The organism is Bradyrhizobium diazoefficiens, assembly GCF_016616235.1.
GTDB classification, from domain to species: Bacteria; Pseudomonadota; Alphaproteobacteria; order Rhizobiales; family Xanthobacteraceae; genus Bradyrhizobium; species Bradyrhizobium diazoefficiens_H.
In genome coordinates this window covers 4897162-4954144 of sequence record NZ_CP067100.1, presented here as the reverse complement: position 1 = coordinate 4954144, position 56983 = coordinate 4897162, and the positions used below count along the sequence as shown (strand labels likewise).

53 protein-coding genes and 2 pseudogenes (2 of these 55 running past the window's edge) are annotated in these 56983 nt (G+C 61.2%); 31 read left to right on the top strand and 24 right to left on the bottom strand.

Annotation, left to right across the window (positions count from 1 at the left end):
• The 5 genes in view from trbL to JJB99_RS23675 are tightly spaced (at most 3 nt apart) and all read left to right on the top strand, a layout consistent with a single transcriptional unit that may run on beyond the window.
• Window positions 1-342: the 3' portion of a P-type conjugative transfer protein TrbL gene (trbL, locus tag JJB99_RS23695; RefSeq protein ID WP_200494708.1), read on the top strand. Its footprint begins 822 nt before the window's first position; only the last 342 of its 1164 coding nucleotides appear in the window; its start codon lies beyond the left edge, outside the window; it ends in the stop codon at window positions 340-342.
• 3 nt (window positions 343-345) lie between these two features.
• Window positions 346-1050, top strand: coding sequence for a conjugal transfer protein TrbF (gene trbF, locus JJB99_RS23690; RefSeq protein WP_200494707.1), 705 nt, complete (start codon window positions 346-348; stop codon window positions 1048-1050).
• Complete coding sequence (gene trbG, locus JJB99_RS23685; RefSeq protein ID WP_200494706.1) at window positions 1047-2072, top strand: P-type conjugative transfer protein TrbG; 1026 nt, start codon at window positions 1047-1049, stop codon at window positions 2070-2072. The genes trbF and trbG overlap by 4 nt, the downstream gene beginning before the upstream one ends.
• The gene (locus tag JJB99_RS23680) at window positions 2069-3346 is read left to right on the top strand and encodes a TrbI/VirB10 family protein (protein WP_200494705.1); all 1278 of its coding nucleotides are present in this window, start codon (window positions 2069-2071) and stop codon (window positions 3344-3346) included. The genes trbG and JJB99_RS23680 overlap by 4 nt, the downstream gene beginning before the upstream one ends.
• A gap of 3 nt (window positions 3347-3349) precedes the next feature.
• Entirely contained in the window at window positions 3350-3583 is a 234-nt protein-coding gene (locus JJB99_RS23675; protein WP_200494704.1) for a DUF2274 domain-containing protein, read from the top strand.
• 16 nt (window positions 3584-3599) lie between these two features.
• Here the strand turns inward: JJB99_RS23675 and JJB99_RS23670 are convergent, their stop codons facing one another.
• Entirely contained in the window at window positions 3600-4001 is a 402-nt protein-coding gene (locus tag JJB99_RS23670; RefSeq protein ID WP_200494703.1) for a hypothetical protein, read from the bottom strand.
• Window positions 4002-4093: 92 nt separating this feature from the next.
• Between JJB99_RS23670 and JJB99_RS23665 the strand changes: the two genes are divergently transcribed.
• The 5 genes and pseudogenes from JJB99_RS23665 to JJB99_RS23645 all read left to right on the top strand — a co-directional run.
• Complete coding sequence (locus tag JJB99_RS23665) at window positions 4094-4333, top strand: helix-turn-helix domain-containing protein (RefSeq protein ID WP_200494702.1); 240 nt, start codon at window positions 4094-4096, stop codon at window positions 4331-4333.
• 468 nt (window positions 4334-4801) lie between these two features.
• A complete protein-coding gene (locus JJB99_RS23660; RefSeq protein WP_200494701.1) occupies window positions 4802-7303 on the top strand; it encodes an ABC-three component system protein in 2502 nt (833 codons plus the stop codon).
• A complete protein-coding gene (locus JJB99_RS23655; RefSeq protein ID WP_200494700.1) occupies window positions 7300-8001 on the top strand; it encodes an ABC-three component system middle component 1 in 702 nt (233 codons plus the stop codon). The genes JJB99_RS23660 and JJB99_RS23655 overlap by 4 nt, the downstream gene beginning before the upstream one ends.
• The gene (locus JJB99_RS23650; RefSeq protein ID WP_200494699.1) at window positions 7998-11084 is read left to right on the top strand and encodes an AAA family ATPase; all 3087 of its coding nucleotides are present in this window, start codon (window positions 7998-8000) and stop codon (window positions 11082-11084) included. Before JJB99_RS23655 ends, JJB99_RS23650 begins: the two co-directional genes overlap by 4 nt.
• 53 nt (window positions 11085-11137) lie before the next feature.
• Window positions 11138-11266, top strand: a pseudogene (locus JJB99_RS23645) (Ku protein); the annotation flags it as partial.
• Between the two features lie 136 nt (window positions 11267-11402).
• Here the strand turns inward: JJB99_RS23645 and JJB99_RS36305 are convergent.
• From JJB99_RS36305 to JJB99_RS23620, 5 genes and pseudogenes are all read right to left on the bottom strand, one after another.
• Window positions 11403-12875: a YecA family protein gene (locus tag JJB99_RS36305; RefSeq protein ID WP_246774957.1), complete on the bottom strand. Its 1473-nt coding sequence runs from the start codon at window positions 12873-12875 to the stop codon at window positions 11403-11405.
• Window positions 12876-13078: 203 nt separating this feature from the next.
• Window positions 13079-13864, bottom strand: coding sequence for a hypothetical protein (locus JJB99_RS23635; protein WP_200494698.1), 786 nt, complete (start codon window positions 13862-13864; stop codon window positions 13079-13081).
• Between the two features lie 93 nt (window positions 13865-13957).
• A pseudogene (gene tnpC / locus JJB99_RS23630) lies at window positions 13958-14809 on the bottom strand (IS66 family transposase); the annotation flags it as partial.
• A 41-nt stretch (window positions 14810-14850) separates the two neighbouring features.
• On the bottom strand, window positions 14851-15093 hold the full coding sequence (gene tnpB / locus JJB99_RS23625) for an IS66 family insertion sequence element accessory protein TnpB (RefSeq protein ID WP_200494697.1): 243 nt from the start codon (window positions 15091-15093) through the stop codon (window positions 14851-14853).
• Between the two features lie 154 nt (window positions 15094-15247).
• Window positions 15248-15460 carry a hypothetical protein gene (locus JJB99_RS23620; RefSeq protein ID WP_200494696.1) on the bottom strand — a complete coding sequence of 71 codons (213 nt, stop codon included), beginning with the start codon at window positions 15458-15460 and terminating at the stop codon, window positions 15248-15250.
• A 983-nt stretch (window positions 15461-16443) separates the two neighbouring features.
• Here JJB99_RS23620 and JJB99_RS23615 point away from each other — a divergent pair.
• Complete coding sequence (locus JJB99_RS23615; protein ID WP_200494695.1) at window positions 16444-17235, top strand: hypothetical protein; 792 nt, start codon at window positions 16444-16446, stop codon at window positions 17233-17235.
• 44 nt (window positions 17236-17279) lie between these two features.
• Window positions 17280-18026, top strand: a complete 747-nt coding sequence (locus tag JJB99_RS23610; protein ID WP_200494694.1) for a DUF4145 domain-containing protein — start codon at window positions 17280-17282, stop codon at window positions 18024-18026.
• Window positions 18027-18716: 690 nt separating this feature from the next.
• On the opposite strand, the gene JJB99_RS23605 is transcribed toward JJB99_RS23610, so the two are convergent.
• A complete protein-coding gene (locus JJB99_RS23605) occupies window positions 18717-19331 on the bottom strand; it encodes a hypothetical protein (RefSeq protein WP_200494693.1) in 615 nt (204 codons plus the stop codon).
• Window positions 19332-20484: 1153 nt separating this feature from the next.
• Between JJB99_RS23605 and JJB99_RS23600 the strand changes: the two genes are divergently transcribed.
• Complete coding sequence (locus tag JJB99_RS23600; RefSeq protein ID WP_246774956.1) at window positions 20485-22341, top strand: sensor histidine kinase; 1857 nt, start codon at window positions 20485-20487, stop codon at window positions 22339-22341.
• A gap of 230 nt (window positions 22342-22571) precedes the next feature.
• On the opposite strand, the gene JJB99_RS23595 is transcribed toward JJB99_RS23600, so the two are convergent.
• The 6 genes from JJB99_RS23595 to JJB99_RS23570 all read right to left on the bottom strand — a co-directional run bounded on the left by JJB99_RS23595 (window position 22572) and on the right by JJB99_RS23570 (window position 27746).
• Window positions 22572-23210 (bottom strand): NapC/NirT family cytochrome c, encoded by a 639-nt coding sequence (locus JJB99_RS23595; RefSeq protein ID WP_433995728.1) that lies wholly within the window; start codon window positions 23208-23210, stop codon window positions 22572-22574.
• Window positions 23207-23677 carry a nitrate reductase cytochrome c-type subunit gene (locus JJB99_RS23590; protein ID WP_200494692.1) on the bottom strand — a complete coding sequence of 157 codons (471 nt, stop codon included), beginning with the start codon at window positions 23675-23677 and terminating at the stop codon, window positions 23207-23209. The genes JJB99_RS23595 and JJB99_RS23590 overlap by 4 nt, the downstream gene beginning before the upstream one ends.
• A 5-nt stretch (window positions 23678-23682) precedes the next feature.
• Window positions 23683-26187, bottom strand: coding sequence for a nitrate reductase catalytic subunit NapA (gene napA, locus JJB99_RS23585; RefSeq protein ID WP_200494691.1), 2505 nt, complete (start codon window positions 26185-26187; stop codon window positions 23683-23685).
• Window positions 26184-26525 (bottom strand): chaperone NapD, encoded by a 342-nt coding sequence (locus tag JJB99_RS23580; protein WP_200494690.1) that lies wholly within the window; start codon window positions 26523-26525, stop codon window positions 26184-26186. The genes napA and JJB99_RS23580 overlap by 4 nt, the downstream gene beginning before the upstream one ends.
• A gap of 12 nt (window positions 26526-26537) precedes the next feature.
• Complete coding sequence (gene napE / locus JJB99_RS23575; protein ID WP_200494689.1) at window positions 26538-26720, bottom strand: periplasmic nitrate reductase, NapE protein; 183 nt, start codon at window positions 26718-26720, stop codon at window positions 26538-26540.
• A 504-nt stretch (window positions 26721-27224) separates the two neighbouring features.
• Entirely contained in the window at window positions 27225-27746 is a 522-nt protein-coding gene (locus tag JJB99_RS23570) for a GNAT family N-acetyltransferase (RefSeq protein WP_200494688.1), read from the bottom strand.
• Between the two features lie 145 nt (window positions 27747-27891).
• On the opposite strand from JJB99_RS23570, the gene JJB99_RS23565 reads away from it, so the two are divergent.
• The 5 genes from JJB99_RS23565 to fabI all read left to right on the top strand — a co-directional run bounded on the left by JJB99_RS23565 (window position 27892) and on the right by fabI (window position 34270).
• Window positions 27892-28971, top strand: coding sequence for an AI-2E family transporter (locus JJB99_RS23565; protein WP_200494687.1), 1080 nt, complete (start codon window positions 27892-27894; stop codon window positions 28969-28971).
• Window positions 28972-29050: 79 nt separating this feature from the next.
• Entirely contained in the window at window positions 29051-31273 is a 2223-nt protein-coding gene (locus tag JJB99_RS23560; RefSeq protein WP_200494686.1) for a DUF3141 domain-containing protein, read from the top strand.
• A gap of 29 nt (window positions 31274-31302) precedes the next feature.
• Window positions 31303-32265, top strand: a complete 963-nt coding sequence (locus JJB99_RS23555; protein WP_200494685.1) for a phosphate acetyltransferase — start codon at window positions 31303-31305, stop codon at window positions 32263-32265.
• 5 nt (window positions 32266-32270) lie between these two features.
• Window positions 32271-33485 carry an acetate/propionate family kinase gene (locus tag JJB99_RS23550; protein ID WP_200494684.1) on the top strand — a complete coding sequence of 405 codons (1215 nt, stop codon included), beginning with the start codon at window positions 32271-32273 and terminating at the stop codon, window positions 33483-33485.
• Window positions 33482-34270: an enoyl-ACP reductase FabI gene (fabI, locus tag JJB99_RS23545; protein WP_200494683.1), complete on the top strand. Its 789-nt coding sequence runs from the start codon at window positions 33482-33484 to the stop codon at window positions 34268-34270. Before JJB99_RS23550 ends, fabI begins: the two co-directional genes overlap by 4 nt.
• A 6-nt stretch (window positions 34271-34276) precedes the next feature.
• Here the strand turns inward: fabI and JJB99_RS23540 are convergent, their stop codons facing one another.
• The 5 genes from JJB99_RS23540 to JJB99_RS23520 all read right to left on the bottom strand — a co-directional run bounded on the left by JJB99_RS23540 (window position 34277) and on the right by JJB99_RS23520 (window position 37663).
• Window positions 34277-34735: a MaoC family dehydratase gene (locus tag JJB99_RS23540; RefSeq protein ID WP_200494682.1), complete on the bottom strand. Its 459-nt coding sequence runs from the start codon at window positions 34733-34735 to the stop codon at window positions 34277-34279.
• Between the two features lie 10 nt (window positions 34736-34745).
• Window positions 34746-35396, bottom strand: a complete 651-nt coding sequence (locus JJB99_RS23535; RefSeq protein ID WP_200494681.1) for a 3-oxoacid CoA-transferase subunit B — start codon at window positions 35394-35396, stop codon at window positions 34746-34748.
• Window positions 35397-35400: 4 nt separating this feature from the next.
• Window positions 35401-36048, bottom strand: a complete 648-nt coding sequence (locus JJB99_RS23530) for a CoA transferase subunit A (RefSeq protein ID WP_200494680.1) — start codon at window positions 36046-36048, stop codon at window positions 35401-35403.
• 77 nt (window positions 36049-36125) lie between these two features.
• Window positions 36126-36740: a hypothetical protein gene (locus tag JJB99_RS23525; RefSeq protein WP_200494679.1), complete on the bottom strand. Its 615-nt coding sequence runs from the start codon at window positions 36738-36740 to the stop codon at window positions 36126-36128.
• On the bottom strand, window positions 36737-37663 hold the full coding sequence (locus tag JJB99_RS23520) for an alpha/beta fold hydrolase (RefSeq protein ID WP_200500266.1): 927 nt from the start codon (window positions 37661-37663) through the stop codon (window positions 36737-36739). The genes JJB99_RS23525 and JJB99_RS23520 overlap by 4 nt, the downstream gene beginning before the upstream one ends.
• A gap of 129 nt (window positions 37664-37792) precedes the next feature.
• Here JJB99_RS23520 and JJB99_RS23515 point away from each other — a divergent pair, with 129 nt between their 5' ends.
• The 4 genes from JJB99_RS23515 to JJB99_RS23500 are packed head-to-tail and all read left to right on the top strand — an operon-like array spanning window position 37793 to window position 41867.
• A complete protein-coding gene (locus tag JJB99_RS23515) occupies window positions 37793-40300 on the top strand; it encodes an alpha/beta hydrolase (RefSeq protein ID WP_200494678.1) in 2508 nt (835 codons plus the stop codon).
• A gap of 9 nt (window positions 40301-40309) precedes the next feature.
• Window positions 40310-41173, top strand: coding sequence for an alpha/beta fold hydrolase (locus tag JJB99_RS23510; RefSeq protein WP_200494677.1), 864 nt, complete (start codon window positions 40310-40312; stop codon window positions 41171-41173).
• Between the two features lie 43 nt (window positions 41174-41216).
• Window positions 41217-41393, top strand: a complete 177-nt coding sequence (locus JJB99_RS23505; protein ID WP_200494676.1) for a hypothetical protein — start codon at window positions 41217-41219, stop codon at window positions 41391-41393.
• A gap of 15 nt (window positions 41394-41408) precedes the next feature.
• Entirely contained in the window at window positions 41409-41867 is a 459-nt protein-coding gene (locus JJB99_RS23500) for a potassium channel family protein (protein WP_200494675.1), read from the top strand.
• Here JJB99_RS23500 and JJB99_RS23495 read toward each other — a convergent pair.
• Window positions 41845-42528: a helix-turn-helix domain-containing protein gene (locus JJB99_RS23495; RefSeq protein WP_200494674.1), complete on the bottom strand. Its 684-nt coding sequence runs from the start codon at window positions 42526-42528 to the stop codon at window positions 41845-41847. The genes JJB99_RS23500 and JJB99_RS23495 overlap by 23 nt on opposite strands.
• A 255-nt stretch (window positions 42529-42783) precedes the next feature.
• Between JJB99_RS23495 and JJB99_RS23490 the strand changes: the two genes are divergently transcribed.
• Window positions 42784-43416 (top strand): response regulator transcription factor, encoded by a 633-nt coding sequence (locus tag JJB99_RS23490; RefSeq protein WP_200500265.1) that lies wholly within the window; start codon window positions 42784-42786, stop codon window positions 43414-43416.
• Window positions 43417-43660: 244 nt separating this feature from the next.
• Window positions 43661-43990 carry a response regulator gene (locus tag JJB99_RS23485; protein WP_246774954.1) on the top strand — a complete coding sequence of 110 codons (330 nt, stop codon included), beginning with the start codon at window positions 43661-43663 and terminating at the stop codon, window positions 43988-43990.
• Window positions 43991-44004: 14 nt separating this feature from the next.
• Here the strand turns inward: JJB99_RS23485 and JJB99_RS23480 are convergent, their stop codons facing one another.
• Complete coding sequence (locus tag JJB99_RS23480) at window positions 44005-44493, bottom strand: invasion associated locus B family protein (RefSeq protein ID WP_246774953.1); 489 nt, start codon at window positions 44491-44493, stop codon at window positions 44005-44007.
• A gap of 120 nt (window positions 44494-44613) precedes the next feature.
• Window positions 44614-45630, bottom strand: a complete 1017-nt coding sequence (locus JJB99_RS23475) for an alpha/beta hydrolase family protein (RefSeq protein WP_246774952.1) — start codon at window positions 45628-45630, stop codon at window positions 44614-44616.
• A gap of 134 nt (window positions 45631-45764) precedes the next feature.
• On the opposite strand from JJB99_RS23475, the gene JJB99_RS23470 reads away from it, so the two are divergent.
• The 5 genes from JJB99_RS23470 (at window position 45765) to JJB99_RS23450 (ending at window position 53249) form a co-directional block, all read left to right on the top strand.
• Window positions 45765-46448, top strand: a complete 684-nt coding sequence (locus tag JJB99_RS23470) for a YoaK family protein (protein WP_200494671.1) — start codon at window positions 45765-45767, stop codon at window positions 46446-46448.
• Window positions 46445-48154 carry a SulP family inorganic anion transporter gene (locus JJB99_RS23465; protein ID WP_200494670.1) on the top strand — a complete coding sequence of 570 codons (1710 nt, stop codon included), beginning with the start codon at window positions 46445-46447 and terminating at the stop codon, window positions 48152-48154. The genes JJB99_RS23470 and JJB99_RS23465 overlap by 4 nt, the downstream gene beginning before the upstream one ends.
• Window positions 48155-48314: 160 nt before the next feature.
• A complete protein-coding gene (locus JJB99_RS23460; protein ID WP_200494669.1) occupies window positions 48315-51065 on the top strand; it encodes a decarboxylase in 2751 nt (916 codons plus the stop codon).
• 18 nt (window positions 51066-51083) lie between these two features.
• On the top strand, window positions 51084-52784 hold the full coding sequence (locus JJB99_RS23455) for an aspartate:alanine exchanger family transporter (protein WP_200494668.1): 1701 nt from the start codon (window positions 51084-51086) through the stop codon (window positions 52782-52784).
• Between the two features lie 30 nt (window positions 52785-52814).
• The gene (locus tag JJB99_RS23450) at window positions 52815-53249 is read left to right on the top strand and encodes a hypothetical protein (protein ID WP_200494667.1); all 435 of its coding nucleotides are present in this window, start codon (window positions 52815-52817) and stop codon (window positions 53247-53249) included.
• Between the two features lie 177 nt (window positions 53250-53426).
• Here the strand turns inward: JJB99_RS23450 and JJB99_RS23445 are convergent, their stop codons facing one another.
• From JJB99_RS23445 to JJB99_RS23435, 3 genes are all read right to left on the bottom strand, one after another.
• Entirely contained in the window at window positions 53427-53624 is a 198-nt protein-coding gene (locus JJB99_RS23445; RefSeq protein WP_200494666.1) for a hypothetical protein, read from the bottom strand.
• 327 nt (window positions 53625-53951) lie between these two features.
• Complete coding sequence (ppk2, locus tag JJB99_RS23440) at window positions 53952-54752, bottom strand: polyphosphate kinase 2 (protein ID WP_200494665.1); 801 nt, start codon at window positions 54750-54752, stop codon at window positions 53952-53954.
• Between the two features lie 43 nt (window positions 54753-54795).
• Window positions 54796-55248: a hypothetical protein gene (locus JJB99_RS23435; protein WP_200494664.1), complete on the bottom strand. Its 453-nt coding sequence runs from the start codon at window positions 55246-55248 to the stop codon at window positions 54796-54798.
• A 156-nt stretch (window positions 55249-55404) separates the two neighbouring features.
• On the opposite strand from JJB99_RS23435, the gene JJB99_RS23430 reads away from it, so the two are divergent.
• Window positions 55405-55848 carry a hypothetical protein gene (locus JJB99_RS23430; RefSeq protein WP_200494663.1) on the top strand — a complete coding sequence of 148 codons (444 nt, stop codon included), beginning with the start codon at window positions 55405-55407 and terminating at the stop codon, window positions 55846-55848.
• Window positions 55841-56983, top strand: partial view of an HlyD family secretion protein gene (locus tag JJB99_RS23425; RefSeq protein ID WP_200494662.1) — the 5' portion only. The gene runs 90 nt beyond the window's last position; the window shows 1143 of its 1233 coding nt (coding positions 1-1143); its start codon is at window positions 55841-55843; its stop codon lies beyond the right edge, outside the window. The genes JJB99_RS23430 and JJB99_RS23425 overlap by 8 nt, the downstream gene beginning before the upstream one ends.

Sequence of the window (56983 nt, the reverse complement as noted above, 5' to 3'; positions counted from 1 at the left end):
ACGGTAGCGGGTGCGGCAGCTGTCGTGATCGGCGGCGGAGCGGTGGCCGCGGGTGGTCTTCGCGTTGCAGCAGGCGGTTCAATGACTGCGGTTCGATCCGCAGCATCGCTCACGGGAGCATCTTCGGCTGCGGGCACGTCAGCCCGAGCCGCAACCGTGGACCAGCTCTCAAGCGCGGGCACCGGCGGCGCAACGAACGGAGCGGCTGCTTCAGGCGCGGGTCGTTCGGCCGCCTCGTCAGGACGCGGACACGCAAGGGAAGCGGCTCAGGTCGCTGCTCACACCCTGAAGGAGGGTGACAAGGGCGGGCATTCTTCGGCTCCGAAGCTGGGGGAGGAGTAGGATATGGCAAGTCATCCCTTTCAGCGCGCATCCGTTCGCTATGGCGAGACGCCTGAGCCGGTCACACCCTACCAGAAGGCAGCCCAGGTCTGGGACGAGCGGTTGGGGTCTGCCCGTGTTCAGGCCAGCAATTGGCGGCTGGCAGCACTGGCAGCCATCGGCCTGTCCAGTGTCCTTGGCTTGACGATATTTAGCCAGATCGCTCGCTCGGGTGTCGTTCCCTACGTGGTCGAGGTCGATCGGCTCGGCGAAGTCCGAGCCGTCGGGCCGGCGCTCGAAGCCTACCAGCCTTCAGACGCGCAGATCGCGCATTTTCTCGCGCGGTTCATCGAGAACGTTCGCTCGCTCTCGATCGATCCGATCATTGTCCGGGCGAATTGGCTGCGCGCCTACGACTTCGTCACAGACCGCGGTGCGCAGGCGCTGAACGACTACGCGCGGGAGGCCGATCCGTTCACGAAAATTGGGTCCAAGACGGTGACGACCGAAGTCACCTCGGTGGTGCGTGCGTCCGGCGACAGCTTCGAGATCCGCTGGAAGGAGAACACTTACGAGAACGGCACGATCGCAAAAACAGAGCGCTTTACCGGTCTTGTTACCACCGTTCTCAAGCCGCCCGCGGATGCCGAAACGCTCCGGAAGAATCCTCTCGGCCTCTACGTCCACTCCCTCAACTGGTCGCGCGACCTCATTGGAGACGCCAAATGAATTCCAAAGCCCTCACCAAGCTCGCGTCGGCCAGCGTCCTCACCCTGTCGTTTGCGCTTGCCGGATGCGCCACCAAGCTCAACCTCGAAGCGCCCTATGATGAGATGACCTTTGAGAAGGCGCTTCCGGACGCCGATCCGCCAGCGCCGGTACAAGTGGTCGAAACGCCCAAGCTCCTGCCGTTGCCGGGCCAGTTGAAGCCCTTTCCAACAAAGAGTCCCAAGGAGGAAAAGCTTCCGCCGGAGCAGGCGATCGCGAAGGCAAACAAGGCGGCGCGGATGGAGCCGACACGCGCCGGATATATCAACGCTATCCAGGTCTATCCCTGGACGGAAGGCGCTCTCTACCGGCTCTATGCAAGCCCGGAAAAGGTCTCGACTATCGCGCTGCAACCGGGCGAGGAACTGATCGACGTCTCGACCGGCGATACGGTTCGTTGGGTGGTTGGCGATACCTCGAGCGGGCAGGGAAGCGCCCGGCGGGTGCACATCCTGGTCAAGCCAACGCTTCCAGATATCCAGACCAACCTCGTGGTCCTGACTGATCGGCGGGCCTATCACCTCGAGCTCGTGTCGACCAAACAGACCTATATGGCGTCCATCTCGTGGACGTATCCGACGGATACACTCGTTGCGCTCCATAAGCAGAACGTCCTCGCCCAGGAGAGCGAGGAGCGGATCGCCGATCGCGGGGTGCGGCTCGATAGCCTGAACTTCCGCTATCGGATCGAGGGAGACGATCCGCCGTGGCGGCCGTTGCGCGCCTTCGACGACGGCCGCAAGGTCTACATCCAGATGCCGTCGGGCCTGTCGCAAGGGGAGGCACCGCCCTTGTTCGTTGCCGGCGCTGATGGCCGGCCAAACCTCGTCAACTACCGGGTCCGCGGTTCCTACTACATCGTCGATCGGATGTTCGGTGCCGCCGAGCTTCGCCTTGGTGAAAGTCCGCAGCGCATCGTCCGGATCATCCGTATCGACGCGCGACCGCTGTCGCAGGCCTTCAGCACCGGGAGCGCCTCATGACGACAGGATTGGATCAGGATCCGGAGCCGCTTGAACTGCGAGCACGTCCGCGGCCGGTTCGGCGGCTCAATAGGCGCGCCCTTATGATCGGCTGCGCCGTGGCCGCGCTGTTCATTGGCGGGGCGATACTCATTGCGCTCCAACCGCACCCCTTTAAGCAGTCGGAGCGGACCGAGCTTTACAATACCGACCGCAAGCAGACCGCCGAAGGATTGAGCAAGCTGCCGAAGTCCTACGAGGATCTGCCGCCATCGACACCGAGACTTGGACCACCATCCCCGGGGGACATCGGCCGGGCTTTTGCCGAAAACGAGAAGAAGTCCGGCGTGGCATCGGACACGGGCTTCCGCACCAACCCAGAGGAAGACGCCGAGCGGGCCGAGCGAATCCGCCAGACACGGGTCGCTCAACAGGCAAAGGAGTCGGGCTTGTTCGTGCGCCTGTCGGAAAAACAGGAGAAGCGCAAGCAGACAAGCACGACGGAAGCGCCGGCTGCCACCCCATCTGCATTCCGGCCCCCAGCGCCCGATACAGGTTCATCTGCTTCGGAACTCGCAAATACGGCGCAGGCGATGATCGACCGCTCCAGCGAGATCATTCCGTCGTCGCAAGCGCGCAAGCTTGCCTTTGTGGGGGCGAAAGCCGACACGGAGACCACCAATCCCCATGCGCTCAAGCCGGCGCCGTCCAACTATGCCGTGATGGCCGGGTCGATTATTCCGGCGAGCCTTGTCACGGGGCTGAATTCGGATTTGCCCGGGGCCACCATCGGCCAGGTCACCGAGAACGTCTACGACACGGTGACGGGCGAGCATCTCTTGATCCCGCAGGGGACAAGGATCGTGGGCAAATACGATAGCGTCGTTGCCTTCGGCCAAAAGCGGGCGTTGGTCGTCTGGACAAGGCTCATCCTGCCGAACGGCAACTCCATCGTGATCGAGAACCTGCCGGCGACAGACGTCGCAGGCTATGCCGGCCTTGAGGACCAGGTGGACTTCCATACGTGGCAGTTGCTCAAGGGCGTGGCGCTAGCGACCTTGATCGGAGTCGGGACCCAGCTATCGATCGGCAACGACGAGAGCGATCTCGTGAAGGCGCTGCGGGAAAGCACGCAGCAAACGACCAATCGTGCCGGCCAGCGCTTGGTGGAGCGCGAACTCGACGTGCAGCCGACGATCACTGTGCGGCCGGGATGGCCGTTGCGGGTGATTGTTTCGAAGGATCTGGTGCTGAAGCCATACCAAAACATTCAGACCGTCACGAAGGGCAGGTGAAGAATGAAGCTTGCGAAGCTGCCTGATCGGACACCGGTGAAGATGAATGTCGTGCTTGCGCCGCCCCTCGCTCGGCGGCTGGGCGAGTATGCTGACTTCTATGCGGAGACCTACGGCAACAAGGAGGAAGTCGCCGAGCTGATACCGTTCATGCTCGAGGCATTTCTTGACAGTGACGCAGATTTTAAGAGAGGCAACAAGAAAAGGCACGCCGATTCATTGGGCGCTGCATCTTAGGTAGCAACTCTGGGCCCTATTTCGCCTTAGCTCGGCGGAGACGGATCGTGCGCTCAACCGCTTCAACGGATTTGTGAAGGCGTCCGAGCAAAGTTCTCAGCTCCGCTTCCGTCGCCTCTTCCTTGTGGAGGTTATGGGTGGCTACGAACGCGTCCACCAGATGGTCAATGGAGACGCTCGTAGTTGCCGAAAAGCAATCAGAGGCCGGCCCAGCGACAGCGGAGGCAATCTCTCCGTCGCCTAACAAGATGATTTCCACGGAAGCATTCTCTAGAACCGCGCGTTCGATCAATTGGGCCGGAATTTCGATCGAGGCTATCACGCTTCCTGTCGACACATCACGGTAACCAACGGTCGCGGTGCTTGGGCCACATTTGGCGAAGGCGTCAAAAGTGAGCTCTACTTGTTCTGTTGACATTGCTCTCTGAACTTGCACAGAAGCCATTACTCTAGTCGTTTTATGACTCATAGTCTATGGGCTGATGGTGCTGTTTCTCTCGAATTTCCTGCATGCGCTTGCAGGACCGAGTCGGCTTAAACATTCAGGAGTTGCGCCGAGCAAAGAAACTCAGCCAGGAGGAACTCGCCGACAGGTGCAAGGTCCATCAGACGTATCTAAGTGGCGTCGAAACGGGCAAGAGAAATCCCTCTCTTTTGATAATTGAGCGGATAGCTAGGGCTTTGGACGTCGATCCCGAGGAGCTGGTTCGTCGTCGACGACGACGAACGGGCGGAGCCCCTGACTCTTAACCGTCCCATGTTCGGGCTCTGGTGCGTCCACCAAAAAACCCCGCGAAGTCAAAGGCTTAGAGGCATCGGTCGTCGCTTAGACTCGCCAGTGCTCGCTTGGCTCTCGCAAACTCTCGAACCAACAGTTTCGATCGATCTTGGATTTCATTTTTTGTGGACGGTGCCGCGTCCAAGGATTCCTTGAAGGTCCTTCGGCGAGGCGAAGTGCGGAAGGGAGGCGGCGCAATCTAACCTTCGCTAGTCGTCTTTCTTTGTGCGCGGCCCACTGTGTCAGAGATCGAATGTCGTTCGTAGGCCAAAGATGCAATCAATGCTTGCAATACACGCTATGGCGTGTGACCTACTCGGTGACCATCAGTAAAGTCGTCCAAAATGGACATCGCGCCAAACTGTTTAGATCGCATTGGCCTGTGCGCCGTAGCGCGCACGGTGCGGCTGAGCCATCTTCGAGTGGGCTGAGCGCGCGCTGTGCTGAATCCAGCGGACATCATTGCCGGAGCACGTGTCACGGCCCATCCGGGCATCTATGTGCTCGGCTTCTACGATACGCGCATTACATTCTATTCGCAGCAGGTTCGCGGGTTGGAGTTGGCTCACGCGCTGTGGCACGAGCACCTGCTGCCGGCAAATGCCCGCGTCGCAGTGATCGGAGGCGGCGCCGCCGGTGTCACGCTGGCCGCGGGGTTGGCCCTGCAAGGTGGGACTGACGTCCATCTTTTCGAAAAGGCGCAGCGCTTACTGCCGCTGCAATTTGATTCGCAACGTCGTCGCCTAGACCCACACATTTACGATTGGCCCAATCCCGATGCCGATCACGAACTCGCGGAACTCCCGCTACTCGACTGGCGCTCGGGGCCGGCCAAAGACGTCCGCGATGCGGTTCTGCGCGAATTCGGCGAAGTCCGATCAGCAGTCGAAGGCCATCTCACGGTGCGCGAGGGTCAGCAGGTCACAACCGTTACGCCCCAGGCTGGCCGTTTCATCGTGACCTTCGAGCGAGACGCAGACGGTGGGCTGCGCAAACAAGCCAGCCTGGAAGCCGACGTCGTTGTGCTTGCGATCGGTTTCGGAATCGAAAGTCGCTTCGCGCTTCCGGGAACCGAAACCGCCAGTTACTGGCACGATGCGGGGGTACCAGGAGCGGCAATCGATGGCAACCCGCGACCGACGTTCCTAGTCAGCGGCAATGGCGATGGTGGTTTGATTGATCTGATCGCCGCCGCCAGCTCGACCTTTCAACACGATGCCATTGTCCGCGGTATCGCGCAGCGTCCCGGCGTCCAAGCCATGCGTGGCGCATTGTTGGCGATCGATGTCGAAGCCCTTGCCGCCGAGGCAAGGGGAGAGGGGTTCGATTTCATTGCAGCCTATGACAATGCGATCGGTCCGCAGGTCGAAACTCTCGGATTGGTCGACCAGATGCGAGGGGAACTGCGCCACGGTGTCCAGCTCTTTTTCCAGACACGCGAACCCGAGCTTCTGTCGATTAAGACCGCCCGGCTGAACCGATTGGCCGTCTACCTGCTGAAAAAGGCTTGCGCGCAGCCTGGCACTCAGTCCTTCCGGCATGTCGTCTGCGATGACGTGCAACAAATCGCTTCCGACCCCGGTGACGCGGAAGGGACGCGGCGTTTTGCTTGCGGGGCGATGACGGTCGTCGCTGACTGGGTGATCGCCCGACGTGGTCCTGGGCGTGCATCAATTCGACAGCCCTTTGTTGACTTGCTCGCGGGCTATGATGCCGAGCACGCCGCCTGGGCGCGGTCTTTCCCCGAAGACAGCATCGCACCGAAGCTGAACCCTTCAACGCGAGATCATTTCAAGCATCTGGCGATGCAGGCAAGGCTACCGCCGCCGCGCTATCATATCGACGCGGTGCTGGCCGCTATGCCGCGCAGCGCAAAGCTGGGGCTCGTCGGCGACCATGCTCGATGGAGCGGCGACGTCCGGCTCCAGGATGTCGCTTCGCTGTGGTCCGAAGACAAGTCGTTACTCCAGCTCACCGTGGTCGACGCGCCCGAACAACTTGGGACCACTCTTGCCCACGCGATCGCACGCTTGACGATCCACGCGAAGCGCGCGGAACTGCTCGTCGACGTGGCACGCTGGCGCCCATTCTTGGGTGCGCTCTCCAGCGAGTCGCCCAGTGCCGGCGGACTGCCGCTACCGACGCTAAGGGCGCTCGGCGGCAACACCTCCATCCTAAGCCCAGCGACCATGCAGCCAAACGAACTCGCCGCTACAATCAATCGAGCGCTCGATGGTTGGCTGCTTGATGCCGCGGATCGCCATCTGACGCGCTATATCCAACAAGGGGATGATCCCGGTCACGCGGTGTCGTTCGTGGCCGCGCCCGATCTTCGCCAGCAGATGGAGCCGATCTGGCTGGACTGGAAGCAGCGGTTCCAGGCGCAGCCCGCCCTGCTGGCCCGGTTTCTCGGCCTCGCTGTCTGCGCCAAGGATGATGTGGCTGCCGCGGGCGAGGCCTCGGTGCTGGCCGGACGCTTGCTTCTTGTCCAGCTCATCCGAGCCTGTGCTGTCGCGCTGACCGTCGCGACCGCGTGGCAAGTCACAACGCCGCGCGGTGCGCATCCGGGTAATCTCGGCCGCGATAACCAAGGAACCGAGCGGACCGGTCATACCTGCGCGGCCGGCCTGGTCGATAGCGAGGAAATGGCACTCGTTGCTTTGCGCCACGCCTGGACGACCGAATTCGTCCTGCTGCCTATGCAGTCGACTCCACTCGCAGTGATCGCCGATGCAAACAGCTCGCTTGGCAAGGTCATCGGTAGCGGGCCGCTTTTAGGACAAGCTGGTGGGGACGGAAAACTGATGGTAACGGTCGATGCGCAGTACCGCGCCGCAGCCCAAGCCGGCGCGGCCGCGCTGACGGCCTTGTTGCTCGGCATGGAAGAGGATCATTTCGCTAGGTTGAAAGCTGACATCGAAGTCGAGGAGCAAGCGTTATGAGCGAGTCCGTTTCGGCATCGCCCGCCCAAGATGCCCTCGAGGCGGGCGAGCGCCTGCTTATTCGCCGAGCGAGCCAGCTCGAAATCAAGGTAGAATCCAGGCCAGACTATGCCAGCCAGACCTTTGCGGGTGGGCGCGAAACGCCCTCGGCCCGGCTCGAACCGCGTGATCTGCCCAATCATGCCCGCGGGTTGCAGATCGGGCGGTACGGCGTGCTGCTCACACTTTTACCGGAAGCGCCCGAGGAGAATCGTATCGGCGACGTCCTGCGGCGTGTGCGTAACCAATGCGTTGTTGCTCGGTCCTATCTAAGTCCACCGGCGGCGCTCGATTTGCATGCTATACTGCTTGGCCCACGTGGAAGCGAAGGTGTCGACCGCTGGCGTGCGCTGGCACTTGTCGCCGAACGCGACGAGCGCGTAGCGCGCAAGCTGGTCTGGCTGCGCCCGCTCGACGCGAATGCCGATGAAGATAGCTTCGCAGATTTCATCAAGCGTAGTTTTCTCGCCCGGCCGTGGGTCACCGACGCAGTCTTCTCGATGGCGCCGCTTGACAATGTGAGCCGTGCCGCGACGGATGGCGATATTCCACGCGACACCGCAGGTGAATGGAGCCGCCTGGCGAGTCAGCCCGATATCGATGCCGATCTTCTGGTAGACGAATTGGTTGCTTCTTGGCAGCGACGGAGTGCACGATGAGCGAAATCTTCCTTCGCGAGGTGCGTCTCAACGACTTTCGGACATTTGGCAAATTTGCCCTACCAATTCCGCCGGGGCCGGGGCTTACGCTGCTCGTCGGGACCAATGGCCTGGGCAAGAGCAGCTTCTTCGATGGGATTGAATGGTGTCTCACGGGCAGCATCCGGCGCTTCCGAGATTTCGTTGGCCGTCTTGACGAAAGCGCCTACCTTACGCGTCGGGATGCCGAGCTGGGAACACATCGAGTAAGTCTGACATTTTCGGAGGGCGAGCCGCTGACCCGCGCGTTGCGCGAAAAGCCAGCCGAAGACGCCTTGATCGGCTTGCTGAAGGATCCAAATTGGACCGAGATTAAGGACATCGCGGCCTATCTCGGCTTCACGCATTTTCTCGGTCAAGCTTCGCAGCAGCGCTTTACCAGCCGCGACCAGGCCGATCAATGGCAGGCGCTCAAAGGGCCGAGCGGGATAGATCGACTGGAATCAATCCGAACCGCGCTGAGAGGCCGGGCGACGACCCATGCCTTTAGGCGCCGCGCCGAGCGAGAAGAGAGTCTTGTCAATATCGCCGAACGGGCACTCGAAGATTGGCGCGGAAACGTCACGAGGCTGACCGATCTCCGCACGCGCGGCGCGGCGGTCGGGGCGGAATCCGAAGCGGTGCTCGGCGAGAGGATCGCCGCCATTGCTCGTACGCTATCTAGCGGGGACGAGGACACCGCGGACTTCACAGAGCGTCTATCGAAGGTCCGTCAGGTGATCGAGGCTGACCTGCGCAAAGTCGCCCAGGATCGCGCCGGGCTGGACGGTCTGCGCGGTCTTGCTGCTCGCTTCGCCGAAGCATTCGCGCTGATAGATCCTGACGGTGCCCGCTTATCTGCCGCCAAAGAAGCCGTCGCTGCGGCGACCGCAGAGCTGAGCGAGGCAATGCTCGCGGCGAGCCAGGCTGACAAGGCCGCGGGAGTGCAGACCGAAATCGTTGCCCGGGCTCAATCAGACTATGACGAGTGCGTCAGGGTCCGCACGGCAATCGCCGAGTTCGCGTCGCTCGATGCCGAGCGTCAAGCTGTGCTAGAGACTGAAGCAGCTCTCAAAGTCGAGCATGAGGCTTGCAGGCAGGACGTCGCGGCTGCCCGGGATACCGTCACCCGCGCAAATGAAGCGCAAGCGAGGCTCGGTCAGCTGGACAACGAGCAATCGACCCTCCAGCTCTGGTCGGCGCGTGTCGCAGCGTTGGAGGCGCAGAAAATCGAGGCGTCCGATAAGCGCAAGTCCGCCACCGCGGCCGACGATATCGCCAATCGCGCTCGCGCTCAGTTGCCTGAGCTCGATCGCGCGGTCGAGGGGACCCGCGAGGCACAGGCTGCGGCTGAGGACCAGCTTGCGGTACGCCAACGCGATGCATCACAGCTCGCGGAGCTGTTATCCGGTCTTGCGACGCATATCGGACACAACGACACTACGTGTCCGATTTGTACGAGCACCTTTGCTCCCGGTGAGCTGCAGGAGCGTGCGCGCAACGCACTTGCTAGCCAGGACGTTCAGCTTGCCGAAGAGATCCGCGCGCTTGACGCGTTACGGGATCGTTCAAAAGCCGCAGCCGAAGCTCTTGCCGAAGCGCATGCTGCGATTACCGCGGCGGTCGCAGCAGAAACCGCGGCCGCTCTGGCGGAGGCAGGAGCAACGGCCGAACGCGACGCGATCGCAACCGGGCTCGGTGTAAGTAGTGACAGCGACCTTGAAACGCTGGTTGCTGAGCGGCTGGCCGAGGGAGCGCGAGTCCGCGTAGCGCATATTCGCGATGTTGGCGGCAGTCCCGACGATGTTAGTTCAGCCCAATTGCGCGTCGACGCGCTAAGCGCACAGCTGATGTCACTCGATGAACGACTTGCGGCTGCTACACAGCGGCGTGCGCGATGCGAGGTGACCTTACGTGCGATTGAGGACTCTCTCGTCGAGATTGTGAAGCCATGGAGCGTCGAGACAGCCGAGGCCGCTGTCACCGCACAGGGCAGGCTGCTAGAAGCAGAGCGCGCCAGCTCGCAGAACCTCAGGTTGTTGCGAGCTCAGGCGGCAAACGCAGAATCGATCGCGCGCGAAAGGCTCGCTGCGGCTGAGGCCGATCGCGACCGCGTCGCCGCAGCGATTGACACTGCGAAGACCAACCGATCGGCGACGGCCGCCGCTTGGCTTAAGTCTGGCATGATCGGCGATCCGTCAGCCCAGACCGTCGACATCTACGAAAAAGACTTGGGAGATCGCGCGACGGCGCTCTTTGCGCATCTCGAGGAAATAAATGCCTTGTCGCGGAGCCACGAAGCTTGGCTGGCGCAAGACGAGTTGCGCGCGTTGCGCGAGTTGATGAACCGGGAGGGTGGGGAAGGCGCCGCGGACAATCCCGTCGTTCACGAGCAGACGCTTCAGAAAAGCTTGCAAGCTGCGCGCTCGTCGCTTCGGCTCACAGGTGCCACCAGGGACGCAGTGATCGCATATGGCGAAAAGCTCAGAACTGAGGCGGAGAGCTTCTCGACACAATTCCTGCTTCCGCTCAATGATCTGATCGATGCGTTCAACCGTGCACTGCTCAGTACTTCGGGCGAGACGGTGCAATTCAGCGCCGATCACACTGTCGAGCGCACCGCGCTCGCGATGCAGCTGCGTTACGCAGATCCCATTGAGAATGCGCAGTACAGAACCAACTTGCCACCACAACTCGTGTTGAGCGAAGGACAGATGGCAGCAAACGGATTCAGCATTCTTTGTGCGGCCAGCACTGCTTATCGTTGGTCGCGATGGCGAGCCCTGCTGCTTGACGATCCGCTGCAGCATAACGACATTATTCATGCTGCAGCCTTCGTTGATGTGATGCGTAATCTTGTGGAGCTCGAGGGCTATCAGCTGATCATGTCAAGCCATAAGCGCGACGAAGGCGAGTTCATTGCGCGAAAGTTTGATGCGGCCGGATTGCCATGCACTATTGTCGAGCTTATTGGAGCGTCCAAGGATGGGGTCAGAGCCGAGCCTCCGCGACACAATTCAGCGGCGCGCCGCCTCCTTGCCGTGCCCGAGGCGAAGTTGGCCTAATTCTAACTGGTCCGCACCGGCCTCGCTTTCTGTCACCACACTAAACTGAGCCTCTTGAGCTAGAGCCTATGGACAAGGGGCTCGTCGGTACGCTGCTTCGCTACCGGTATGAGGTGCGCTACGAGCAGGAGTACTTCGACGAGATCCAGGACGTGAAAGTTACCAAGGACATGCTCGACCTCGGTGCCGATCGAAACCTCGCGCGAGCTTCTGCTATTGGCGATCGAAGCCTTCGACGATGGCCTTGTTGGCTACACAAACCGATCCCTTGAGCTCGGCGAGGCCACGAACGCGCTGTTTGCGAAGTGGGCGGCCAGTTTACCGCGGTAGGCAGCATCTCTTGTATTTCAGGCCGCTACCGCACGGGCATCGGTCATTGCGTCCGATCTTGCCTGGCGTTGCCGGTTTGCTGGGATGCGGAGGCTGCACAAACTGGGTCACCAGATCGTTATGCTGGCGAAGGTTGGACGTAACAAAGAAATTCCAATCCTGGTTCTGCTCCTCGTAGTGGCTTCTCAAATCTTGCGTCCACGTCTCACACGGCATGAGGATGAAATCCTCTGCATTGGTGCCGCCCGAGAACTTTGGTGCGTCGATGCCGATCCCAATAACCTTCACGAGGTCTTGGAATTTGTTCTTTGCAGCTCCACATGCGACCTCAAGCACAGCGCGGCGCTTCTCGCGGTAGTCTGGCTCGGCACGATACGCATCGGGTGCACGCAGTTGCAGTAAGACGTAGGCGACATTTGGCTGGTATGACGGGAGGAACGTGACTTGCCTGGAGAACGGACCGGCGTCGGGAAATCGCTGCACCGCCGTCAGCATCTTCTCTGCAAGGCCACGGCGCATGAAGCGCGGCTCCTTCACCATTTCATAAATCGCGCTCTCGCCGCGCAATATGTTGGAGTTACCGCCGAGTGACCCATCCAGGCTGTTCTGGCACGTGCGCTGAATCAGCTGGTCCCAGAAGTACGAGACGCGGTTAACCTTCTTCGTGTTTTTGTAGAGATCGGTTTGGATGAAGTCGTGCCATTCACCTTCGCCGATCATGATGCCATTGACAGCCTCATTCTCATTCTTCGGCCCGATCACATTGCGCTTGTTGGCCTCGTCGTAGTTCAGCAGGTAGTGGCCTAGGAGGTCTTCCTCACCGCAATAGGTCAGATAGTCGAAGGCTGAAGCCGCCCGCACTTTTTCGTCGAGATACGCCGAGAGGTCGCCGACAGTATCAAGCTCACCGAGCACGATAGGCATGTTGTGGCTGTCCAGGATGTGGACCGGGTTGCGCCTGTCGATCTCGATATGGAAGGGCTCGGTTGGGCCGCCGTCGGTTTCCGTGTAAGCGATGGCGAGACTGCCATAAATGTTGTCAGGGGACGCTCGTTCGCATGCCTGCTTGGCTCCATGTGCAACGATAATCTTGTGAACGACCGAGTTTTCAGCGTCGATAGCGAGTGGGAAGGATGCGGTCCTCTTGGCATCCAAAAAAATCGGCCTGCCATTGCGGAGGTAGCGTTCGGCGCCGTGCGCAGTCTTCACCTGGCGATCGATGACGTTGCGCTTCCATCGGTCCCACACGACCTTCGGATCCTTATCGGGCCCTTCCGGCAGTTTGTTCTCGCGGTCGAAGAAGATGAAGACGTGGTTATCGAAAACGGCGAGCAGGTCACATAACTCGTGCCCATCGTCCTTGAAGGGATTGGGATAGCTCCACAGCTTGAGGAAGGACCTCTGGCAGAAATCAGCAAGCATCCGTTCCGTTTCCGTTACGCCGGCAGATTTCGCGTTCACGGGCTACCTTCTCATTCCTATGCGGCGCGGACCACTTCGGCACTCAAGCCGAATCGAGCTGAGATTACAGTGCCTTCACCGGCTCCCAATCAACAGTGTATATGGAGTCTAGCGTCTCAGCGCGAATTCTTATCGCATCCGAGAGCGCCTGCGCCGAAGAAGTCGTTCCGCAGCGTGCAATGACGAGCTCGGGCCTCTCGACCTCATGACGAGCGGTCACCTTGGACCAAACGGCGCTTGACCCACTCCTCGCTGTCGAGCGTTTCACGCCACGATTGGTCCAACCGCTCGCGATGGGACTGAGTATTCGTCTCTACGTGGTGACGACCCTTGAAGCCCTCAGCGAGAACAGGATCGAGCCTGTTCACCTCAGTTGCGAAGATAGTTAGCAGCAGACGCAGTGAAGGCAAACGGCCATCACGCCAGCGCAAAGCGTCATGGTACCCGTTGGGCGGTCCGGTCTCGAAATGCTCAGCTCTTCGCATGAGCTCGCGGAGAATGTGGACCAGAGACGCAACGTGCCTACGTCTGCGTGGACCGAGGCTCTGGCCAGCCATCTCTAGGCGGTTGATGTCCGTTTGGCTCGGGAGCTCATGATAATACTCAAGGATCGCGCCGAAGCGCCACTCCACCAATTCCTTGTTCGATGCCGGCTGAGAGGCGAGGTCGATGCTTTTCCAGTACGCATTTACGCCCGCACAAAGAAGTGCGAGGTCCTGACCAATGATCTCCCACGCTTCGTTTTCCGGCATTTCGGCCATTTCTTTCGCTGCGGCGATCTGCCGACGTACAGCACGCCAGGCAATCGCAGCTGCGAGCAGAGTCATAGCTCCGCTCACCACGTTCCCCGCAAACCCGATCCAGTCCGACGTTTTGATCGTGTCGCCAGACGCAATCGCCACGGGTAACAGTGTGACGATCAGTGTCCCGAGTACCATCGCCAAGGAAATCAGCCAGAGGGGAGAGAGGCCGGGCAAATCGTATTTCACTTAACGTCTCCAGGAGGTCGGCGGAGGGAAGCGGGCGTTGGCCCCGTCGACGGTCTCTAACCCTCGAGGGCGCCATCGAGTACGTAACGTGGGTTGGCCGGCAAACGGATGGTTGTCGCGCACGTAGGTCCAGAGCCGGCCGGTCCGGGTCTTGCCCTTTGCCAGGACCGGCACCGTGGTGTCATCCGCGTGGATGCGCTCGGCTGCGAAGACGTGGCCCCGGATCGCGTCGACCAGAGGCGTCGGGGTTGCAGCGGAAGTACCTACGCAGTCCGCGAGCGTCGATACGTCGAGATCGAGGTCTTCACGCTTGTAGACATCGCTCTGACGATGAAGCGGTAGGTGCAGGCCGTACTTGGCGAACAGAAGATGGTCTAGCAGCTTGGGCCCTGCACGCCCGCGCGCAATCGGAGGCGAGGGAGCCGGCGGCTGGCTGATCGCTTCGCAGGCCCAGCAGACGAGCTTCTCGCGCACGTGCTGGATCACCTTCCACTGGCGCGGAACAAGCTCCAGCCTCTCGGTCACGTCCTCGCCAATCTTGCGGAACCGGCTGTCGCCGCAGCATGGGCAGGAGGCCGGCACTGGATAGACAATGCGCTCCCACGGCAAATGCTCCGGCAGCGGCTGGCGGGCTGGCTTGCGGCGCCCAAACGATGGCACGGCTGTCATCTGCGCCGCGGTCTCAGCTTGCGCCGCGTTCACCTCCAGGTCGGCGAGCTGTAGCTCAAGCTGATCCAGCAACGCGCCTTGCTCGGAGGGCTGTCCGAATTGCTCGGGCCGCAGCTTCTTGATCGTGAGTTTGAGCTTCTCGATCAGCAATGTCCCCGCCTGGGCTTCTGCCTCCGCGGCCAATCGGGCCGCTCGCTCGGCGCGCAGCGTCGCCTGCAGCATGGTCACATCGTCGGGGAGAGAATCATCGGCGCCCATCGCCGACCAGAGAAACATAAGAGGCCGTCTCTGTCCGGACTGCCAATCGTGCCGTCGATTCAAATCATAGCGATCAGCCGGCCGCCTGCGGTCGCCAGGTATGTTGCGGCATTCGCCTGGGCCGGCGTGATTATCACCACGCCATCAGCCGACGATGGCCGCAGGAAGCGGCCACGCTCCGGCCGCTTGGCGCAAAGCGACATGCCTAGTCCATCGTGCCAAAGAATTTTGATCAGCTTGCCGCTTTTGCCACGGAACACATAGAGGTCGCCGCCGTGAGGGTCTCGCTTGAAGGCCAGCAAGCTGAAGACCACGCCACGGCCAAGGGCAACGCCAAGAAGCCGGAAATGCAGGCGGCTGCAAAAGGTCGCTGGGGCAAAAATCTAAACGAAAGACGCGGCCGACGCAGCGTGGGTTGCGGCATATGCTTTGGACCATTCGCTCTTCGGCGTCTGATCACTTGCCGACAAAGCGCGAGAGGAACGTCACAACGTCGCCACCGCGGGCGTAGAGCGTGTAGACGGCGCCGGCTGCCAAGATCAGGTAAGCCAACCCTTGGGCAACAAGCTTGATGGCGACAGCCCATTGAACGACCTCGGGTCGGTTCGTCGAAACCTTGCCGTTCTTGTCTTCGTAATCGAACCTGAATTCGGGGGATTGGTCTGTCACGGCACACCTCTTCATTTAAGTTATGAGGTGAAACCGGGAGGACTAGAATCTGTGTACACCAGGCGGGTTACTGATCAATAGGGTACCCCTTGTTTTGTATCGCGATGAAATATCTTGTTACTGGCACCGCGACCTGCGGGAGACTTTCCGGCGTGTAACGCACGCCACAGAAGCCATTAGTTTCTAAGTAAAAACAACAATCTGCCGCGTGCCAGAAGCAGCCATGAAGGTGAATTTTCCAAAGACTCTCCGGCCTCTAGGATGGTTGGTATGCGGCAGGTGTATGATTGAGTCGGACGCATCTCAGCGATGATGGCGGTCCGCGTTTTTTGAGCATTTCAACTTTAGCCTCGGCCTGGCGGATGGCAGACGACCGCTCGATCTCGGCGATGTCCTTCACGCGCCGAGATGCGACGAAGTGATAGCAGCGCTCACGAGCTGCGGTCACAGTGACACCAACAAGTGCAAAAATACGAATTAAGATAAACCGAAATAGCAGTGTTGTGCCGTGGTACAGGATTGGTACCACTACGAAGGTTCTGCCCTTGTCGTTTTGGGCACCGAAATGCAGTATCTTAGTTAGGTAACGGAAGTTAGTGATTGCTTTGATTCGCCTGCCGTGAGTTTTAATTCGAGTCAAGAGTGGTGCTGAATTAAAGCTTCGGGAAGTGTAGTCGGGTAAGCGAGCGCTATCGCTTAACGCCGCAGGACAAATGAGAAGGTGCAGCTTCGGGGATGCTCCCCCGGAGAAGGAGATCGGCTGTGTCTGAGCAGGATACAAGGGTTTCGGATTTGGTTGAAATCGCCAAATGCAGTGGAGATCTGAAGCAAAGCTACGGTGAGACGAAGGGAGCGCTTCTGACGGCCTGGCTAGGCCATTTGGCTACTCGTCCTCGATCCGTTGCGCGGCCCTGGTGGATTGCTGCAGGGGCTGCAGCTATCTATGGAGCTTCGAAGCTTTGGTTGCACTAGGGGGCGACGCCATGGGGTACGATCCGGCTTACCTAGGCGCTAGCCTGAACGACCGTGCATACGACGCCGCGATATTAGGCGAAGCCGTATTTAACGCGATCATGCGCCGGAACGCTGCGGCCGGACGGTTAGCAAGCGGTGTCACTCTTGTCATGTTCGGGGAGGCGATCCGAAAGACGTTTGGCGAAGAGTTCGACAAGGCTGCGCTCTTTGCCTTCAACCTGACGGGCGAGAACGGCCCGGACGTCGTGAAACCGCTCGACTACTTTGCCGGCCGGATCGTCGATCTTCTGATGGACAAGATGATTGCTTGTGGGGGAGGGACGGGGCTCGACGAGCCGACCGTTGCCCCTCACTTCAATAAGCTCCGCGTGGAGCTTGGTGAGATGCGGACTCGCAAGGTCAGGGATTTCACGCACGGCATAATGGGGAATGAGCGGATGAAAAAAGATCCGGTCGTGAGCATCGTCAACACTCAGTCGAACAGCCCTGGAGCGGTCCAACAGGTTGGTGTCGGAGAGTTCTCGCAGTCGGCCATTATCCAGCACCATCAGCAGCTGGTGGCAGCAATAGACAGGGCTCTGGCGTCACCTGAGTTTCAGCAGCTGGAGCAAACCCAGAAGGAAGGCTTCCGAGATATCGCGGAAGTCGTGAAGGATGAGGCGGTCAAGCCGGCCCCCGATCCCGTCAAGCTCAAGCGCTGGTCCGAGCGTCTTGTCGGTTTGGCGAAGGAAGTTGGGATGCGTGTGGCCGTCAGTGAGATCGGCCAGGCGATCACGCAGATCCTCGGAGCGGCGATTTAGGTTGCAGGTACCTGCAATCTGGCGGACGAGTTGGGGGGCGAAGCTTGAAGAAGTCACTATGGAAGGGGGCGCTCAACAGCGTCGGCTGGCCATTTTTGCCTTGCCCCAGATGCAACGGCAATCTGCGGATGCTCAAGGATACGCTCAAGTCGAAGATCCCACGTTATGCAAGGACCGACCACTTCGACCCCAATACACCCGATCGGTTCGTGATGCTGTTGGAGTGCGCCAACACCGCGTGCGGCGAAGTGGTGTCAGTTGCTGGAGAGGTGTGGCAGGACCAGGAGGTTACTCCAGAAAACGAGTTGGAGTGGGTGCCTACGTACAGGCCTTACTATATGCGTCCTGCACCGCCGATCGTCGAGGTGCCAAAGAAGACACCAGTCGAGGTGGTGAAGGAGGTGAAGCTGTCCTTCGAGCTCTACTGGGTGGACTACAGCGTGTGTGCATCCCGGTTGCGTACCAGCCTGGAGCGGATGATGGACCACTTTGGTGTCGCAAAGACGCGCATCCAGAAGGACACCAAGAACCCCTCGAAGCCCGGCAAACGTAGGGTGCTCGACCTCTCTGCACGCATCGACAAGTTCGCGAAGAAGGTTGGCACCATCGAGCACTCAGAAACCCTGCATGCACTGCGTACCATCGGGAACCTTGGTGCACACAGCTCGAAGGTGTCACAGGCTGCGATACTCGATGCTTACCAGCTGTACGAGCGTGCTCTGGAGGACCTGTTCAAGGACCGCGGCGAGAGCACTAAGGACATCATCAAGCGCCTCAAGGCTCATAGGTAGGTTGCGTCAACCGCGGTACCAAGGTGGTGTCAGAATGCCCATAATTGTCTCATCGGGTGACACCAAAGCTTCTGGAAAGGCCCGTACAGGGGTTGTACGGGTGGAAAACCCGCACTACAAAGAGTCAACAAGAAGTTGACGACTCAATAAGTCAATCCGGCGGGAGGACGTACGGTGGTCCATCTTAACCAGATGGTAACATGTCCCCAGCGAGGCTCTGGCGAGAGCGACTCGCCATTGAACTCACACTCAGTTTCTGCCGACCGAATTTTGCCGGGTCGGGTACCAGATTTCCGGGGGCGACCCCGGAAATGGCAGAGGGGCCGCCTTGCGGCAGCCCCTCCTTTGTAGGACTACGACTGTCGAGCCTGTCACCGGCTCGGCAGTCCCCTACAATGGGAGCATACGTTCTCCCAACGTCCCAGCCGGAAGCGCCGATAGGCCACCACCCGCACGGGCATGTGCAACGGACAGGACAGCATTTTGTCCCTCCTATTTCACCGATGACGGAATGGTTCCGCCGCCCTTTGGGGCCTGTGATTCAGCGCCCAAACCTTTGAAAAAGGACGGGGCCAGACCGAATCGGTGGTCGCACAAGTCGAAACTACCAAAAAAACAAGAGTCACCGGAAGGCGACTCAGCCGTTCTCCTCCACTAATGAACAGGGATACGTGGGTTTTACTGCCGTAATCACTTGAAGACGTCCTCCTTCGCGCGTTCTGACAGTGCGATTTCGTGGCCGCTGCGGGTGATTACGCCGTTGTTCTTGAGATTCGTCAGCATTGGCGAGATGCTGGCCATCGGGACCTCTCGGCCCTTGATGTGCGTCAGAAAGCTCTGGATCTCGCTGGCCGTCCACCAGGTGTCGCCGCAGTTGCGCATGAGCAGCAGCGTCAGCTGCTCCAAGGTCTCGTTGCCCGTCATGACGTCGCGCACAATCCTGACCAGTCCGGCGCCGCCGTCGTCATCACCTTCGCCTTCCTCTTCCTCCTCTTCTTCCTCCTCGGCATTGGCGAAGTCGCGCTCGGCCTCGACCAGGTCCTGTTGCGTGAACTCGGCGGGGTGGAGCCTGGTCGTGATGCCGTAGGAGCTGGAGGAGAGGAGGGCGTTCATCTCGGTGGAGGCCGTGCCCATCTGCGGCGGCAACACCGTCATCGGCAGCGAGGCCTTCTCGGTCGTGCCCGACAAGCGGAGCAGCACCTTCTCGGCGGTGTAAAGGTCCCGGTCCTCCTCGCATAGGGCGGAGATCTGCGACCAAATCCGCCGCCGCCGGTTCCGCACGCTATCGAGGTTCGGGCTGTTCATTCCTCCTCTGTACCACGAAACCAAGGTTTCGCAAATTCCAAGCCTTTGTTTTCAGACAAGTTTTTGAACAAAACAAGAACATATGTATAAGGATCTCGCGGAGTTCTTCGACAAGAAAAGAAGCACTGCGAGTTTCTTAAGGCCTTAAAAGCGGGATGTCCGAGGTCGACCGCGGGGTAGCGGAGAGCCGACCTGAGCTCGCTTGGGACAGGGCTCTTCTACAACGGTCGGGCTAAAGACACTTTTGAGCGCGAAATGCACCAAAACTCGTTATCCTCCACCGTAACCCGTTCAAATTACAGCAGATGAGTCCGCCCTCCGAGCGCACTAAGGGTATAGACCATTGATGCGAAAGAAGTTTTCGCGATTTTCCTTCCCCACATTGTTACTCTCATCCTAGGTTGTTACTCTCAGCAAATATTACGTTCTCTCCACTGTTGGCAGCGTGTCTTGGTCCAGCGCTTGCTCCTGTAGTGTCGCATCTTCCATTGACTCAACTCCCCGCGACGAAAAACCACGTTTTCCTCGCGAGAGCGCAGTGGCGTAGCCCAGCGTAGAAACGGCGGGCTCGTATTCTGATCCGTCATCGCTCCGTGGTCTCCCAAGCAGGGTTTCCATCAAATGATGTGCCGGTCGGGGCCGACTGGGTCCTTGAGCACGTCCGTTGTCTCGCGCCGATGTCGCTCAATCGCAAACTTGTCACCAGTGTCTTTTCATGTGCGTTCTGCGTTTGCTCCCGTGGCCGTTGCACCTCTATTTGAACGAAGGCGGCGCGAAGCTAAAGCGCGATTTCCTTACGAGAGGATGGTAGAGTAGCCAGCGTGGAAATCGGCGGGTTCGTTCTCTCATCCGTGATCAGTACGGGGGGGCGCGAGCTCGATTCTGACCACGGAAGCGCTGCATGTTTGCAGTAGAGGTGGGCTCTGCACCCGATATTGCGCCCAACTCAAGTTCTTGATCCGCTAAGTACGGGATTCCAACGTCAATCTGCCAAGGCTTCGCGCCCAAAGAGCGTCATCAGGGCGCATCGACGGCGGGCACCAGGGTTAAATCTACAATCTATCAGTGCTAAGCTGATACTGAGCGAAAACCGGAGTCGTAGTTTGGGCGCTCCGCGCTGCCTCACCGAGCAAATCGGGCATGGGAGGGTACGGTGGCCGGAAGGTGGCTTGCAGCCGCATGGCTTTTCTTGGCAGTAACTGCGAGTGCGATTTCTGCCGCGGCTGCAGATGGCGCTGCTCCAGGGCTGAAGCGGATCATCATGTTCAATTCGTACGGCCCAAACTTCAAGCCATGGCGGGACTATTCGACGGCACTCCGACAGGAGCTCGAACGTCAATCGCGCTGGCCGATCGACATCCAGGATTTCTCCGTCGCAACGGCCCGCTTTGAAGACCGGAACGTGGAAGCTGAATTTGCGGACTATCTGCGCGCATTGTTCGCGCGCGGTGCCCCCGACCTCATCGTTGCCTTGGGAGGGCCGGCGGCCTCGTTCGTCCAGCGAAATCGGCCGCAACTGTTTCCGTCCACCCCGATGGTAATGACGGCGGTCGAGGAGCGGCGGGTGCAGCGTTCGGCACTCTCGGACAATGATGCTGTGGTTGCCGTGCGGCAGGACGTTCCTGCGCTGTTTGGGAATATCGTCAGGCTCTTGCCCGCGACAAGGACGATTGCGGTCGTGGTCGGCGATTCTCCGAACGAACGCTTCTGGCAAAATGAGATCCGCAAGGAGCTTGAACCGGTTCTGCCCAACGTGCACTTGCTGTTCTGGAATAGACTTTCATTTGCCGACATTTTGAAGGAGGCGGCTCGCCTTCCGCCGGACAGCGCGATCTTCTGGGTTCAGGTCCAGGTGGATGCGACCGGCGCCAGCCATGAAGGCGAGCAGGCGCTCAAGGAGCTCTACGCCGCCGCCAATGCGCCGATTTTTTCCTATGATGACTCGTTCTTTGGCGGCGAGACTGTCGGCGGCCCGATGACGTCTGCAGGCGACAGTGCCCAGAAGACGTCGGAAGCGGCGATCCGAATCCTGGGCGGCGAGCGACCGTCCGACATCAAGATTCCCACCCTTGAATATGGTCCGGCGAAGTACGATTGGCGGCAGCTCAGGCGGTGGAACATTGCCGAAAGTAGCCTGCCACCTGGCAGCGAGGTCTACTTTCGTGACCCGTCCCCGTGGGAGACCTATCGTTGGCAGATACTCCTCATTGCATCCGTCATCCTCGTACAGGCGGCTCTCATCAGCATCCTCGTCCACGAGCGACGCGGCCGCCGCAAGGCGGAGGTGCAGGCCCGGCAGCAGTCCGCGGAACTCGCCCATGTCAACCGCTACACGATGGCGGGCGAACTCACCGCATCGATTGCGCACGAGCTGAATCAGCCGCTTGGCGCCATTCTGACGAATGCCGAAAGCGCGGCATTGATGCTTCGGTCGCCGAATCCAGACTTAAATGAATTGAACGAGATCATTGAGGACATCAGACGTGACGATGCGCGAGCGAGCGAAGTCATCGTGCATCTTCGGAGTCTGCTCAAGAAGGCGCCGTTCGAGGAGAAGGAGCTGGACCTCAATGACGTTCTCGAGGAAACGGTGACCTTCCTTGCGCCATTGGCGACGGCCCGAAAAGTCGAGCTCGATGCCGTGACGCATTTGGCCCTGCTTCCGATCAAAGGCGACCGAATTCAGCTCCAGCAGGTCATCACAAATCTGATCGTGAACGCGATGGATGCCGTCACCGGCTGCGCCGGCAGCGTCCGCAAGATTGACATCGAGGCTGTACGTGCCGGCAACCGGGCCGAAGTTTCCATCCGAGACCACGGACCAGGCATTCCGTCCGATCAGGTCAAGCGGGTCTTCGAGCCGTTCTTCACCACCAAGCCAGAGGGCATGGGCATGGGGCTGGCGATTGCCCGGACCATCGTCGAAGCTCACAATGGCCGGATCACTGCGGAAAATCAGTCCGGTGGAGGGGCTCAGCTTCGAATCAGCCTGCCGTTGTCGACGGCATAGATTTCCAGGGACGCTGATCCCGGGAATGCGATTGTGCTGTCTGATCGTTCGACCTCTAAAAGATTGATCTGAGTCAAGAGGACCGCGCATCTGCGAGCGAATACCCTTCAGGAGTCTAGTCATTGGCGCGGCCATTGCCGGCGTGCTCTGCCGCTGGCAGCCGAGTATGTTGCGCCGGCCGCGTCCGGGTGAGCGCGGCGCTGCCCGCATGTGAAGGACGCACGTCTCCGTCACTGCCAACCTGGCACACCGCGCATGTCGGGCAGGTGGTGGGCGATACCCTTGTGGCAATCGATGCAGGTCTTTTCGCCGGTAAAGAGGAAGCGCTGATGCGCCTCGGCAGCGCGCGGCGACTGCTTGGTGATGTCCATGGAATCCGCGCTGTGGCAGTTGCGGCATTCCAGGGAATCATTGGCCTTGAAGCGCGCCCACTCGTGCAACGCGAGCTCCAGCCGCTTGTCCTGGAATTTTTCGCGGGTGTCGATGTAGCCGAACAGCTTGCCCCAGACCTCCTGGGAGGCCTGCATCTTGCGCGCGATCTTGTCGGTCCAGTTGTGCGGCACGTGGCAATCCGGGCAGCTCGCGCGCACGCCGGAGCGGTTGGTGAAATGGATGGTCGATTTCAGCTCCTCAAACACGTTCTCGCGCATCTCGTGACAGCTCGTGCAGAATTTCTCGGTGTTGGTCACCTCCAGCGCGGTGTTGAAGCCACCCCAGAAGATAATGCCGGCGAGGAAGCCCGCGAACACCAGCACGCCCAGGCCGAACACGGTACTCGGCCGGATCAGTACGTCGAGCAGCTCGAGCAGGAAGCTCCATGCCCGCCTGATCATGCCCGGCTGCGGGGCTTTGGAAACGACCTCGCTCATCGCTTCCCACCCGGTGTCCCGCGGCTCAGCAGAGTGTCGATGTCGACGAAATCGTTGCTGACAGGCGGATCGCTAACGCTCTGCGGCACGTGACATTCGGTGCAGAAGAAACGCCGCGGCGAGACGGAGGCGAGGAACTGGCCGTCGCGGTCCATGAAGTGGGTGATCGAGACCATCGGCGCCTGCGACTCACCGGTGCGCGCCCTGGCATGGCAGGACAGGCATTTGTTGCTTCGCAGATCGATCTGGTAACCGTCAATCGAGTGCGGGATCACCGGCGGCTGCTCGGGATAATTGCGCACCTCGCGTTCGGCGGTGTTGCGCGTCGGCATCATCGGCGGCGCCGGGCCCTCCTCGTTCAGCGGGGTCGGGCCACGCAGGTCGGAGCTCAGCGTTTGCGCGGCGAGCGTGGCGGTGCCGGCGGCGATCGCGGCGGCGAGCAGAACGATGGCCGTTTTCCCGAGCATGGCAGCTACACCTTTTCAATGCGCACGGCGCATTTTTTGAAATCGGTCTGCAGCGAGATCGGGTCGGTCGCGTCCAGCGTCACCTTGTTGATGAGCTGCGACTCGTCGAACCAGGGCACGAAGACGAGCCCCTTCGGCGGCCGGTCGCGTCCGCGGGTCTCGAGCCGGGTGCGGATGAAGCCTCGGCGCGAGATGACCTTGACCTCGTCGCCGCGGCGCAGCTTCGCCTCCTTTGCATCATCGGGATGCATGAAGCAGACCGCCTCCGGAAACGCCCGATACAGTTCCGGCACGCGGCGCGTCATGGTGCCGGAGTGCCAATGCTCCAGCACGCGGCCGGTGGAAAGCCAGAGCGGATATTCATCGTCGGGCGATTCCGCCGGCGGCTCGTAGGGCAGTGCGAAGATGCGGGCCTTTCCGTCGCCATTGCCATAGAATTGCACGCCGGCCCCCGGCTTCACGAACGGATCCGATCCTTCGCGAAAACGCCACTTGGTCTCCTGTCCGTTGACGACAGGCCAGCGCAGTCCGCGTTCGCGGTGATAGGTGTCGAACGGCGCGAGGTCGTGGCCGTGGCCGCGGCCGAAGATGGCGTATTCCTCGAACAGGCCCTTCTGCACGTAGAAGCCGAACGCCTTCGATTCGTCGTTGGCGTAGCCCTGCTCGATGTCGGACAACGGGAACTTGTCGACCTGGCCGTTCTTGTAGAGCACGTCGAACATGGTCTTGCCGCGGTATTCCGGCTTCTTCGACAGGAGCTCCTCGGTCCAGACTTCCTCGATCTTGAAGCGCTTGGAGAACTCCATGAGCTGCCACAGATCGGACCGCGATTCTCCGGGAGCCGTGACGAGCTGATGCCAGAATTGCGTGCGCCGCTCGGCATTGCCGTAGGCGCCTTCCTTCTCCACCCACATCGCGGTCGGCAGGATAAGGTCGGCGGCAAGCGCGGTGACCGTCGGATAGGCGTCCGAGACCACGATGAAATTGTCGGGGTTGCGGAAGCCCGGATAGGTCTCCTCGTTGATGTTGGGACCAGCCTGCAGATTGTTGTTGACCTGCACCCAATAGGCATTGAGCAGACCGTCCTTCAGCATCCGGCTCTGCAGCACGGCGTGGTAGCCCGGCTTGTCGGGGATGGTGCCCTCCGGCAGCTTCCAGATCGCTTCCGTCTTGTCGCGATGCTCCTTGTTGTTCACCACCATGTCGGCAGGCAAGCGGTGCGAGAAGGTGCCGACCTCGCGCGCGGTGCCGCAGGCCGAGGGCTGGCCCGTGAGCGAGAACGGGCTGTTGCCGGGCTCGGAGATCTTTCCGGTCAGAAGATGGATGTTGTAGACGAGGTTGTTGCACCAGACGCCGCGGGTGTGCTGGTTGAATCCCATGGTCCAGAAGCTGACGACCTTGGTCTTCGGATCGGCATAGAGCTCGGCCAGCGCTTCCAGCCGATTGAGCGGCACGCCGGACATTTTTGCGGCTTTCTCCAGCGTGTAGTCGGAGACGAACTTTGCGTATTCGTCAAAACTCATGTCGGTGGAGTCGTTGGCCTTGGCCGCGCCCGTCGCCTTCTTCTGCAGCGGATGCTCGGGCCGCAGGCCGTAGCCGATATCGGTCTGGCCGCGCTTGAACACGGTATGCGCCGCGACGAAATCCTTGTTCACCCGCCCGGTCTTGATGACGTGGTTGGCGACTGCGTTGAGGATGAAGAGGTCGGAGTGCGGCGTGAAGACGATACCGATGTCGGCGAGGTCGAAGGAGCGGTGCTCGAACGTCGAGAGCACCGCAACGCGCACCTGCGGCGCGGAGAGCCGGCGGTCGGCCACCCGCGTCCACAGGATGGGATGCATTTCCGCCATGTTGGAGCCCCACAGCACGAAGGCGTCGGCGGCTTCGATGTCATCGTAGCAGCCGGCCGGCTCGTCGATGCCGAAGGTGCGCATCATGCCGGCGACCGCGGACGCCATGCAGTGGCGCGCATTCGGATCGATGTTGTTGGAGCGGAAGCCGGCTTTGAACAATTTCGAGGCGGCGTAGCCTTCCCAAATCGTCCATTGCCCGGAGCCGAACATTCCGACACCGCTCGGTCCGCGCTTCTTCAGTGCGTCCTTGAATTTCTCGGCCATCACGTCGAAGGCTTCGTCCCAGGAGACAGGCGTGAACTCGCCATCCTTGTCGTATTTGCCGTTGGTCTTGCGCAGCATGGGCTGGGTCAGCCGATCGTGGCCGTACATGATCTTGGAAAGGAAGTAGCCCTTCACGCAGTTGAGCCCGCGATTGACCTCGGACTTGATGTCGCCGTGCGTGGCGACCACGCGATTGTCCTTGGTCGCGACCATGACGCTGCATCCGGTGCCGCAGAACCGGCACGGGGCCTTGTCCCAAGTCAGTCCGCTGGCCTCTCGCTCGGTCACGAGGTTGGCCGCGAGCGCCGGCACGGGCATGCCTCCAGCCGCTGCTGCGATGGCGGCGGCCTCCAGCTTCAGTATCTGGCGGCGATCGAGCTTGGGTGCGGTCATGGACATTCTCCCGGCGCCGGCCGTCCGCCGGCGTCGATGGCGTGAAAGACGAGTGAGGCCGAGTAGACGTGGGGCAGCAGCGCGATGGCGTTGAGCGTCGATCCGAGCGCGCCGGCCTCAGGCGCATCGATCACCACCACGAGCTTGCCCCGCGGGTCGCGACCGTGAATTTCGCAGCCCGACAGCGCAAGGATTGCCGCTTCGACATCGTTGAGGCGCTCGGGACGGGCCTGCACCAGGATGCTGGCGATCTCTCCGCCGGGCGGCGCCACGACACGCTCGGCGGTCAGCGCACGGCCAGTGATCAAAGCGCGGCGGTCGATGGTGGTTTTGAGCATAATGGCCCTCGCTCAATGCGCCGGGGGCGGACCGGGCGGTCCAACCACCATGTGATAGATCCAGACGGCAAAGCCGTAGCTGCCGACCACGCCGACGGCGAGCGCCGGCATCACCACCGCGGTCAGGAACAGGAACGCGAAAATTTCCATGCGCTTACGGCGCGGTCGTCCAGCGTCGTCGCTTCCGACGGACATGCTGCTGCTCTCTCCAGTGTGGGGATTAAGCGGCATCCGGGCCGCTGCCTCACTACAGACAAAGCGAGGGTGCCAAGCGTAACATTGATCTATATCAATATTCGCCGCGCTCGGCCGCAGGGGGCGCGCCGCGTGAGGGTTGGGACACCCCACCCACGCATCCGCCGACGGAGCAGTTGGTCAAGTCCGAGTTGGTCATCAATCTCCAGGCCGCTAAAGCGCTCGGAATTAGTGAGCCGTCGACGCTGCTTGCCCGCGTTGACGAGAGATCGAACAGCCGTACGTTTTTAGTGCATTGCTCAGATCGCCGACCGAGGAGTGAGCGTGTGTATTGACCTTAGCTCAGCACCGTTGCTTATGGCGGTCGTCCTCGCACGGCAGTAGTGCCACGACCGGGCGGCGCAAGCCAACATTCCCTTTCGGCTGTATCGAGGGCGAGCTGAAGCATTGCGAGGACAGGGTATCACCGTAGATCCTACTTCAAACTCCTGTAGGCTACATCCGCTACATGAGGTTCAGAATCAGATGGATCGTTTGTGGATCGTGGCGCGAACGTGATTTGAAGCCGAACTTGCTGAATACCTTCAGCATCGCCGCATTCTGGGGCAGAACTTCCGCGGTCAATTCCTTTAGCCTCGCGGCGCCCGCGAGCTTGACGAGGTGGCGCATCAGAATGGAGCCTATGCCGCGTCCCTGCCAGGCATCGATCACCATGAAGGCCATTTCGGCTCGTCCGGGTTCGAATACGATGTAGCGGCCGCCACCGACGATCGTTTTTCGGTCCGCGTCCCCGGCGAGCACGACCAGCCCCACATGGTTCTTGAAATCGATGTCCATGAAGAAAGCGCGCTCCTTGTCGGAGAAGTGGCGCTTCATCACGAAGAAGCGGCGCTGCCGCGATTGCGCGCTGGTCTGCTCCAGGGCAGCGAGCATGTCGGCCTCGTCGTCCGCCCGAAGTGCCCGAATTTCGACGGCGGAGCCGTCTCCCAGATGTTCGTGGGCGATGTAGCTGGCGAGGTCCGACATCTGGGCTCCCTTGCCGCACGCCGGGTGGCTATTGAGCGGCATCAGCCGATGAAGCTTCCGGCCGAACGCGATTGTTTGATCTGGATCAAGACGACGTGGCAAAGGCTAGAGCTAGGCTCAGCCACAGTCCAGATGGAGCGTGGCCTTGAAGACACTCCGTCAGCGTTTGACCGGCGAAGACGTGATCCAGCTTGTGATCCGGCTCGGATTGCTCGCGTTGTTGGTCGTCTGGACATTCGTAGTGATCCGTCCGTTCGTGCCGATCTTGGCCTGGGCGATCGTGCTCGCCGTCGCGTTCAATCCGGTCTTTAGCTGGCTTGCCAAGTTGCTGGGCGGCAGCCCGAAGCTCGCGGCGTTCGTTCTCACCGTGATCAATCTTGCCATTGTCATCGGACCGGCAACCTGGCTCGGCCTGAGTGCCGTGGATGGCATCAAGGACATCGCCGGGCAACTCAACGCCGGCGAGCTCGTCGTTCCTTGTCCACCACAGGCCATCAAGACCTGGCCGCTGGTCGGACCGCAACTTTATGAGTTGTGGGACGAGGCCTCGATCAATATCCGCTCGGTCCTGCGCGAAATCGTGCCCTATCTGAAACCGCTTGCGACCACGATGCTCGGCTTTGTGGGCGATGCCGGCTTGGGAACACTCATGTTTCTTCTTTCGGTCGTGGCGGCCGGCTTTATTTTTCCCTACGGGTCGCAGCTCGTGGCAGCGATCCGGGGTTTCCTGGCGCAAATCGTGCCCGAACAGAGTGAGCATTTTCTGAAATTGGCGGGCGCGACGATACGTGCCGTATCTCAAGGGGTCATCGGCGTTGCGGTCATCCAGGCTCTGCTGGCCGGGATCGGGTTCAAGCTGGCCGGCATTCCCGGCGCCGGCCTGCTGGCTTTCGCCGTCCTCCTCCTGAGCATCGTGCAAATCGGCGCGACGATCATCCTGCTTCCGGTGATTGTCTGGGTCTGGTTCGACAAGGACATCCCCGTCGCGCTCGTGCTCAGCGTGTTTCTTGGGATCGTCAACGTGATCGATAACATACTGAAACCGCTGGTGATGGGCCGCGGGCTAACGACGCCGACGCTCGTCATCCTGATAGGGGTGATTGGGGGAACTCTGGCGCATGGGATCGTCGGTCTCTTCGTCGGGCCGATCATTCTCTCGGTCACCTGGGAATTGGCGGTGGCGTGGATCCGTATCGATCGCGCTGATCCGGCAGCGCTGCCGTGAGTGCCGAACGTTGACCTAAATCAACGTCGCCTGGTCCTGAGGCCACTTGAATTGAGACGCGCGACAGAGAGGTCTGAATATGTCGATGGAAACTCCAAACCTGCCAGGCGGACCCCTATCCGGCCTCGTCGCCTCGGGAATCGAATACATGGTCGATGCGGGGCAGCGCAGCGTGCTGTTTCTGGACATCATGCGCCAACGCGGCGACCAGTACCGCGAGCATGTCGCGCAAACGGCTCCGCACGTCCTGCAATATGCCGCAGAATTGATCATCGATGGGCGCAAGCTCGACGAGCCGGTCAACTACGCTCTGGTCCGCATCATTCCGCCCAAGGGAGTCGAGATCGATCTCGAACGGCGTCCATTCATCGTGGTCGATCCCCGCGCCGGGCACGGTCCGGGAATTGGCGGGTTCAAGGCGGACAGCGAGATCGGCGTCGCGATGAACGCGGGTCATCCCTGCTATTTCGTCGGCTTCCTGCCGGATCCGATGCCGGGACAGACCATCGAGCGCATCGCGCGTGCCGAAGCTCTGTTCATCGAGAAAGTCATCAGCCTCCATCCCCAGGCTGACGGTAAGCCCTGCGTGATCGGCAATTGCCAGGCCGGCTGGGCTGTCATGATTCTGGCCTCGCTGCGACCAGAACTGTTCGGACCGTTGATCATCGCCGGCGCGCCGCTTGCCTATTGGGAAGGCGTGCACGGCAAATATCCGATGCGCTACTCGGGCGGTCTATTGGGCGGGAGCTGGCTGACCGCGCTGACCTCAGATCTCGGCGGCGGGAAGTTCGATGGCGCGTGGCTGGTGCAGAACTTCGAGAACCAGAATCCCTCGAACACGCTCTGGACGAAGCAGTACAACGTTTATTCCAAGGTCGACACCGAGGCCGATCGCTACCTCGAATTCGAGCGCTGGTGGGGTGGGCACGTCAACCTGAATGCCGAGGAAATCCAGTTCATCGTCGATGAATTGTTCGTCGGCAACAACCTCGCCGCCGGAAACATCAAGATGTCCGATGGCGCGACGGTGGATCTGCGCAAAATCAGATCGCCGATCGTGGTGTTCTGCTCGGAGGGTGACAACGTCACGCCGCCACAGCAGGCGCTCAACTGGATCCTCGATTGCTATGCCGACGTCGACGAGATCAGGGCTTACGGCCAAACCATCGTCTATACCGTTCACCAAACCGTCGGCCATCTCGGTATCTTCGTGTCGGGCGGTGTCGCCAAGAAGGAGCACGCCGAGTTCTCCAGCAACATCGACTTGATTGATGTGCTGCCGCCCGGGCTCTATGAAGCGACCTTTGAGGCGAGAGGATCGGACACTCTCAATGCCGATCTCGCCGTCGGCCAATGGGTCATGCGCTGCGAGGCGCGGACGCTTGACGACATCCGCGCCATGGGCGGCAATTCTCCTGAGGACGAGCGGCGGTTCGCGGCCGCCAAGCGGGTCTCCGAGCTCAACCTCGCCGCATACCAGAAGTTCGTCCAGCCCTGGGTCAAGTCCATGGTGACGCCGCAAATGGCGGAGTGGGCGCGCAACATGCACCCGCTGCGGCTGCAATACGAGGCCTTTAGCAGCCAGAACCCATTAATGGCCGCGGTGAAGTCGGCGGCCGAGAAGGTCGAGGACAATCGCAAGCCGGTCGCGAGCGAAAATCCCTTTTTGGTGTTCCAGGAGCAGATGTCCAAGCAGATCGTTCACATGCTGGACAGCTGGCGGGACTCGCAGGAGACGCTGAGCGAGGCGATCTTCCTCAACGTTTACGGCTCGCCGGCCCTTCAAGCCGCGGTCGGGATCGATCCGAAGTCCGAGCCGTCGCGCCGGCGCGAGATGTCGCCTGAACACCGCGCCATGCTCGACAAGCGAATCGCCGAGCTGAAGTCGAAGATCGGTGAGGGTGGCCTTCGCGAGGCTGCCGTTCGTGCACTGCTCTATGTGGGCTCGGCGCGCGGCATGGTCGACGAGCGGAGCATCGAGGCGCTCCGTCAGGTTCGGCATGCCCGTGGAGGAGCACGGCTGACCCTGCCCGAGTTCAAGATGCTGGTGCGCGAGCAATTCTTCATGCTGCTGCTGGACCGGGAAGGGGCCCTGGCCGCCATCCCGAAGATGTTGCCCGACGATATTAACCAGCGCCATGCGGCAATCGACGCCATGCGACACGTGCTGTCAGCCAGCGAGGAGATCACCGGCGAGCGCGCGATCCGATTGAAGCGCGTCGCTGAGCTGTTCGGCGTGGATGCAGGAGGGGAGCCGGCTTCGAACGTCGCCCCTTTCGATCCGAAGGCAAAGGCGTCGTAACGCGGATTGGCGGGATTGGGAGTGACACTATGTCGGCCGACATGAAGCAGATGCAGTCCGGCACGAAGTACGACCGCCTGATCGCGGCGGCCAAGGCCGTGCGGCCAACGCCGACCATCGTCGTGCATCCCTGCGATGAAACATCGCTCCGTGGCGCTGTCGATAGCGCGAGCGCTGGTATCATTCGGCCGATCCTGGTCGGACCCGAAGGGAAGATCAGAGACACCGCAAGCACGCATGGCCTCAACATCTCGGGTTGCGAGATTGTCGATGCCGCTCATAGCGATGAGTCGGCCGCCAAGGGCGTAGAACTGATCCATGCGGCCAAGGGTGAAATGCTAATGAAGGGCAGCCTGCACACGGATGAACTGATGCGCGCCGTCACCGCAAAGACGGGCGGCCTGCGCACCGACCGGCGCATCAGCCATGTCTTCGTGATGGACGTGCCGGCCTATGCCGAGACGATCTTCGTCACCGACGCGGCAATCAACATCTTTCCGGATCTCGATGCCAAGCGGGACATCATCCAGAACGCGATCGATCTCTACAACCAGGCTGGCTTCGGCAGGTCGCCACGGGTCGCGATCCTGTCGGCGGTCGAGACGGTCACGTCAAAAATTCCGTCCACGATTGAGGCGGCGGCACTCTGCAAGATGGCCGATCGCGGCCAGATCACTGGCGGCCTGCTTGACGGACCGCTGGCGTTCGACAATGCGATCGACGCCGAGGCGGCGCGGATCAAGGGCATCAAATCCGAGGTCGCCGGTCGCGCGCAAATCCTGGTCGTACCCGACCTCGAATCCGGCAACATGCTGGCGAAGAATCTCGCTTATTTCGCTAAGGCCGATGGCGCCGGAATCGTGCTCGGCGCCCGGGTACCGGTCGTGCTCACGTCCCGTGCCGATTCGGCGCGCTCGCGAATGGCGTCTTGCGCAGTGGCCGCGCTCTATGCGCACGCGCGGCGGCAAAGATCGCCAACGGTCGCCGCGTGACCGCCATGAACACGATCCTTGTCGTCAACGCGGGCTCCTCCAGCGTCAAGTTCCAGGTGTTCTCCGTCGAGGGCGAGGGCACGTTGCGGCGCCAAATCAAGGGGCAGATGGATGGCATCGGCAGCCGCCCGCGCTTGCGCGCAAGCGGCGCGGGTGGTGATCCCTTGGCCGACCGCGCCTATCCGATCGAGGCGGTCCCCGACGTTCCGGCCGCGATGGGCGTCGCAGGCGACTGGCTGCGCAACGAGCTCCGTCTCCAACCGATGGCGGTCGGGCATCGCGTTGTGCATGGCGGACCGGACTATACCCGGCCGGTTCTGATCGACCACGGCGTGGTGGCGCGCCTCGAGCGCTTCGTCAGCCTTGCCCCGCTGCATCAGCCGCACAATCTGGCGCCGATCCGTTCGATCCTGACCAATTTTCCCACGCTGCCGCAGGTCGCATGCTTCGATACCGCCTTTCATCGCACCCACGACGCGGTCGCCGATCACTATGCGATTCCCCATCAGCTTCATGCCGAAGGCGTGCGGCGCTATGGCTTTCACGGGCTATCCTACGAATACATTGCGAAGACCCTGCTGCAGATCGCGCCCGAGATCGCCAAACGCCGGATCATCGTCGCCCATCTCGGCAGTGGTGCATCGATGTGCGCGCTGAGGGACGCACAGAGCGTCGAGAGCACCATGGGTTTCACGGCGCTCGACGGGCTGCCGATGGGGACGCGTCCCGGTCAACTCGATCCCGGAGTCGTACTTTATCTCATCTCCGAGAAGGGGATGTCGGCGTCGAACGTGCAGAATTTCCTTTATCGCGATTGCGGATTGAAGGGGCTCTCGGGCGTCAGCAACGACATGCGCGAGCTGGAAGCCAGCCAAGAGTCCAAGGCGAAGCTGGCTATCGACTATTTTGTTTATCGGATCGGCCTCAGCTCGGGCATGCTTGCGGCCGCTTTGCAGGGTTTGGACGCCTTCGTGTTCACGGCCGGCATCGGCGAGAATTCTGCAAATATCCGTGCACGCGTGGCAGAGCAGCTCGCCTGGCTCGGTGTTGCGATCGATGCAGCCGAGAATGCGCGTCATTCGCGACTGATATCGCGGCCCAATAGTACCATCCCCGTTTACGTGGTGCCGACCGACGAGGAACTGATGATCGCGCAGCACACGCTGTCGCTGCTGATGAACGACCAAGCGCCCAACCCCAGACATGAGAGGGTGTTATGATCCCCGTATTCCCGGATAGCAAAATCGCCCTGAAGGGCAAGAAGGGTCTGATCGTCGGCATCGCCAACGACCAGTCGATCGCCTGGGGCTGCGCGAGGGCGTTTCGCGCCCTCGGCGCCGACCTTGCCGTCACTTACCTGAACGACCGCGCCAGGAAGCATGTCGAGCCGCTAGCGCAGGCGCTGGAAGCCCCGATTTTCATGCCGCTGGACGTGATGGTCGAAGGCCAGACCGAGCAGGTGTTCGAGCGCATCGCAAACGAATGGGGCCAGCTCGACTTCCTGCTGCACTCTATCGCTTTCTCGCCGAAGGAGGCGCTGCACGGCCGCGTCGTGGACGTGAACCGCGACGGCTTCCTGAAGACGATGGACGTCTCGTGCTGGTCATTCCTGCGGATGGCCCATCTCGCCGAGCCGCTGATGAAGAACGGCGGCACCATGTTCACGATGACCTATTATGGCAGCCAGATGGTAGTTGAGAATTACAACATCATGGGTGTGGCGAAGGCGGCGCTGGAAGCGGCCGTTCGATACGCTGCGGCGGAACTGGGGCCGAAGGGCATCCGTGTGCACGCGATCTCGCCCGGACCGCTCGCCACACGTGCGGCCTCAGGCATTCCGGAGTTCGACGAACTGATGGACAAGGCCCAGTCGAAGGCACCGGCGCGCAGCCTCGTCAGCATCGACGACGTCGGCAACGCCACCGCATTCCTGGCACTCGACGGCGCCAAGCTCATCACCGGCGGCGTTCTCTATATCGACGGCGGCTATCACATCATCGATTGAACGCGCTCAGCGATAGTGCAGGGCGATCAGCTCGGCGATGCAGGCGGGCTTCTTGCCGCCATCGATCTCGATCACGAGATGGTAGTTCACGCGCAGGCCATTCGGCGCCACGTCCTCGGCTTCCGCGACCGTGACGCGGCCGCGGAGCTTGGAGCCCGCCGGCACCGGCGCCAGATACCGTATCCGGTCCGCGCCATAGTTCAGGGTGTTACGCAGGCCCTTCAAGCTGATCACCGAGCGGATAAACAGCGGCGCAAGCGCCAGCGACAAGAGCCCGTGGGCGATGGTGGTGCCGCCGGGCAGCTCTTTTTTAGCACGCTCCTGATCGACATGGATCCATTGCTCATCGCAGGTTGCCTCGGCAAACTGGTTGATCCGATCCTGCGACACCTCGACCCAATCGCTGACGCCGATCTCCGTGCCAATGGCGGATTTGATCTCATCGAAGTCGCTGAATATCCGCATGGCCGTGACCTCACAGCTTCATTTCTGGAACGCTGTCGGGAACGACAAGCTCGGCCTCGGTCACCGCCAGGACTTCGCCAACGCTGATGCCGGGCGCGGTTTCCAACAGCGTCGCCTTCCCGTCGGGGAAGGCGATCACGGCCATGTCCGTCACAACCAGATCCACCGGCCGCGCCGACGTCAGCGGCAGCGTGCATTTTGCGACGATCTTCGACTTGCCCTTGGCGGCGTGCTGCATAGCGACGATGACCCGCTTGGCGCCGGTGACCAGATCCATCGCCCCGCCCATGCCTGGCACCATCTTGCCGGGAATCATCCAATTGGCGAGATGGCCGTGCGCATCGACCTGGAGACCGCCGAGCACGGTGACATCGACATGGCCGCCGCGGATCAATCCGAACGACATCGCGCTGTCGAATGTGCAGGCCCCGGGCAGAGCGCTGATCGGCTTGCCTCCGGCGTCAGTCAACGTCGGATGCGCCATGCCTTGCTCAGGGATTGGTCCGGTGCCGATCAGGCCGTTCTCCGACTGGAAGAACACCTTCAGGTCGGATGGGATGTAATTCGCGACCAGCGTCGGAATGCCGATGCCGAGGTTGACGAGGTTGCCGCTCCTCAACTCCTTGGCGACGCGCCGGGCGATGATGGTCTGTGCATCCATGGTCTCACCCGTTCGTAATGAGGTAGTCGACGAGCGGCGCCGGGGTCACGACATGGTCGGGCGCGATCACGCCCACGGGCACGATGTGCTCTGCCGTCACGATCACGGTGTCGGCCGCCATGGCCATGACCGGATTGAAGTTGCGGGACGTCAGTGCGTAGGCAAGATTGCCGAGATAGTCGGCGAGAAAGGCATGTACCAGCGCGAACTGCGCCCGCAACGCAGTCTCGAGCAGGAACGGCTTGCCGTCGACTTCGATCTGGCGCTTGCCTTCCGCGACCAGTGTGCCGACGCCCGTTGCTGTCAGAATGCCGCCGATGCCGCATCCGCCTGCGCGAATTCGCTCGACGAAAGTTCCTTGCGGAACGAGATCGACGGCGATCTGGCTCGCCAGCATCTGCTGCTGCGCCTTCGGGTTGAGGCCGATATGCGTCGCGGTCAGGCGCGAGACCAACGCCGCGTCGAACAATTTGCCGACACCTTTGCCGGGAAGCGCGGCGTCGTTGCAGATCAGCGAAAGGCCGTTCTTTTGCTGCCGGACCATTTCGTCGAGCAGGCGCTCCGGTGTCCCGACACCCATGAACCCGCCGACCATGACGCTGGCGCCGGCCGGGATCATCGCAACGGCTTCTTCGACGGAAACAGCCTTCATGGCGGCAACTCCGGTCACAAGCTACGGCAGCAGCAGGACAATGTTCGCTGGCTGTCACCGCGTTCCTTTGATTTGCATCAAGGCTTCTCATCATTTGAGTCGCGAGCGCCGATGCCTACGCTCTGGAGCATGTCGCGCCACAGCTTGCGCACCTCGGTGTGGCGCCGTTCAAGGGCGGAGGTGACAACGTCGCGAAACGGCAGGAAGTCCGGACCTTTCAGAGAGAGGATTTGCGCCTGCAGCAGGCGGCCGCTTTCGAATTCGATGCGGCGCAGCGCCATGACGAAAGGATCGTTGGGATTGGCTTCCACCGGCAACAGCGCCGCCGGCCGGATTCCCGCGTGAACGGCATGGGCGAGCGTTGCAAGACCGGCTGCCACGGCGAGGGGCCAGTCCGAAATCTCGTAGATTGGAGCAGGATACCAGGCGCTTTCCCAGGCCACGGCCATATAGCCCAAGCCGGGATCCGGCGCCCAACTCGTCGCGCGCAGCAGCAGCGAGACAATTTCGGTCTCGCGGTAAAGCTGTGCGTTCAGTTCGGTCTGCCAAGCCGACTCGAGCCTCGCGGGTAGGCTGAATGCGGACTGTCGGGCCAGAGCGCCGTGGGCGGAGACCAGGAATGCGGAGACACGCGTCTGCTGGTGCGCCGCCACGCGGCCCTCGGAATCGAGGGGGCGGAAGAATCCGCTCATGGCGTCGTCCTCTGCACCGGGATAGCGCGGAGATGGTCGTAGCCTGCTGGAAATGGCGTGAGCTCGCCACCGGGGTCCTCCGGCGCAATCCAGACCGCCTTGTTGCCTTGCCAACGCCCGGCCATCACTTGGTCGGCGAAGCGTGCGAGCAACTCGGCCGTGAGTGCGCTCTTCTCGAGCGTAAAGGCGTGATAGGACTTCGGAATGATCACCAGCGAGCTGTCGGGGATTTCGACGCGCAGGGTTTCGTGCAGGGCGCGCGGCGTCAGGAAGTCGAACTCGCCGTTCAGGATCATTGTCGGCACCGTGATCGACGATAGTCTTGGCGTCAGCGGCTGGAAATCGAGGAAGGACTCCATCAGGTTCTGGAGTGCGTAGACGTCATTGACGAGCCAGCCTTGCCGCTTGACGCCGTCGAGCTTGTCAAGCAACGGCCTCAGCCACTGGTCCGACAGATTCATCGGCAGCAGCAGATCCTGGAGGTAGCTCGTGCCGCCCAGGATCAGGCCGGTGCGCAAGGCATTGCCGATCAGAAGCAGTTGCGGCGACAGCTCCGCAAAGCAGCTCATCGGTACGAGACCGGAGAGCCGGTCGCCGTGCTCGATCGCATAGCGCAGGGCGATCAGTCCGCCAAAGCTGATGCCGCTCAGGAAGATCGGACCGTCGCCGAGCTCGCCGATCAGGAGGTGAAGCGCGGTGACCTGGTCGTCTTGGCTGATGAACAGAGCAGGCTTGTCGGAGCCCCCCTGGCCGAGCAGATCGAAGGTGGCGACGCGAAAGCGCCGCGCCAGCAGGGCGTCACGGTAGGCCGTCCATAACTCGGCATATTGCGTGAGTCCGTTCACGAGCACATAGGCCGGAGCATCGGCCGGCCCATCAAGCTCATAGCGTATCCGATACGAGCCATGATTGAGGAACGGCATTGCGGGGACCGGGCGGCGTTTTAATCGTGACATCCTCAACCTCCGCAAGCGGAATCCATTGAGCTAAATCAAGACTCGCCCGCTCGTCCCGCCTAGCCTTCGGCCAAAATCCGCTGGGAGGAATCCGTCATGACCGGGAGACGTTTCGTGAAGCGCTGCGTCGTCAGCCTGATCTTGCTGATGGTCGGCACTGCTCTCGCAGTTGCACAACCCTTCACCCGCCGCTCGTCGCAGATGCAGCATGACGGGCTGAAGAAGTACTATGAGATCGCCAACTTCCGCCTGGGCGGGAAGTACGATTTGAACGATCCCTCGAAGTGGGAGAATGGCGGCGAGGGCGGCATCACCTTGGAATCGCTCGGTGGCGGCAAGCTGCGCACCGGCTACATCGCGATTGGGAATGCGCGGCGCAATGCGGCCGGCGAGATCACCAATGCGGTGGTGATCAATTCCTATTATTCCGGCGACTCCACCGACATGTACGAGCAGTGGGTCAAGGGCGCGGCCCTGTCGGGCGGCGTACCCGTGATCGGACCTGGCCGTCCCATCGATACCGATCGGTACTACGTCATCATGGTCGATCCGCTCGGCACCTGGGGCGCCAGCAAGCCGTCCGACGGGCTCGGCATCAAATTCCCGCAATACAGCTACTACGACATGGTGCAGGCGAACTACCGCATGCTGCGCGACAGTCTGAAGGTTGCGCACGCCGCGTTGGTCACCGGCGTCTCGATGGGCGGCACGCAGACGTATGTCTGGGGCGTCATGCATCCGGACTTCATGGGCGGACTGATGCCGATCGGCGGCACCACGCAGTCGGACGCCGGGGACCCCGTCGGAAACTGGACCTTCCAATTGATGACGGCGGCGATCGAGTCGGACCCGGTGTGGCAGGCCACCGAGGGCGACTACTACAAGCTGCCCAAGGAAAAGCACCCTCTGCAGGGCATGGCGTTCGGCTGGTCGGTGCTCGGCCTGACCGGCTATGATTTCGGATACAGGACGACCCAGAGCTTCGCGTCGGTACAGCCGGAAGTCTTCTACTGGGATCCGCCGAATGAGAAGGCCGGTCTCAACGTCGTCAACCGATCCAAGCTGTATGACGCGGTGGACCTGGTCTGGCGCAACCGGGTCGGTGAGACCCACAACGTCAACCCTTATCTCGGCCGCATCCAGGCGCGCACGCTGGTGATGCACATCACCAACGACCTCTGGCTGAACTTTAAGCTCGCGCAGCGTGCCGTCGAGCGCGTGCCGGGTGCCGATCTCATCGCCGAAGAGAGTCCCGTCGCTCACTACGGCGTGTTCCCGCTAATCAACAACCGCAAGAACGATCCGAAGTTCGTCTCGTTTATGGACGACGTTGCAAGCCTCGACCGCGCGCAGCAGTTCGTCGACAAGAACTATCGCGTGCCCGGCGTGGCCGAGACTATCGATCCCAAGACGTCGTTCTGGAAGGACAACGTGACCTACCCCTATCCGGTCAAATACGCGACCGCGAAGGACAAGGGCGGCACGTCCTGGCAGATCGGCTACATGGACGAATACGCCGGCACCGACAAGGATCCGAAGGTGCTCGTCATCATCCATGGCAAGGGCGCATTCGGCGGCCACTATGGCAACATCATGCAGTATGCCCTGCGCAGCGGTCTGCGTGTGATCGTGCCCGACCTGCCGCATTACGGCATGTCCGGACCCGGCAATCTCGACAAGAGCCCGGCGCGCACCATGCAAGACATGCGCGAGGTCATCTATGATCTCGTGGTCAACCAGCTTGGGATCAAGAAGGCATACTATCTTGGCCACTCACTCGGGGGTCAGTTCGTGATGGGCTATGCGCTGACCTGGCCGGATGCGGTGCAGGCTCTCGCCCTTGAAGCGCCGTCGGGTCTCGAGGAATATCCGCGCGATATCACCGTCGCAAAGGACAAGAAGCTGAGGCTATTCGACTCGGCGTTCGACCACGACTTCGACAAATGGAAGGCGACCTGGGACCAGACCGGCATCCTCGCCGCGGAGACGGGGCGTTCGGAGCAGAACATTCGCGACTTCTTCTATTTTAGGAAGCGTGACCCCGACACTGGTACGGCATCGGCAGCCAAGAGCGGCTATTTCTTCAGCGACAGCGAATATGCCCGCTTCCACACCGAGCAACGCGTCGGGTTGACCAAAGGCAATCCGAAGGAGCTCGCGCAGTGGTGCAACGTCTTCATCTACGATGTCTATACGATCGGGGCGGAACTCCAGCAGGACGATCCGAAGAACCTTTACGAGCGGCTGACCCAGATCAAGGTGCCGATCTTCCTGGCATTCGGAGACAAGGAGCCATTCATTCCGACACCCGCGTTTAACGGGCTGACGGACCTCGGGCGTGACGTCATCACGCCCTTCATGTCGCGCATGACCAATGCCGGCAACCGGCCGATCCTGAAGGTCTATCCGGAAACCGGGCACTTCATCCATACGGATAATCCGGTCGAATACCCGGCCGACGTGGTCGATTTCGTGACCCGGGGAACGGTGGACACGTCGTCGCCGCTTGGCACGGAGCGCATGATCAAGGGTGCTGCGGTTGCCGCCTTGCCCGTGGCACCGACTCCGCCGGGTGCCGCGCCCACGGCCGGTCTGAACAAATAAGGCCGCCTCATGCCCAGGGTGCAGGCGGGTGAAGTCCAGCTTGGCTGGCGAGCGTGGGGAAAGGGCGACGTCACCGTCGTCTTCATCCACGGGAATCTCGCCAGCAAGGACTGGATCGAACTCGCCGCACCGTTGTTTCCCGCCGGCATGCGCGTCATCGGGATCGACTGGCGCGGCTGCGGCGATAGCGACCGGCCTAAACCCGCTACCGACTACTCCAACTACGCCATGCAACAGCATTCGGAGGACATGCTGGCGGCGCTCGATGCGCTTGACGTCAGGTACTGCCATCTCGCGACGCATTCGACCGGTGGCATCATAGCCGCGCGAATGCTGTTGATGCAGCCCCACCGCTTCGGGCGGGTGTTCGCGCTCGATCCGGTGACGCCGCTCGGCATGTCCTTCAATACAGATCAGATCGGCCTGTTCCGGGCCATGATGGCAAGTAAGGAGCTGACGCGGACGGTGATGGCCACCGCGGCGTCCTCGCTGTTCGAGCCGGAGAGCATGCTGCCGAACACGACTCCCCGCTTCCGCGAGGGGCTCGGCGAGATTGAGGCGCTGTTCGAGCGGATCATCGAGCAGACCTTTGGTGTCTCCGAAGGCGTCTGGATCGGGACACCTGTCAATCTCACGCGCGAGCGTGAGAGCAGGGAATTGGAGCGCCGCATGCCGGAAATCAAGCATCCGCATCTGGTGCTCTGGGGCGAACACGACGGCTGGATTCCGCCAGCGGACCTCCGCACCATGGCTGCCGCGATGCCGGATTGCCGGCTGGTGGTCGTGCCGGGCATCGGGCATTCGATGAATCTCGAAGTGCCGGCACTGTATGCAGGATATTTTGGCGCCTGGTTCGGGGGACTAGCGAAATAGCGGTTTCATATTGCAATAAAGACAACGTCATGCGGGGATTATCATGGCTGAAACCACCAAACTCTCAGTTGAGAAGGCGCTCGAAAAACTGCGCAAGAGCGATCAGCCGAAATCAAAGAATGACCGGCGGGACGAGAAAGCCGACGCGCTCAATGAAGAGATAAGGCGCATGAGAGTTCAAAGACAGCGCCTCGATCGTAAACCTGGTAAGAACAGCTGAAGCCTGCTCGGCGCGATGACGGTACAGTTCCTCCTTGGCGGCCTCGTCAGTGCGATCAACATCATGATCCACGCGCTGGTGACCGTTGGCGCGGTCGGGGTCGCTCGTTCGGCCGGGTTACGACACACGGCATGGCCGAGATTTCACCTGATGGCCGTGATGGTCGGAACCGCTGCCGCGCTGATGGTCGCGCACACGTTGGAGGTCTTGGTCTGGGCGCTCGCCTACGCGCTCGTCGGCGCTGCACCGAAGGGCAGCGATCTTCTCTATTTTGCCTTCGTCAACTACACCACGCTCGGCTATGGCGATATCACGCCCGTGCCGGCGTGGCGGCTGACCGGGCCGATGACCGCGATGAACGGCATCCTGATGTTCGGCTGGTCGACTGCGGTCCTGTTCGAAGTTCTGCGCAAGACGCTGGAGCACCTGTCCGCGATCGGCGCTCCCGGTTTCAAGCCTGAAGATCGAGGTTAGCGAGCTGCTGCCGGTCGAGCAGCACGATCTGGCGCTGGGTGTTACCGATGAAGCCGAGGACTTTGACTTCATGCAGCCGCGACAATGCGCGCGACACGGTTTCCAATGTGAGGCCCAGATAGTCGGCGATATCGCGCCGTGACATCGGCAGCGCCAAAATACCTGCCGCCGTCAAGCGCTTGTCCATCTCGAGCAAGAACGCCGCGACGCGCTCCAACGAGGTCTTGCGACCGAGCAGAAGCATGTGGTCTTCCGCATGCTGCAGGTTGGTCGTGGTCATGCTGAGCAGGTTGCGGGCGACGATCGCGTCGCTTTCGGCCACCATTTCCAGGCTTTGGCGCCTGATGAGGCGGACCGTGGTGTCCACGATGGCTTCCGCCGTGAACCGATGCTCGTCGCCGTTTTCCAGTCCAAAAATGTCGCCGGCGAGGTGAAACGCGCCGATCTGACGCCGCCCGTCCGAGAGCAGCTTGTGGCTTCGCACTGCGCCAGACTTGACCTGATAGACGTACTCAGCCGGCTCCTTTTCGCCGTAAACCTCTTTGCCCTTTTTGTAGGCAAATTCGATTAAACTGACCATCGGATTCGAGGCGCTGGTCATTCCGAAATCGTGGAGCGAATTGGCGCGGGGCAGCGGATCGGTCGTGATGCGTACGAACATGAGCCAGCTCCTCAACTCATCGCTGAATTGGTCTCAGGCGAATTTCACCGCAGGGAATGCACCGCGCCGTCCCATTCCCGCCGAAGTTGTTCTACGACGAAGGCAGCTTTTCTCACCATTGTCTCGAATGCCATTGTACCAAAGGACAGGTCTGCATTATCTTGCACACGTTGGATACATTAGCGTGTTGTTAAACGTCATTCTGACTGTCATTGTTTCGATTAGTGATTGCAGTGAGATGTTCGAGCGATGCAGTTGCCTGGCCTCGTCCACGTGGTAGATGACGACGCTTCGTTCCGGACGGCGATCGAGCGCCGTCTGAAGCTCGCCGGCTATGACGTCGCGACCTATGCATCGGCTCAGGAGCTCCTGGACCGGCCGCCATGCGACGCGCAGCCGGGATGCATCCTGCTCGACGTGCAGATACCGGACGTGAGCGGTCCGGAATTGCAGAGCCGCCTAACCGAGCTCGGCTCGACCGTGCCGATCGTCTTCCTCACCGGCCACGCCGATACCGCAACGACCGTGCGGGTCATCAAGGCCGGCGCCGAGGACTTCCTGACCAAGCCTGTATCCTCGGAGCAATTGATCGATGCGATCGAGCGTGCCCTGGCAAGTCAGGAGGCCGCACGCGGACAGCGCGGCAAGCTCGATTTGCTCCGCGCGCTTGTGTCATCGCTGACGCCGCGCGAACGGCAGGTGTTCGACTTGATCGTGCGCGGCAAGATCAACAAGCAGATCGCCTATGAGCTTGGAACGACCGAACGCACCGTGAAGGCGCACCGCCATAAGGTGATGGACAAGATGCGGGTTCATTCGCTTGCTGAGCTCGTTTCGATCGCGGAGCGGCTTGGGCTGCTTGATCCAAATGCTGTTCGGCGCAGCTGATCGGTTCCGCTCGGCTGCCTGGCCACGCAAGCGCGATCCTGTACAAAGGGACAATATGAAAGTTTATTGACAGCGTGCTTATAGAGAGTGCGCAATCGCGTGTGAGCCTGTCGGTCGAGAAAATCCATCGATAATTTAGGAACCGCCTGCGGAGCTTGTGAGTCTTTGTTCATCTGCTGGCATTTCGAGGTCGACCGCCTTGCCGACACGCACGTCTGTTTTTGTCATTGACGATGATTCCTCCATGCGCACGAGCATCAACCGGCTGCTGCGGGAGCACGGATTCAATGCGACGTTGTTCGACTCGACGAAGGCGCTGCTCGACTACGGCGATTTCGACCAGGCCATTTGCATCATCATCGATATCGATCTGAACGGACAATGCGGCATCGAGCTGCGCAGGCGGCTGGCGGAGGAGGGCGTCACGGTGCCGGTCATCTATATTACGGGCAACGACAACCGCGCGAACCGGCTGGCCGCGATTGAGTCGGGATGTATTGCCTACCTGACCAAGCCCTTCACGGCGCGGTCCTTCATCGAATCGATTGAACGGGCTCGTGCAGGGTTCGCCTGACGCCATCGGCTTGTTCATTCGTCAACATAGTGCTCGAGCGTCTGCGCCGGTGCGCCCTTGTGGATGGCGGCGAATTGTGCAAGCGGCAGCAATGTGGTCAGGGACAGAAGGTTGGAGTCGACGACTTCGAGGGCCAGCTTTTTTCCCGATTCCATGTCCTTGATGATCCCGGGATCAGCAATATCGGCGGCAATGCAGGCATTGGTGACGCACCAACTGTACGGCACGCGGTAAGAGCTCCCCTGATCGACCGTCAGCTTGACAGGTTGCTGGAGATACATTCCGACAGGGACGAAGAGCTGCAGGCGTCCGCCGCGGTCGCCTTCGCGTTCGATCAGGTCCATGCGCACCGCCATCTGCCCGGTCGGAAAGGTGCCGGTGATCGAGGTTCGGCAAACCATCTTGGCGCCGCCGGCCTTGAAGCAGAGTTTCCGCCAATTCCCATAGGTGATGTCCTTTGCTTCGCGCTGGCCACGAGTGCCGACCTCGGCAGGCTTGCTCACCTCTCCATTTTTCTGTACGGCGAGACCGGAGCTCGTTGCGGCGCCGGTGAAGGCGACGACTAGAAGTCGTCGGAGACAGTAGCAAGCGTGGACCATCGTCGCGGCTCCTAGGCCTCGGTGCTATTTCTGTGCGTCGAGAAACTTCGTCACCAGCGGCGACCAGATCGGGATTGCATCCGGAGAGCCGATGAAGAAATGGCCTTCGTCGCCAAACGGCGGCACCAGATGGTATTCGGCCCTGCCGCCGGCCGCGGTGAAGGCCTCATGCATGCGCTTTGACAGGGCAGGGCCGAAGAACGTGTCGTTCTCGATATAAATCCACAGCATCGGTACCCGCGAGGTGCGACCGAAATCTGCTGTCGCCTCGACCAGCTTGTCCGGTGCGCAATTGTTGTTCGGCTTGCCGCCGACGCGCCCGCCGCGGCCCGCCGCAAATGTGATGATCGCCTTCACTTGTGGCGGATTCACGCTCGACAGCGCGATTGACGCCCAGCCGCCAGCCGATTGTCCGAGGACGATGACATCCTTAGGCACGATGCGCTTCTCGGCGGCCAGGTAGTCGATGATCCAGAGATCGACCTGCGCCACCGCAAGCCCGGCATCATGGAAATTGGGATTGGTGCACTTGCCGATCTTGGAGAAGAACGGGCCATAGATACCCCGCTCGGGGATATCGATCGCGGATGCGCCATAGCCGGTACCGACCGGCGCCATCACGAGATAGCCGCGCTTCGCAAACCATTTGGCAGCGTCGCGGAATTCGACGAGCGGAAAGAAGCTACGATCGGTCGGATTGAGCGAGACACCGTGATTCATGATCACGAGCGGGAACGGACCGTCGGCGACCGGTCGCACCAGATAGGCGAACATCGGCAACGGCAGCGGCAGGGCCCAGATCTCCTCCTGAATGGGGATGTCGTCTTCGGCGCGCGCGGTGACGGCGAAAGTGGCAAGGACGAGCAGCGTTGCTGCTAGGTGCCGCAAAGCTGAGCCTGTGAACAGCCAAATGACGATGCACGCGGTAGTGCCGATGGCGAAGCCGCGGATCTTCATTCGGCCCAGTATCGTCCCGATGGCCACAGTGAGCAGCAGGAAGATTCCCGGAGCGGCGGAGATGATCCACCTGACGGTATCCATGGTCACATTCCTCGGCGCTTTGCAGCGATCTGATTCCGCAAAACCGGGCGAGGGCTTGATCCAGATCAATCCTCGGCATCGGTCAGGTGGATCGATAGGAGCATGCAGGATCTGCGACAGCCGAAATTTCGGACATGAGTTCTCTGGACATCTCTGCCGCTTCGTCGATGCGTCGCGACGAGACGATTGAGGTTGCGGTGCTTCTCGCCTTCGCCGGCGGTTACATCGACGCCTATAGCTGGATCATCCATGGCGTGATGGCCAACGCCCAGACGGCCAATCTTGTCCTGCTCTGGGTTCATGGAATGATGGGCAATTGGGAGAAGGCGCTGAATTTCGTTCCACCAATCCTCGCCTTTGCGATCGGCGTCGTTATCGCCACCTGGCTGCGCCGCACCGCCGGTGCGCGCGCTAGTGCGATCGGCACGCTGATTGAAATCCTGCTGCTGGTTTTGATTGGCGTCCTGCATAACCGCTTGCCGGATCTCGCGGGAACGCTTGGCCTTTCATGTGTCGCCGCGATCCAGGCTGCGGTGTTCACCAAGGTCGAGGGGGTGGTCTACAGCACGGTGATGATCACCGGCAATATGCGCCAGGCGATCGAAGGCTTGTTTGCCGCTGCATCCGGGGCTAGGCCGCCGGGGACGCTTCGGCGCTCCGGCATCTTTATGGCCGTGTGCGCCACCTTCGGCTTCGGCGCGGCTGTGGGCGCTTTCGCGACCGAAACCATCCCGGACTTGGCGCTTGGAATTCCCGTGATCGCGCTGCTGATCGTCCTGCTCCACTGCGAGGCTCGACATCTTGAGGCCCAAACATGAATCCGCAACCTGAGCCGCGCATGAGCTGGATGCGGTTCTTCCCGCCCGCCGGCTGGCTTGCCGCATATCGCACGGCGTGGTTGCCTTCAGACGCGACCGCGGGGATCACCCTGGCCGCTTACGCAATTCCGGTGTCGCTCGCCTACGCCGCGTTAGCGGGGCTGCCGCCGCAGGTCGGCATCTACGGCTACATGCTCGGCGGCATCGGCTACGCCTTGTTCGGCTCGTCACGCCAGCTCGCGGTTGGCCCGACCTCGGCGATCTCCTTGATGATTGCCGGAACCGTGGGCGTTCTCGCCGGCGGAGATGCGATGCGATACGCACAGATCGCAAGCCTAGCGGCCTGCGCGGTGGCTGTGTTGTGCTTCATCGCCTGGCTGTTCAAGCTCAGCGTTCTCGTTCGCCTCGTCAGCGACAGCATTCTGGTCGGCTTCAAGGCCGGCGCCGGGCTCACCATCATCATGAGCCAGCTGCCGAGCCTGTTCGGCGTTGCCGGCGGCGGGCACAACTTCTTCGATCGCGTCATCAATCTCGCCGGCCAGCTCGGCGATATCAGCCCTCTCATCCTGGCGATCGGTACGGTCGCGTTGCTGCTCCTCCTGCTCGGGGAGCGGCTTTTGCCCGGAAAGCCGGTCGGAATTACGATCGTGGCGCTCTCGATCACGGTCGCGACGCTGCTTGGTCTTCCGTCCCTGGGCGTGCCCGTCACCGGAAAAATTCCGGAAGGATTGCCGACATTGGGATTGCCGACGTTCGGCCTGCTGGAATTCGACGATCTGTTTCCGCTTGCGGCGGGTTGTGTGCTGCTCGCCTACATCGAAGGCGTTTCAGCGGCTCGCAGTTTCGCCGCCAAGCACGGCTATGGCCTTGATGTGCGCCAGGAGTTTTTGGGGCTGGGGGCCGCGAACCTCGCCGCTGCGTTCGGCCATGGCTATCCCGTGGCGGGCGGGCTGTCGCAATCCGCTGTCAATGACAGCGCGGGCGCGCGGACACCGCTCGCGCTGATCATCTGCTCGGTGACACTTGGGTTGTGCCTTTTGTTCTTCACGGGCTTGTTGACCAATTTGCCGAAGGCGGTGCTCGCCGCTATCGTCTTTGCAGCGGTCTACCGGCTGGTCGATATCCGTGCGTTGGTGCGGATGTGGCAGGTCAGCCGCATCGATTTCTTTGCCGCGTCGATTGCGCTGGTGGCTGTGCTGTTGCTTGGGATCCTGCAAGGCGTCTTGCTGGCGTCGATCGCATCGATCTTCCTGCTGCTGGCGCGCGCCTCGCAGCCGAACGTAGCGTTCCTCGGTCGGTTGCCGGGCAGCGGCCGCTATTCCGACAGGGCCAGGCACGAAGGGGTCGAGCCACTGGTCGGAGTCATCGCGTTCCGGCCCGAAGCCTCGCTGCTCTATATCAATGCCGAGACGATTCTCGATACGGTCTTGATTGCGCTCCAGAGCTCGCCGGGCGTCCGGCTGGTGGCCTGCGACCTCTCGGCATCCCCCTATATCGATCTGGCCGGCGCGCGCATGCTGCATGATCTGCATGACGAGCTCGCCTTGCGTCACGTCACTTTCTGCATCGTCGGAGCGCATGCACAACTGCGTGATCTGCTCCGGGCGGAGGGATTGGCTGATAAGACGGACAGCCTCCAGTGGCTGCGGTCGCTCGACAGTGTGCTCAGCGACGGCCAGCCAAATGCCGCTCCAGGAATGGCTTAATCTCTCAGAGCTGCCGTCAATCGATCACTGACGTCACGTTGCGTTGCGAATGGACACGAGCCGCGCTATCGCACCGCGCAACCATTGACTTGGATCAATGGAGCGGCCCGAGCGGCCTTCACGATCCGCCAACCTTCGCCTCAGGGATCGGGAAAAAAACATGTCCAAAGATGCCAAGCCCGCACAGAAGCGCATCGACCAGTTCTTTTCCGGCCCCGGAGGGCGGGCGGACGACTGGCGTGACCTGGTGGAGGCGGCAAAGGCGTGGGCCCGCGGCGGAGATCGCGCAAAATATGACGCGACGCTCGCCGAGCTGTCGGTGACGGAAGAGTTTCACGGTTATCCCGGTCTGCAATTGATGGCGGCGCTGCAGGAAGTCGCCACGGCAGGTGAGGCGGCCGCCTCGCTCGCTTTGTCGACCCGGATCACGCAGGCCGTTCAAACCAGATCGTTCCGCCAGCATGCCGGAGACCAGGGCGACAAGGATGATAGCAACGGCGATTCTGCCGATCTGATGCTACCCACGTCTGGTTCGCAGGCCGCGCGCCGTCCTTACTTTGAAACCCTGATCGTCACCGGCGTCTCCTCCAACAGTTGGCCGGCGCTCGTTTCCGAATGGCGCAAGCTGAGGCGGCCGACCGATCAGTTTGTCTATGAGCCGGTCATCGTCGGGACGCTTGAGGACGCCTTCTGTGCCACGATCCTCAACCCGAATCTCGCGGCGGTCGTGATCAACGAGGGCTTTGGACTGCGGACGCGGCACGACGCACCCGTCCTGCACACGCTCACCGCCTCGGCCGGTCTGAATGAGGAAACCGACGCCTCCGCGCTCCGGCTCGCCCATATCATCAAGCGGGTCCGCCCCGAGCTGGACCTCTATCTGATGTCTAATCGCGACGTGGAGGAGATGGCGGGCAATCCCGAGGCCAACGTGGCTCGCCGGATCTTCTATTCCATCGAAGAGCTGCTCGAGCTGCATCTGTCGATTCTCGAAGGCGTGCAGGACCGCTACGACGCGCCGTTTTTCGACAATCTCAAGAAATACGCCCAGCGGCCGATCGGGACGTTTCACGCGCTGCCGATCGCGCGCGGAAAATCCGTATTCAAGTCGGACTGGATCCGTGACATGGGCGAATTCTACGGCCTGAACCTGTTCCTGGCCGAGAGCAGCGCGACGACCGGCGGTCTCGACAGTCTCCTGGAGCCTACGGGAAACATCAAGAAGGCGCAGGACAAGGCGGCCCGCGCGCTCGGCGCCGATCGCGTCTTCTTCGTCACCAACGGCACTTCGACCTCAAACAAGATGGCGGTGCAGGCGCTGCTTGCGCCGGGTGACATCGCGATCGTCGACCGCAACTGCCACAAGTCGCATCACTACGGCATGGTGCTGGCAGGCGCGCAGCCGCTCTATGTCGAAGCCTTCCCGATGACGGAATACTCGATGTACGGCGCCGTGCCGCTGAACACGATCAAGCAGGCACTCCTGAGCGCCAAGGCCGACGGCCGGCTCGATCGGGTCAAGATGCTCGATCTCACCAACTGCACCTTCGACGGCCACATCTACAACACCCGCCGGGTGATGGAGGAATGCCTCGCAATCAAGCCCGACCTGATCTTCCTGTGGGACGAAGCATGGTTCGGCTTTGCGCGCTTCTCACCATTCCTGCGGCGGCGCACGGCGATGGGCGCCGCCAACGAGATCGAGACCTGGATGCAGGCCCGGAAATCGGTCGTGGCTTATGAGAAGCAGCAGGCCGAGCTCGGCAAGAATCCGTCGGACGAGGTGCTGCTCAAGACCAGGCTGATCCCCGATCCGCGCCAGATCCGCTTGCGGGTCTACCAGACCAACTCGACGCACAAATCGATGTCCGCCATCCGGCAGGGCTCGATGCTCTCGGTCAAGGATGTAGAATTTCATACCGTCGAGCAGCAATTCAAGGAAGCGGTCTTCACCCATGCCTCGACCAGTCCGAACCAGCAGCTCATTGCCAGCCTCGACGTCTCGCGGCGCCAGATGGAATTGGAGGGTTACGGCCTCGTCGCCAATGCGATCGAGATCGCGCTCGCCATCCGCAAGGCGGTCAACAACAATCCGCTGATCTCAAAGTACTTCCGCATTCTCGGCGCGGACGCCATGGTGCCCACCCAATACCGCCAGAGCGGCTTTACCGACTATCTGGCACCCGGCGTGAACTGGGCGAACACCCTGAAGAGCCTGGACGATGACGAGTTCTGTCTCGATCCGACTCGCATGACGCTGGTGTGCGGCACGGCCGGTTTCGACGGCACGCAGTTCAAGGGCCTGCTGGCCAGTGAGTACAATATCCAGGTCAACAAGACCTCGCGCAATTCGGTCTTGCTCCAGTCCAACATCAACAACACCCGCAGCGACGTCGCCCATCTGGTGCGCGTGCTGGCCGAGATCGCCGGCGAGGTCGATCGCGGGCTTGTTCAAGGCGGAGCGAACGCAAAGAAGACGTTCGAGACGCGGGTCAAGAGCCTGATGACTGACGTGCCCGACCTGCCGAACTTCTCGCATTTCCACCCGAGCTTCCGCGGCGATGCCGGCACCACGACCAACGAAGGCGATATCCGCAGCGGCTTCTACTCAGCCTATGACGCGGCGGGCTGCGAACATATCCGGCTCGGCGATGCCGAGATCGATCGCCGCCTGAAGGCCGGGCCTGAGCTCGTCTCCGCGAGCTTCGTGATCCCGTATCCGCCGGGCTTCCCGATCATGGTGCCGGGGCAGGTGATCACCCAGGAGACCATCGACTTTATGCGCAAGCTCGATGTGAAGGAAATCCATGGCTATGACGCCAAGGAGGGCCTGAAGCTCGTGCGCACCGAGGCCCTTGCGAAAATAGGCAGGCCAAGGCCCGCAGTGCCGCCGCAGTTGGCCGCCTCATAAGATAGAGAGGGCACGATCATGCAGGGCTTTTTCACCTTCTTGCAGCAAAATCCGTTTCTGTTGCTGTTCTTCGTCGTCGGGCTCGCCGTCTGGATCGGGCGGGCCAGCATCAAGGGTTACGGCCTCGGCATGGTCGCCGGCGCCATCGTGGTCGGCGCAGGTCTCTCGGTGTGGGCTTCGACCTATGGGGTGAAGCTCGAGCTGAACAATTTCGCCAAGAGCCTGTTCTATTATCTCTTCATGTACGGCGTCGGCTTGCGCGTCGGGCCGTCCTTCATCAATAGCCTGAAGGGCGATGGCCTCAAGTTCTGCGTACTGGCGCTGGTGTCGAGCGTGCTCGGCCTCGCGCTTGTCGTCATCTGCGCGAAGCTCTTCGCGCTTCCCATCGGTGCCGCCGGCGGCATGCTGGCGGGCTCGCAAACCATGTCGGCCGCGATCGGTTCGGCCGAGCAGGCGATCACCTCCGGCGTCGTCAAGCTGCCCGAAGGCATGAAGCCCGAGGAAGCGTCGGGAATGATCGCGCTGTCCTACGGCATCACCTATATCTGGGGCACCGTCGGCATCATCCTGATCTGCAAGTATTTGCCGCGATGGTGGGGCGTCGACGCCAAGGCGGCGGCGAAGCGATATGAAGAGGAGTTCGGGGTTAAGGATCTCGAAGGCGGCGGCCTCACGGGTTATCGCCAGTTCGGCCTGCGCGCCTACCGCCTGGAGAATCCGGGCACGATCGGTATGAGCATTGCCAAATTCCGCATGGTTAATCCTGAATATCGTATCGTCAACGTGTTGCGTGACGGTCATCCGCTTGGAAGTGATCCGGATCTCGTTCTGCAAAAGGGCGACGTCGTTGCGCTTGGCGGCGCGACCGAACATTTGACTGAGAAGATGGGCTTGATCGGCCCCGAGGTTGCCGATGCCAAAGCCCTCGGAATCCCGATGGATCAGGCGGACATTCTCGTCACCAACAAGGACGTCGTCGGGCGCACCTTCGAATCGTTCCGCGGCGAGGCCATGGCCGGCCAGCTCCAGGTCACCAAGGTCGAGCGCGGCGGCGTGCAGATCCCGGCGGGTCTCAAGACCGAGCTGCAGCGGATGGACATCGTCTCGGTTGTCGGGCTGAAATCGGCCGTCAACGAGCTTGGCGAGATGTGGGGTCGTATCGCGCGCACCAACACATCGACCGATCTGCTGACATTGGCCGCGGGCATGATCATCGGCTTCCTGATCGGGATGATCGAGTTTCCGGCGTTCGGCGCCAAGATTGGTCTCGGCAATGCCGGCGGTCTGTTGCTGTCGGGCGTGATCGTCTCTTCGCTGGTGTCGCGGCTGCGCTTCTTCGGCAACACGCCGAACGCGGCGCGCAACGTGCTGGAGGATCTTGGCCTCGTCGTCTTCGTCGCGATCGTCGGCGTCAATGCCGGCGCCGGATTGATGGCACAGCTGACGGGTGCCGTCGCCTTGAAGATATTCATTGCGGGCTTCATTGCCTGCACGATCCCGCCATTCATCGTCTGGGCGATCGGCTTCCATGTGTTCAAGATCAATCCGGCGGTGCTGATGGGTGGCGTTGCCGGTGCGCGGTCGCACTCAGGCCCGTGCCGCGAGGCTGCGGTCGAAATCCAGAGCTCCGTGCCCTGGATCGGTTTCCCGGTCGGCTATGCCGTGTCCGGCATCCTGCTCACCGTGTTCGGTTACTTCGCGATGCTGCTGGCGCAATAGGCGTCATATTAAAAGGGGGGAACGAAAGTCATGAGAAGATCTGCTGTCTACGCCATCATGGTCTCGTTGTTCGCAGGTGCGCTCGGCTTCAGCACGCCGTCGCGCGCAGAAACCGGCCAGGTCGCCGTGGTCTTCACCAAGGGCGGCTTTATCGTCGGCGTCGGCGGCGGCGAGGGCGTCCTGCTGCTCCGGGGCAAAAAATATCCGTTCACCGTATCCGGCATGAGCGTTGGCTTCACGATCGGGGCCTCGACTACCAAGTTCGTCGGCCGCGCCCTCAATCTGAGGGGGCCGGCCTCGATCGAAGGCTCCTACGCAGTGGGCGGAGCAGGGGGCGCGGTCGCCGCGGGCGCCGGCGCCGTTCAATTGCAAAACGCCAATGGCGTGATCCTTCAGCTCAGCGGCCCTAGGATCGGCGCGGAGGTGTCGGCTGCCGTCGGCGGTGTGACGATCCGCCTGAAATAGACACGCATGGATCGGGCAGTGTCACGACGCTGCCCGGCCAGCTCAGGGAACCGCAAGGTATGGCGCAGCTATCACCACGAATCGTGATCGAAGCACGACCGGCCTTTGATTTAGGTCAAGCCGACGCGCCCGCGCGGTTAAATCCTATGGCCGGTGCTGATCGCAATTCGTAGAGCATCACATCGTCGAAAAGCGAATCAAGGCACCCCAATCAATGGAGGACACGCCATGCTTCGTTATCTTCTCGCTGCTATCGCGGCGTTCGTTCTTCTGACCGCATGCCTTATCCCAGACGACGCCTACGCCCGTCGCGGCGGCGGCGGCATGCGCGCCGGCGGCTTTCACGGTGGAGGCGTCCGTGGCGGAGCGGTTCATGCCGGGCGCATCCACGGCGGTGGTGGGCGCGGCTATCGTGTGGGAGGTCCGCGACCGAGCCACCCGATCGCTGGCCGCCCGGGGCGCCCGGTTGCCGGCTACCCCGGATATCGTCCGGGTTACGGTCGGCGCGGCGCGGCTTACGGTGTGGCTGCCGGCGCCGCTGCGGTTGGAGCGTACGGGTACTACAACAACAACTCTTACAATAGCGGCTGCCATCAGGACACTTACGGGAATTGGGTCTGCCCACAACAATATCCCTATCGGTATTGACCTGTGAGCCGGGTCTGAGGTGAACGGGCCGCGTCATTTCGCGGCCCGTTCACCTCAATATCGCTCTTCGACGAAGCTCATCCCCCGCAAGCTCGCCTGGTCGTCGTAGCGCCCCTTGTCGGAACGCTTCGGCAGCTTGATCTTGTCTTTCCTGATGCGCTTGTAGGGGATGGATTTGAGGACATGCGCGATGCAGTTCAGCCGCGCCCGGCGCTTGTCATCGGAGCGGATAATGAACCACGGCGCGTGCTTGGTGCTGGTCTGCTTGAGCATCAGGTCGCGAGCTCGCGAATAGTCGTACCAACGACTGAAGGATTCCAGGTCCATCGGGCTCAGCTTCCACTGCCGCACCGGATCGTCGATGCGGGCCTTGAAGCGGCGCGCCTGCTCGTCCATGCCGACCTCGAGCCAGATCTTGATCAGGATGATGCCGCCGTCGATGACGTATTGTTCCATCTGGGGGCAGAGCGAGAGAAAGCGGTCGTGCTCGGCGGTCGAACAGAAGCCCATCACGTATTCGACGCCGGCGCGGTTGTACCAGCTGCGGTCGAAGATCACGATCTCGCCTCCGGAGGGAAATTTCTCCATGTAGCGCTGAAAGAAAAGCTGGGTCTTCTCGCGATCTGAAGGTGCCGGCAGCGCCACCACGCGAAACACGCGCGGACTGACCTTCTCGGTGATCGCCTTGATCGTGCCGCCCTTGCCGGCCGCGTCCCGACCTTCGAACAGGACGATGACCCGCAGCTTGTTCGCCCGCACGAAATCCTGGAGATAGCACAGCTCAATCTGGAGCTTTTCCAGCTCCTTTTCGTAGTCCTTGCGCTTCATCCGATCCGCGGGCGCATCCTTTGCCATGCCCATCCCTTCGCTGCAAAAGGTCCGATGTGTCGATTGGCGTTCAATCGCCCCAGGAAATGGTAATGCCGACGTCGCCCGGCACGCCGCCAGGGAAATCGATGATCTGGTAAGCGATGCGATAGCCGCGCGGCTGAAGATAGTCGGTCCAGAGCTGAAAGATTTCCTTCGGAATGCCGATCAACGTGTTCTCCCAGCCCTTTTCCATCTGGTTGATGGCGCGACCCTTGTCCGTGCACAGCGTATTGGGGAAGCGATAGACCTGCACGTCCGTCAATCCGTTTCGCACTGCGCGCTGGATGATCGTCGATGCCAACTGGATCTTCTCCTCTTCGCTCTTGCCGGACGGCTTACCGAGCCGCTCAATCAGGGCGAGTTTTTCAGCCTCGGCGGCAGCAGCAAGGCGAACGTATTGGTCCGCCTTCTCGGCCTCCTTGAGAGCTGCTTCCTTGCGAATCTGGGTGGCATTGGGGATGAGATCATCGATGCCCGCCATGGCTGCCGGCTCCTGCTGTTTGGATTCAGCGTGCTCCCGTAAGGCTAGATTGGGCCGACCCAATTCCGTTGATCCAGATCAAGCAAACCGCGCCGCGGGAAGTCACGTTGCAGGCACGGCTGCGGAATGCGCGGGCGCCCGGAAGGGAGAAGAAATTTGACCGAACAGATGCATCCAGCGGCTCCCCACCATCTGCCTTTCTTCATTCCCGGCGCTGACGGGTCGGACACCCTGATGGTCGTGATGGGCATTTTCCTCGTAGCTGCTGTTCTGTGGGTGGGTACCCTGTACTTGAAGCTGCACAGCCTACCCGAGCGCATGGCGCACAAAACGCAGAAGTTGCAGTTCGAGATCGTCGCCGTTCTCGGCCTGATCTCGCTTTTCACCCACATGCACATCTTCTGGATCGCGGGCTTGTTGCTCGCGATGATCGATCTGCCCGATTTCGGCACACCGATGCGTAGCATTGCCGATTCTGTCGAGCGCATTGCCGACGCCACGCCAGACGCGCCCGCTGCAGAGCCCGAAGCTGAATCCCCGTCCGGCGGCAATTCCAGCGTCCAGACGCCAGCTAAGGAAAGGGTGCTCAATCATGCTTGAGCTGATGATTTGCTCGCTGGTGACGATCCTGCCGGACTACCTCTACCGCCGCTATCGGCAGGGCAAGCGGTTCGGCAAGGAGATCACGTTCTTCTCCGTCTGGTATGAATTGAGGTGGGGCATCACCGGTTGTCTGGTGCTCACGGTCTCGCTGATCACAATGATCTTCTATTTCCATCCCTCGACCACGTCGGCGGCGCTATATTTCCGCACAGTGCCGATCCTTCCCGAAGGCTCTGGGAGGGTCGCGGAAGTCAAAGTTGGCTTTACCGCGCCGGTGAAGAAGGGCGATGTCCTGTTCACGCTGGACAGCTCGAAGCAGGAGGCGGCGCTGGAGACGGCCAAGCGCAAGGTCGCCGAAGTGGACGCGTCAATAACGGGCGCACAGTCCGACGTGGTCAAGGCCGAAGCCCAGATCCAAGAAGCAAGGGCTAACCACCAGCAGGCCAAGGACGAGTTGGACACTAAGTCGGAGCTCCAACGTCGCAATCCCGGTATCGTGCCGCAGCGCGACATCGAGAAGCTGCAGGTGCTGGTCGATCAGCGCCAAGCCGGCGTCGATGCGGCTACTGCGGCGAAGCAGTCGGCGACGTTGCAGGTCTCGACGCTGTTGCCGGCGCAAAAGGCGAGCGCTGAAGCAGCCCTGGCGCAGGCCCAGGTCGATCTCGACAAAACATTTGTGCGCGCCGGCGTCGACGGACGCGTCGAGCAGTTCCTGCTTCGCACCGGTGACGTCGTCAATCAATTGATGCGGCCCGCCGGCGTTCTCATCCCGGATGGGGCTGGAAAGAAGGCCTTACAGGCCGGTTTCGGCCAGCTCGAGGCCCAAGTCATCAAGGAAGGCATGGTTGCCGAGGCGACCTGCGTATCCAAACCTTGGGTGATTATTCCGATGGTTGTGACATCGGTGCAGGATTACATCGCGGCCGGACAGTTCCGTTCCGGAGAGCAGTTGCTAGACGTTCAGAACGTCGCGAAACCCGGCACGATTTTGGCGTCCCTTGAACCGCTTTACAAGGACGGCCTCGATGGTGTTACGCCGGGCAGCAGCTGCATCGTCAATGCCTACACCAGCAACCATGACGTCATTGCCGATCCGAGAACCGGCGCGCTAAAGGGGTTTGCCCTGCACGCG

Excerpts from the sequence above, each read along its gene's own strand:
- JJB99_RS23670 (WP_200494703.1), bottom strand. The coding sequence starts at position 4,001 with ATGTCAACAGAACAAGTAGAGCTCACTTTTGACGCCTTCGCCAAATGT.
- JJB99_RS23465 (WP_200494670.1), top strand. The coding sequence starts at position 46,445 with ATGAATCCGCAACCTGAGCCGCGCATGAGCTGGATGCGGTTCTTCCCG.
- JJB99_RS23505 (WP_200494676.1), top strand. The coding sequence starts at position 41,217 with ATGGCTGAAACCACCAAACTCTCAGTTGAGAAGGCGCTCGAAAAACTG.
- JJB99_RS23520 (WP_200500266.1), bottom strand. The coding sequence starts at position 37,663 with ATGCCGTTCCTCAATCATGGCTCGTATCGGATACGCTATGAGCTTGAT.
- napA (WP_200494691.1), bottom strand. The coding sequence starts at position 26,187 with ATGACCGCACCCAAGCTCGATCGCCGCCAGATACTGAAGCTGGAGGCC.
- ppk2 (WP_200494665.1), bottom strand. The coding sequence starts at position 54,752 with ATGGCAAAGGATGCGCCCGCGGATCGGATGAAGCGCAAGGACTACGAA.
- JJB99_RS23590 (WP_200494692.1), bottom strand. The coding sequence starts at position 23,677 with ATGCTCGGGAAAACGGCCATCGTTCTGCTCGCCGCCGCGATCGCCGCC.
- JJB99_RS23450 (WP_200494667.1), top strand. The coding sequence starts at position 52,815 with ATGAGAAGATCTGCTGTCTACGCCATCATGGTCTCGTTGTTCGCAGGT.
- JJB99_RS23445 (WP_200494666.1), bottom strand. The coding sequence starts at position 53,624 with ATGAACCGCTCCGCCACGGACGCCTCCACCGTGAAAGCCGCCGGCGCG.
- JJB99_RS23525 (WP_200494679.1), bottom strand. The coding sequence starts at position 36,740 with ATGAGCGGATTCTTCCGCCCCCTCGATTCCGAGGGCCGCGTGGCGGCG.
- JJB99_RS23485 (WP_246774954.1), top strand. The coding sequence starts at position 43,661 with ATGCGCACGAGCATCAACCGGCTGCTGCGGGAGCACGGATTCAATGCG.
- JJB99_RS23470 (WP_200494671.1), top strand. The coding sequence starts at position 45,765 with ATGAGTTCTCTGGACATCTCTGCCGCTTCGTCGATGCGTCGCGACGAG.
- fabI (WP_200494683.1), top strand. The coding sequence starts at position 33,482 with ATGATCCCCGTATTCCCGGATAGCAAAATCGCCCTGAAGGGCAAGAAG.
- JJB99_RS23460 (WP_200494669.1), top strand. The coding sequence starts at position 48,315 with ATGTCCAAAGATGCCAAGCCCGCACAGAAGCGCATCGACCAGTTCTTT.
- JJB99_RS23595 (WP_433995728.1), bottom strand. The coding sequence starts at position 23,210 with ATGAGCGAGGTCGTTTCCAAAGCCCCGCAGCCGGGCATGATCAGGCGG.
- JJB99_RS23455 (WP_200494668.1), top strand. The coding sequence starts at position 51,084 with ATGCAGGGCTTTTTCACCTTCTTGCAGCAAAATCCGTTTCTGTTGCTG.
- JJB99_RS23580 (WP_200494690.1), bottom strand. The coding sequence starts at position 26,525 with ATGCTCAAAACCACCATCGACCGCCGCGCTTTGATCACTGGCCGTGCG.
- JJB99_RS23475 (WP_246774952.1), bottom strand. The coding sequence starts at position 45,630 with ATGGATACCGTCAGGTGGATCATCTCCGCCGCTCCGGGAATCTTCCTG.
- trbG (WP_200494706.1), top strand. The coding sequence starts at position 1,047 with ATGAATTCCAAAGCCCTCACCAAGCTCGCGTCGGCCAGCGTCCTCACC.
- JJB99_RS23570 (WP_200494688.1), bottom strand. The coding sequence starts at position 27,746 with ATGTCGGACCTCGCCAGCTACATCGCCCACGAACATCTGGGAGACGGC.
- JJB99_RS23560 (WP_200494686.1), top strand. The coding sequence starts at position 29,051 with ATGTCGATGGAAACTCCAAACCTGCCAGGCGGACCCCTATCCGGCCTC.
- napE (WP_200494689.1), bottom strand. The coding sequence starts at position 26,720 with ATGTCCGTCGGAAGCGACGACGCTGGACGACCGCGCCGTAAGCGCATG.
- JJB99_RS23540 (WP_200494682.1), bottom strand. The coding sequence starts at position 34,735 with ATGCGGATATTCAGCGACTTCGATGAGATCAAATCCGCCATTGGCACG.
- JJB99_RS23650 (WP_200494699.1), top strand. The coding sequence starts at position 7,998 with ATGAGCGAAATCTTCCTTCGCGAGGTGCGTCTCAACGACTTTCGGACA.
- JJB99_RS23655 (WP_200494700.1), top strand. The coding sequence starts at position 7,300 with ATGAGCGAGTCCGTTTCGGCATCGCCCGCCCAAGATGCCCTCGAGGCG.
- JJB99_RS23555 (WP_200494685.1), top strand. The coding sequence starts at position 31,303 with ATGTCGGCCGACATGAAGCAGATGCAGTCCGGCACGAAGTACGACCGC.
- JJB99_RS23530 (WP_200494680.1), bottom strand. The coding sequence starts at position 36,048 with ATGAAGGCTGTTTCCGTCGAAGAAGCCGTTGCGATGATCCCGGCCGGC.
- JJB99_RS23495 (WP_200494674.1), bottom strand. The coding sequence starts at position 42,528 with ATGTTCGTACGCATCACGACCGATCCGCTGCCCCGCGCCAATTCGCTC.
- JJB99_RS23500 (WP_200494675.1), top strand. The coding sequence starts at position 41,409 with ATGACGGTACAGTTCCTCCTTGGCGGCCTCGTCAGTGCGATCAACATC.
- JJB99_RS23675 (WP_200494704.1), top strand. The coding sequence starts at position 3,350 with ATGAAGCTTGCGAAGCTGCCTGATCGGACACCGGTGAAGATGAATGTC.
- JJB99_RS23535 (WP_200494681.1), bottom strand. The coding sequence starts at position 35,396 with ATGGATGCACAGACCATCATCGCCCGGCGCGTCGCCAAGGAGTTGAGG.
- JJB99_RS23680 (WP_200494705.1), top strand. The coding sequence starts at position 2,069 with ATGACGACAGGATTGGATCAGGATCCGGAGCCGCTTGAACTGCGAGCA.
- JJB99_RS23510 (WP_200494677.1), top strand. The coding sequence starts at position 40,310 with ATGCCCAGGGTGCAGGCGGGTGAAGTCCAGCTTGGCTGGCGAGCGTGG.
- JJB99_RS23665 (WP_200494702.1), top strand. The coding sequence starts at position 4,094 with ATGCGCTTGCAGGACCGAGTCGGCTTAAACATTCAGGAGTTGCGCCGA.
- JJB99_RS23435 (WP_200494664.1), bottom strand. The coding sequence starts at position 55,248 with ATGGCGGGCATCGATGATCTCATCCCCAATGCCACCCAGATTCGCAAG.
- JJB99_RS23515 (WP_200494678.1), top strand. The coding sequence starts at position 37,793 with ATGACCGGGAGACGTTTCGTGAAGCGCTGCGTCGTCAGCCTGATCTTG.
- trbF (WP_200494707.1), top strand. The coding sequence starts at position 346 with ATGGCAAGTCATCCCTTTCAGCGCGCATCCGTTCGCTATGGCGAGACG.
- JJB99_RS23605 (WP_200494693.1), bottom strand. The coding sequence starts at position 19,331 with ATGAACAGCCCGAACCTCGATAGCGTGCGGAACCGGCGGCGGCGGATT.
- JJB99_RS23615 (WP_200494695.1), top strand. The coding sequence starts at position 16,444 with ATGGGGTACGATCCGGCTTACCTAGGCGCTAGCCTGAACGACCGTGCA.
- JJB99_RS23550 (WP_200494684.1), top strand. The coding sequence starts at position 32,271 with ATGAACACGATCCTTGTCGTCAACGCGGGCTCCTCCAGCGTCAAGTTC.